Source organism: Pseudomonas sp. E102, assembly GCF_052660185.1.
In genome coordinates this window covers 4,462,705-4,520,375 of record NZ_CP084025.1, presented here as the reverse complement: position 1 = coordinate 4,520,375, position 57,671 = coordinate 4,462,705, and the positions used below count along the sequence as shown (strand labels likewise).

Genomic DNA, 57,671 nt, shown 5'->3' with positions numbered 1-57,671 from the left:
GCACCTGGGCCAGGCGGGTCAGGGTGTCACTCATGGGTATGTCCTGAATAGATGGCATGCGGGTCCTTGAGCACCGGGTCGACGGTTTTCCAGTCGCCGTTCTCGAAGACTCGATAGAAGCAGCTTTGACGGCCGGTGTGGCAGGCAATTTCTCCGACCTGCTCGACCATCAGGATGATGACGTCACCGTCGCAATCCAGGCGCATCTCATGCAGGTGCTGCACATGCCCGGACTCTTCGCCCTTGCGCCACAGCTTGCCACGGGAACGTGACCAATAGATGGCGCGGTTCTGGGCAGCGGTCAGCGCCAGTGCCTCGCGGTTCATCCAGGCCATCATCAACACGCGCCCGGTCTTGTGATCCTGGGCGATGGCCGGCACCAGGCCGTCGGCGTCCCATTTGATCTCGTCCTGCCAGTTTTTCATCTTTGGTCCTGACGGCAGCTTCAAGCTTCCAGCTGCAAGTAAAAGCGATTCTGTGTAGGGGTTGAGTGATAGGTCCAACCGTTTGAGCTCGCGGCTTGCAGCTTATCGCTTGCAGCTGTTTCGTGCTATCGGCGAACGACCAGATACAAACCAACGGCCACCATGACGCCGGCGGGCCAATGGCCCAGTTGGCTCAACGGCCCACCGGCCGCCAGCACCGCGCCGCCACCGAGGTGGGCCGCGCCGAGCAAACGCAGGAACCAGTCGTCCCGACGGCGTTTCCATGGTGGAGCGGGGTCGTTGGCGTGGGGTTGGGACATGCGTTCGAGCAGGTCGCGGGTCATGTTGGCCAGGTGCGGGAGCTGTTCGAATTGGCTCTGGACGTTGCCCAGCAAGGCTTTCGGGCTCATTCGCTCGCGCATCCAGCGCTCGAGGAAGGGCTGGGCGGTGTTCCAAAGGTCCAGGTCCGGGTACAGCTGGCGGCCGAGGCCTTCGATGTTCAACAGCGTTTTTTGCAGCAGTACCAGCTGCGGCTGAACTTCCATGTTGAAGCGTCGCGCGGTCTGGAACAGGCGCATCAGGACCTGGCCGAAGGAAATATCCTTTAATGGTTTTTCAAAGATCGGCTCGCACACAGTGCGTATCGCCGCTTCGAATTCGTTGAGCTTGGTTTCGGCGGGCACCCAGCCCGAGTCGATGTGCAACTGCGCGACGCGGCGATAATCGCGCTTGAAGAAGGCGAACAGGTTGCGGGCCAGGTAGTCCTGGTCCTCGGGGGTGAGGCTGCCGACGATGCCGCAGTCGATCGCAATGTACTGCGGGCTCCACGGCTGCACCGTACTGACGAAAATGTTGCCTGGGTGCATGTCGGCGTGGAAGAAACTGTCGCGAAACACCTGGGTGAAGAAAATTTCCACACCGCGCTCGGCAAGCAGTTTCATGTCGGTGCGCTGGTCGGCCAGGGTCGCCAGGTCGGTAACCTGGATGCCGTAGATGCGCTCCATCACCAAGACTTTCGGCCGGCACCAGTCCCAATAGACTTGCGGCACATAGAGCAGCGGCGAGCCTTCGAAGTTGCGACGCAGTTGGCTTGCGTTGGCGGCCTCGCGCAGCAGGTCGAGTTCGTCGTAGATGGTCTTTTCGTAATCCTGGACGACGTCCACCGGGTGCAGCAGGCGCGCGTCGGCAGACAACCGCTCGGCGGCGCGGGCAAGAATGAACAGCCACGCCAGGTCCTGGGCGATGATCGGCTTCAGGCCAGGACGAATCACCTTGACCACCACTTCTTCACCCGTCTTGAGCTGGGCGGCGTGGACCTGGGCGACCGACGCCGAGGCCAGGGGCTCGACATCGAAGCGACTGAAGACCTCGCTGATCTTCTTGCCCAATTGCCCTTCGATCAGCGCCACCGATAACTTCGAGTCGAACGGCGGCACGCGGTCTTGCAGGAGCATCAGCTCATCGGCGATGTCTTCGGGCAGCAGGTCGCGACGGGTCGAGAGGATCTGCCCGAACTTGATGAAGATTGGCCCCAGGTCCTGCAAGGCCAGGCGCAAGCGTGCGCCGCGAGTCAGGTCCAGGGTACGCCGGGGGAACCAGCGCCATGGCAACACAAAGCGCAGCGCCAGGAGGAACCAGGGCAGCGGCAAGGCGAACAGCAGGTCATCGAGGCGGTAGCGGATCACGACGCGCTGGATGCGCAACAGACGGCGGACGGCAAGCAGCTTCATGCGTTATCGCTTGGATTCAAGGGATCGGGAAAGGCGCTCGAAACGCGCCTCGAGACGTTCCAGGTCAAGCTTGACCTGGTCCAGTTCATCAAAACGGGCCTGGGCCTCGCGTTGGCCCACGAGGGTACGCGATTCTTCGGCCAGGTATTCACTCAGATTCTGTCCCAGGCTGGCAAAGCCCTGGCGGTACCAGCGGCTGCGGCTGCGCAGGTGACCGCTGAGCAATTGGGTCGCCACCGGACCGATCCAGCGGGACACTTCGTATTCCCAGTCCAGCTCCAGGTCCTGAAGGATCGCCGCCAGCTCCAGCAGCACACCGCTGTCGCCGTCGAGCTCGACGTCCGGGCCGTGCAGCACGGCGGTCTTGTTCTTGCTCAGCGCTAGCTCCAGCAGACTCGATGCCGGGGCTCGCAGCGTGCAATCGGCTTCGGCTTCCCAATGGGCGGCGAGCATCAGGCCTTCATCGCTGGGCAGGATAAACAGTTGCAATGCCGGGTTGCGGCAGTCGACAGCGATCACCTTGCCACTCAAGCGCGCCAGGCGCACCGGCGCCGTACTGTCCAGGCGCAGGACTCGGTTGATCCCGAGTTCCACGCTGGCGAGCAGGCCGGTGAGCAACATCAGGGCTTGATACCGCGGTGCAGGGCGACGATGCCTGAAGTCATGTTGTGATAGGTCACCCGGTCGAAACCGGCCTCGACCATCATCGACTTCAGTGTTTCCTGGTCCGGATGCATGCGGATCGATTCGGCTAGGTAGCGATAGCTTTCCGCATCGTTGGTGATCAGCTTGCCCATCAGCGGCATGAAGGCGAACGAATAGGCGTCATAGGCCTTGGACATCAGCGCATTGGTCGGCTTGGAGAATTCCAGCACCAGCAACCGGCCACCAGGCTTGAGCACGCGCAACATCGAGCGCAGGGCGTCTTCCTTGTGGGTCACGTTGCGCAGGCCGAAGGCGATCGTCACGCAGTCGAAGTGGTTATCCGGGAAAGGCAGCTTTTCGGCATCGGCCTGGACGAACTCGACGTTGCCGGCCACACCCAGGTCCAGCAGGCGGTCGCGGCCTACCTTGAGCATGGACTCGTTGATGTCGGCGAGCACCACGTGGCCGGTCGGGCCGACGATGTGGGAGAACTTCCTGGTCAGGTCGCCCGTGCCACCGGCGATATCCAGCACGCGGTTGCCGCTGCGCACGCCCGACAGCTCGATCGCGAAACGCTTCCAGAGACGATGCATGCCGCCCGAAAGCAAGTCGTTCATCAAGTCATACTTGGCCGCCACCGAGTGGAAAACCTCAGCGACTTTTTCCGCCTTCTGGCTTTCCGGTACGTTCTTGAAGCCGAAGTGAGTGGTGGGTTCGGCATCGCTGCCTTTGCGCTGATCAGTCATATCGCTGTCACCAAAAAAGAATGCGGGACATTCTAATCCCGGTGGAGGGCTTTGTCTTGGCAAGGCTGCAGGTAAGATGAACCATCGCCCGGACGTTTTGACGCAGGCAGGGTCTGAACGTTCAGGCAAGTCTCGATCAAGCAGGAGTTATCAGATGGCCCGTATAACGGTTGAACGTGAACATGGCTTGGGCAAGGAAGCGGCCCGTGAAAAGGCTGAGAAGTTGGCGCAGAAACTGTCCGACAGCTATGGCCTGGAGCCCACGTGGGAAGGCGACACGCTGAAGCTCAAGCGCTCCGGGGTCAAGGGCGAAGTGCATGTAGGCGAGGATTCGATTCGCGTCGATGTGGAGTTGGGCATGTTGATGTCGGCCATGAGCGGCACGATCAAGGGGGAAATCGAAAAGGCGCTGGATAAGGCGTTGGCTTGATTGATTGGAAACGCGCAAAACTTAAGTTGAGCAAAATCTCCTGTGGGAGCGAGCCTGAACTGGTCAAGTAATCTTGGACACCGATTAAGGTTCACGCCGCCAACCTTTCCTTCGCGACCGGCGACCGGTAGTCGTTGTAGCTGTGAGGCCTGCTGATGTTGTAGCGCGAGACATAGCGCTGCACGTCTGCCCGGGCCTCATGTTCCAGTTTGTAGCCCGTTTCAGGAACCCACTCTGATTTCAAACTACCAAAGAAACGCTCCATGGGGGCGTTGTCCCAGCACTCGCCTTTACGGCTCATACTTTGCCTAAACCCGTGTTTCACAAGCTCGTTTCGGAATTTATGACTGGTGTACTGACAACCTTGGTCTGAATGAAACAACACATCCTGGGGGTGGCCGCGTAGCTCAACCGCCATGCGTAGCGCTTCGCAGGTCAGGTTGGCATCAGAAATCATCGAGAACGACCAACCCACGATCCTCCGAGCGTACAGATCCAGAACGGCGGCGAAGTACATCCACCGCTTGCCGACCTTGATGTAAGTCACGTCGCCACACCACACCTGGTTAACCGCCGTTACATCAAATTTTCGCTTGAGCACGTGCGGCGCCACCAATGCCTCAACGCCCGGCGACTTGTACTTATGGCGCCTGCGCTGACGACTAGCGATGCCAGCTTCGCGCATCAAACTGCGAGCCATATAACGTCCGATACGATGCCCTTTGGCTTTTAGCTCCTTGGACAAAGTACGTGCGCCGGCCGACTCTCTGGACGCCCTGTGGTGCCTGACCAGCGCGGCTTTGAGCTTGTCCCGTTCAGGATTTGCTCTGCCTTGGCGCTGGCGCCAGGCGTAGAAACTACTGCGGTTGATCCCAAACGCCCGGCAACACCTTTTAACGCCGTATTGCTCGTCCAGCTCATCGATCAGCGTGAATGATCTTTGGCGTCCAAAAGCAGGAGAGCACTGGCCTTTTTTAGGATTTCAATGTCCAGGTCTTTCTCCCTGAGTAGGGCTTTGAGCCTCTGGATTTCTCGCTGATCAGCGGTAATCGCCTTGGCCCCTACCGGGGTCGAACCCAGGCGTTCTTTTTGCACTTGATCGACCCAGCGGCGCAGAGCAGTGGGGCCGATATCTAGGCTGGCACAGACCTCGGTAACCGGCTGGCCTTCATCCAGCACCATGCTGGCAGCCTTGAGCTTGAACTCACTCGAATAAGATTTACGCATATCCAAACACCTCAGATTTGGGCGCTATCATAGCGCCCGATTGAAGTGTCCAAAATCATTAGGCCAGTTCAGCCTGCTCGCGAAAGCGGTGTGCCATTCAATACTGATGTCGCTGATACCCTGCATTCGCGAGCAGGCTCGCTCCCACATTGGAAATCAGATGTCTCGGGATTTGTGTCGGTTGTTAGGGTGCCGTTTCTAATTATTGCCACTACTTTGTGCCTGAGCCCGTCCGTGTGCGGGCAGTTCCTCAAACCTTTTTCGAGTGAGGTGCACCATGGCCAAAGTTATCCTGAAGAAAAAAACGGACGTTGAATCTTCCACGCTGAGCGACGTGAAAACGTATGCGCGCAAGATCTGGCTAGCGGGCCTGGGCGCCTATACAAAGGTCGGCCAGGAAGGCAGCGAGTACTTCCAGGAGTTGGTAAAGGCTGGCGAAGTAGTTGAAACCAAAGGCAAAAAGAAGATTGCCGGGAAACTTGAAGCGGCCAATAGCGAACTGATCGAAGCCAAGTCCGAGGTCAATACGTTCAAGGCCAGGGTCGAAGTTCAACTCGACAAAGTCGAGAAAGTATTCGACGCGCGTGTTGCAAGTGCCTTGAATCGTATCGGCATTCCGTCTAAACATGACGTTGAGGCACTCTCTGCTAAGCTCGATGAGCTGACGGCATTGCTCGAACGTGTCGCGCGTAAACATTAAGGAGAACGGGATGGCTGGCAAAAAAATCACCGAAAAAGAAGGCAGCTCGTGGGCCGGGAAGATTGAAAAGTACTCCCGCAAAATCTGGCTTGCTGGTTTAGGCGTGTACTCGAAGATCGACACTGACGGCAGCAAACTCTTCGAGTCCCTGGTAAAGGACGGCGAGAAAGCCGAAAAACTCACCAAGACGGCAGTCGGCAAGCAAGTCGACGCAGCCAAGGACTCTGCCGAGTCCGCCAAGTCGCGCATCAGCGGCGCGAAGGACCGTGCGTTGGGCACATGGGGTGAGCTGGAAGGGGCTTTTGACAAGCGCCTGAACAGCGCGATCTCCCGTCTGGGCGTGCCCAGCCGCAATGAAGTCAAGGAACTGCACAACAAGGTCGACACCCTGACCAGGCAGATCGAAAAACTCACCGGGGCCAAGGTTACACCGGTTGCGACCAAGGCTACGGCAACCAAGACGGCGGCGGCCAAGCCTGCGGCGAAGGCGGCGGCCAAGCCACTGGTCAAGGCGGCGGCCAAGCCTGTGGCAAAAGTGGCGGCCAAGCCTGCGGCCAAAACCGCAGCGGCCAAACCAGCTGCGAAGGCAGCGGCCAAGCCGGTAGCAACCAAGGCTGCGGCTAAACCCGCAGCTAAACCGGCGGCGAAAACCGCCGCAGCCAAACCGGCTACCGCCAAACCGGCAGCCAAGCCAGCGGCAAAAGCGGCGGCCAAACCTGCGGCCAAGGCAGCAGCGAAACCCGCAGCGGCCAAGAAGCCGGCCGTGAAGAAACCGGCTGCACCAAAAGCGGCTGCACCGAAGGCGCCAACCGCCGCCGCCAAACCGGCAACAGCTCCGGTGAGCACGGCGAACTCCGCCTCGGCTCCAACCCCGGTGGCCACGCCAACATCTACGCCGACTCCATCGACGCCTCCCACCCAGTCCTGATCTACAGAGCTGAAAAAAATACGCCCGGCCTGTAATGGCCGGGTTTTTTTTGCGCCATAGAACCCTACTGTGGGAACGAGCTTGCTCGCGATGGCGGTGTGCCGGTACACATTGTCGTTGAATGTGCCGCAGCCATCGCGAGCAGGCTCGCTCCCACAATGGGTATGCCACTGCCACTGCCACTGCCGTTCGTTATTCGTGCTCTTCCAGATACCGCAACGCCATTTGCTCGGTGGCGACCTTGATCGCCGGCGGCAGGTGTGGCGCCACCAGCATCATGACCTGATAGACCACCAGGCGAACGTCGCCTTCGCGATCCAGGATCCGCTGATAGTCCAGGGAAAACAGCAGGGTCATGGTGACCTGTTCCACCAGTTGCCCCAACGCCTGGGTGTCGCTGACCAACAACCCCTGGGCCTTGAGTTGCGCCAGCAATGAGGCCAGGGTTCGCTTCAGCGCGTTGAGCAACTGGCGAATACCCTTGGCCAGCTTCGGCAGGCGCCCGGCCAGGTTCGACAGGTCCTGGAACAAGAACCGGTACTGAGCGAGGCGTTCAACGATCAGGTGCAGGAACAGCCAATAGTCCTCCGGTGCCAGCTGTGCATCGGCAGGTGGGTCCAACAGTGGCGCCAGCTCGGCCCGGAATCGCTCGAACAATCCGAATATCAGCGGTTCCTTGCCGTGGAAGTGGTAATAGAGGTTGCCGGGGCTGATGCCCATTTCGTTGGCGACTTCCATGGTGGAAACGTTCGGCTCGCCCTTTTCGTTGAATAACTGCAGGGCACATTCAAGGATACGGTCGCGGGTCTTCATCCGGTCTTCTTTATGGTGAGTCGTGCCACGGTCCGCGATGCGGCCGTGGTGAGGCCTTCAGCGCACCCGTACATAGTTTCCGGGCGCGGCTTCCAGAGGCGGATATTTGCTGTTGCCCAGCGCCATGACCGTTTCGCGCTGTTCGCCGGAGCGTTCCTGGATCCAGCCCAGCCACTGGGGCCACCAACTCCCCTCGACGTGCTTGGCGTCGTAGTACCAAGCCCTGGGGTCGCTGCTCAGCTTCGGGTTCTCGATGTAGTTGGCCTTGGGGTTGCCCGGCGGGTTGAGAATGCTCTGCACGTGACCGCTGTTGGACAGCACGAAACGGCGGTCGCCCCCCAGCAGCAGCGTCGAGCGGTACACCGCGTCCCATGGGGTGATGTGGTCGTTGATGCCCGCCACGCTGAAGCTGTCCACCGTGACTTTTTGCAAATCGATCGGCGTGCCGCACACCTCCAGCGCGCCCGGGCGGGTCAGCGGGTTGTGCTTGAAAAAGTCCAGCAGATCGCCGTGGTACGCCGCCGGAAGCCGAGTGCAGTCGTTGTTCCAGTACAGGATGTCGAACGCCGGCGGCTCCTTGCCCAGCAAGTAGTTATTGACGAAATAACTCCATATCAGGTCGTTGGGGCGCATCCAGGCGAATACGCGGGCCATGTCGCGCCCGTCGAGAATGCCTCGCTGGTAGGAGCGACGCTTGGCGGCTTCGAGAGTCTGTTCGTCGATGAACAACGTTGCCGGGCTTTCCATCTCGCTGTCCAGCAGGCTGACCAGGTACGTCGCACTGGCGACCCGGCGCAGCTGGCGCTTGGCCTGCAAATGGCCTTGCAGGGCGGCGATGGTCATGCCGCCGGCGCAGGCGCCCAACAGGTTGACTTCCCGTGCGCCGGTGATCGCCCGGCAGACGTTCATGGCTTCTTGCGTCGCCTCGACATAGCTGGACAGGCCCCATTCACGATGGCGAACGTCGGGGTTGCGCCAACTGATGATGAAGACCTGCAAGCCGTTTTTCAGGGCGTATTGGACGAGGCTATTTGAGGGGCTGAGGTCGAAGATGTAGAACTTGTTGATCTGCGGCGGCACGATCAGCACTGGCGTGGCGAATTGCTTTTCGCTCATCGGTTTGTACTGGATCAGTTCCAGCAGCTCGTTGCGAAACACCACCGCACCGGGTGTGGTTGCCAGGGTCTTGCCGACTTCGAAAGCCTGGGGCGTGACCTGCCGGGGCAGCCCATCGTTGTGCAGCAGGTCGTCCACCAGGTGGCTGATGCCACGAATCAGGCTGGTGCCGCCGGAGTTGAACAGTTCCTTGATCGCCAGCGGATTGAGCAACGTATTGGAGGGCGACACCGCGTCGTTGAGCAGGGAGAAGGTGAAATGGGCACGGGCGCGATCGTCCTCGCTCATGTCGCTTTCGTCGATCCAGCTCCTGACCTGCTTTTGCCAGCTCAGGTAGGCTTGCAGGCTACGACGATAGAATGGATTGAGCTGCCAGGTGGGGTCGGCGAAGCGCTTGTCGTTGGGGTTGGTGGGGTGCAGCGTTTCGCCCAGCAGCACGCGCCCCAGTTGACTGCCCAGCCGCAACGCATGCCGGGCGCTGTGCACCGGATTGCGCAAGCCATGAGCGGCGACGTTGCGCAAGGTAGAAAGCAGGTCCCTGCCGCGCAGGCCGGTGACCGCGCTTTGTGCATTGATGAAACTGGCAGGGGCGGGCATGGAACCCTTCGCCGGTTTGTCGCGCATGAGTCAACTCCTTCGTCATCAGGCTAAAAACAAACACACCGAACCAGACAACATAGACGCTGTTTCGGGTAGTTGCGTGATCCGGCGTCCTGCCAGGCGCAATGGGCGGTGTCAGCCGCCACCCAGCGGTGCGGGATGTGGGTGCATGACCGCGCGCTGACGTTCTTCCTCCAGGAATTTCATGATGATTGGTGCCACGGCCTCGGCCCGGGTGATCAGGAACAGATGGCCGTCATCGATGATGTGCAACTGAGAATTGGGAATGCGCCAGGCCAGCATGCGCATGTTGATCAGGGGAATCAGCGGGTCGTCGTCTCCGGCCAGGATCAGCGTTGGCTGGTGGATCTTGTGCAGCCAGTGGATGCTGGTCCAGCCAAGGCCCGCGAAAAGCTGCCAGTAATAACCGAGCTTGCCGGCCGAACGCACCTTGGCCGCGTGACGGGCCGCCAGGCTTGGGTCGCGGCGGAACGAGCCGCCGTAGATCAGTGGAGCGATGCGCATGACATGTGACGGCTGCACGTAGCGCCGGGGGCTGGCCATCATCCACAGCACCTTCGGCTTGCCGGGCACCATGACCGCGCCGGCGGCCGTGGCGGCGAGCACCAGCTTCTTGCAGCGCTCCGGATAGTCGTGGGCGAACTGCTGCGCCAGGGCGCCGCCCCAGGACACGCCGATCACGTTCACCTGCCCGTAGTCCAGGTAATCGAGCATCCGCGCGGTGAGCTTGGCCAGGCCGGGAAAGCGATACGGCCGGCTCGGTGTAGACGAACCGCCGACCCCGGGCACATCGAAGGCGATCACTTCCAGGTCCGGGTCCAGGGCCTCGATGAATGGGAAGACCAGCTCCAGGTTGGCGCCGATGCCGTTGAAAATCAGCAGCGGGGTCAAATGGGGCTTGCCGGGACGTACCGCGGTGCGCAAGGTCTGGCCATCCAGGTCGACGGTACGGAAGATGTACGGTTGCGGCATGCTTCAAGCCCTGGGGTTAAAAAAGCAGAATGGCAGCTTCAAGCTTCAAGCTTCAAGCTTCAAGTTAAGGCGCTTGTAGCTTGAAGCTCACAGCTATCTTTCATGCACGTAAGTGCCCGGCGCCGCCTCACCGGCCACGTAGGTCTTGTTGCCCAGCACCGAGGGCGCTTTCTTTAGCTTGCCCGAGCGCTCGGCCTGCCAGGCTTGCCAGTGCAGCCACCAGGAGTCGGTGTGTTTGGTGGAGTTTTCCATCCAGTCCTCTGCCTTGGCCGGCATGTCCTCGCTGGTCATGTAGCGCGACTTGGGGTTGCCCGGCGGGTTGAGGATGCTCTGGATGTGGCCGCTGCTCGACAACACGAAATCAACCTTGCCTCCAAACAGCTGCGCCGACTTGTAGCAGGACTTCCACGGCGTGATGTGGTCGTTGGTGCCGGCCAGGGAAAAGATGTCGGCAGTGACCTGCTTGAGGTCGATCGGCGTGCCGCATACTTCCAGTGCATTGGGGCGGGTCAGCGGGTTGTTCTTGAACATCTCGATGAGGTCGCCATGGAACGCCGCCGGCAGTCGCGTGGTGTCGTTGTTCCAGAAGAGAATGTCGAACACCGGTGGTTCGTTGCCCAGCAGGTAGTTGTTGACCCAATAATTCCAGATCAGGTCGTTGGGACGCATCCAGGCGAAGACCTTGGCCATGTCGCGGCCTTCCAGTACGCCGGCCTGGTAGGAATGGCGCTTGGCCGCTTCCAGGGTCTGCTCGTCGACGAACAGGGCCACGTCGGTGTCCAGGGTCGTGTCCAGCACACTCACCAGCAGCGTCAGGGCATTGACCTTCTTCTCGCCGAGCGCGGCGTAATGGCCCAGCAGCGCGGTGCAGGTGATGCCGCCCGAGCAGGCGCCCAGCATGTTGACGTCCTTGCTGCCGGTGATGGCCGTGACAACGTCCACCGCTTCCTTGAGCGCTTCGATATAAGTCGACAGGCCCCACTCGCGCTGCGCCTTGGTGGGGTTGCGCCAACTGATGATGAATGTCTGCACGTTGCTGCGCAGGCAGAAGCGCGCCAGGCTCTTATCCGGGCTCAGGTCGAATACATAGAACTTGTTGATTTGCGGCGGGACCACCAGCAGCGGCCGCTCATGCACCTGCTCGGTGATGGGGCGGTACTGGATCAGCTCCAGCACATCGTTGCGAAACACCACGGCGCCTTCCGTCACGCCCAGGCTCTTGCCGACTTCGAAGGCGCCCATGTCGACCTGGCTTGGCATACCGCCGTTGTGTACCAAGTCTTTTGCCAGGTGGGACAAACCGTCGAGCAGGCTCTTGCCGCCGGTTTCGAAGAAGCGCTTGACCGCCGCGGGGTTGGCCGCCGAGTTGGTCGGGGCCATCGCCTCGGTCATCAGGTTGATCACGAAATGCCCGCGGCTGATGTCCTGGGGCGAGAGGCTGCTGTCGTCGATCCAGGCGTGCAGCTCCTTGCGCCACGCCAGGTAGGTTTGCAGGTAGCGTTTGTAGAGCGGGTTCTGTCTCCAGGCCGGATCGGCGAAACGACGGTCGTCGCTGGTGGGCTGCAACTCGGACTTGCCGAACAGGACCTTCCTCAGCTCAGCGCCGAAATGGGCCACATGCTTGACGCTGTGAAGGGGTTGTCTGATGGTCTGGGTCAGCACCATCCGGGCAGAGGCCAGCAGGTCCTTCCTGCGCAAGCCGACGACGGGATTCAAGCCCAGGGTGTTTTCCGAGGCTTGGTATTTCAACTCATCGTTGTTCTTGTTGCTCATCTACGACGCTCCATTGTCCTTCAGACGAGTACCGGGGCCGTGCCGTGAAGCCGCAAGGCCAATACCAGGTACGCTGCTCGGGGTGACCATTAATTCCGCATCGAGGGCAATGAGGAAACGTGTGCCAGGAACTCGCCGGTTCCTTTGCAGGGAACTTGCCAGCTCCATTGGTTACCCGAGTTTAATTTTTTTCGCAAGCAGGCCAGTCATTGACGATGCTGCGCAGGCATTCAAGCAGATGAGTCTAGAAAATTCGCCCTAAAGCGCCAGCCCGTGAGCTAGAGCATCAGCTTGACGACGGACTCGTTCGGATCGCGGGTTTTTCCGGCGGCCTTGAGCTCGGCGAGATAATCGTTCCACAGGACTTCCTGGCGCACTGCCAACTGATACAGGTAGTCCCAGGTGAACAATCCGCTGTCATGGCCGTCGTCGAAGGTCAATTTCAGTGCGTACTGGCCGGCCGGTTCAACCTTGGTCAGGCCGACGCCGAGCTTGCCGTATTGCAGGATGGGCTTGCCGTGGCCCTGGACCTCGGCGGAGGGCGAGTGCACCCGCAGGAATTCCGCTGGCAGGTGGTATTCCTCGTCTGGCGCGTACTTGAGCGTCAGGGTCTTGGAGGCTTTGTGCAGGTTGATGGCGGTGGGGAGTTTGGTCATGGCCTATGATCCGTCTCTGAAGGACGCGTTGATCTGCAAAACGACGCGGTTCATGTGGGAGCGAGCTTGCTCGCGATAGCGGTTTGACAGTCAATACATGGATTGAATGTTGTGCCGCCATCGCGAGCAAGCTCGCTCCCACAGGTCCGGGGAAACCTGTCGGTGGCTTACAGGATATAGCGCGACAGGTCTTCGTTCTGCGCCAACTCACCCAGGTGGCTGTTGACGTACTCGGCGTCGATGCGGATCGGCGCTTCGTTGTGGGCGCTGGCCAGGTCGCCGGCGCTGAACGAGACTTCCTCGAGCAGACGCTCAAGCAGCGTGTGCAGGCGGCGGGCACCGATGTTCTCGGTCTTTTCGTTGACCTGCCAAGCGATCTGCGCCAGGCGCTTGATGCCTTCGGGCGCGAACTCGATGTTCAGGCCTTCGGTCTTGAGCAACGCGCAGTATTGCTCGGTCAGCGACGCATGGGGCTCGCTCAGGATGCGTTCGAAATCTTCCGGCGACAGCGCCTTGAGTTCAACACGAATCGGCAAGCGGCCCTGCAACTCAGGAACCAGGTCGCTCGGCTTGCTCAGGTGGAACGCGCCGGAAGCGATGAACAGGATGTGGTCGGTCTTGACCATGCCCAGCTTGGTATTGACCGTGCAGCCTTCGATCAGCGGCAGCAGGTCGCGTTGCACGCCTTCGCGGGATACATCGGCGCCGCCGACATTGCCGCGCTTGGCGACCTTGTCGATCTCGTCGATGAACACGATGCCATGCTGCTCGACCGCTTCCAGGGCCTTGGCCTTCAACTCTTCTTCGTTGACCAGGCGGCTGGCCTCTTCATCGCGCACCAGCTTCAGCGCTTCCTTGACCTTGAGCTTGCGGCTTTTCTTCTTGCCCTTGCCCATGTTGGCGAACAGGCTCTGCAGCTGGTTGGTCATCTCTTCCATGCCCGGCGGCGCGGAGATGTCGACACCGGCCATCTCGGCCACTTCGATCTCGATCTCCTTGTCGTCCAGCTGGCCTTCGCGCAGGCGCTTGCGGAACAGTTGGCGGGTGTTGGAATCCTGGGTCGCGGCGGAGTCGGCGTTAAAGCCCATGCGCGCAGGCGGCAGAAGCGCATCGAGGATGCGTTCTTCGGCGGCGTCTTCGGCGCGATGGCGAACCTTGGTGATTTCCTGCTCACGCAGCAGCTTGATAGCGGCATCGGCCAGGTCGCGAATGATCGACTCGACGTCGCGGCCCACGTAGCCCACCTCGGTGAACTTGGTGGCCTCGACCTTGATGAATGGCGCATTGGCGAGCTTGGCCAGGCGACGGGCGATCTCGGTCTTGCCGACACCGGTCGGGCCGATCATCAGGATGTTCTTGGGTGTTACTTCGACGCGCAGTTCTTCAGGCAACTGCATCCGGCGCCAGCGGTTGCGCAGGGCAATGGCGACGGCGCGCTTGGCATCGTCCTGGCCGATGATATGGCGATTGAGTTCGTGGACGATTTCGCGGGGAGTCATGGACATAATAATTGGCGGTCCTCAAGCGGAAGTCTGGGCCTGGATGGGCTCACTCCGCGAGGTCCTGCTCCTCAATGGTCTGGGTGTGGTTGGTGAAGACACAGATGTCGCCGGCAATGCCAAGGGCTGTCTCAACGATTTCCCGGGCCGACAGGTCGGTTTTTTTCAACAGGGCGCTGGCGGCGGCCTGGGCGTAGGCGCCACCGGAACCCATGGCGATCAAGCCGTCTTCAGGCTCAACGACGTCACCGTTGCCGGTGATGATCAGCGAGGCATCCTTGTTTGCGACCGCGAGCATCGCTTCGAGGCGGCTCAGGGAGCGGTCGGTACGCCATTCCTTCGCCAGCTCGACGGCGGCGCGGATCAGGTGGCCCTGGTGTTTTTCAAGCTGGCCTTCAAAACGTTCGAACAGGGTGAAGGCATCGGCGGTGGCCCCGGCGAAACCGGCGATGACCTGGCCGTGGTACAGGCGGCGGACTTTCTTCGCGTTGCCTTTCATCACGGTGTTGCCCAGTGAAACCTGGCCGTCGCCGCCCATGACGACTTTGCCGTGACGGCGGACTGAAACGATGGTGGTCAAGGGAAGAGTCTCCACGCAGCGGGGCGAAAATGCCCGGATGGAACTCATATGGGGGTGGCGTGGGGTTTTTCAACTGCAAGGGTGCGGAGGGGATGAGTGGTCCCTCGCTGTTTTTGGCAGAGGACTTCTTTGTGGCGAGGGAGCTTGCTCCCTCGCCACAAAAGCCCCCCGGTCACAGGGTGCAGCGAAAATCAGCGGCTCTGGCGTTGTTGTAACAACAGGTTGCTGAAGCCGCTGCCGGCCAGTTGTTTCTGGGCCTTGGTCAGCTCTTCCCGATTGCTGAACGGGCCAACCAGTACCCGGTACCAGGTTTCGTCCTTCACCGTGCCGGATTCCACCGACACCGACTGGCCCAGCAAAATGATCTGTGCCCGGACCTTGTCGGCATCGGCTTCCTTGCGGAACGAGCCGGCTTGCAAGAAGAACTTCGTCACTGGCGCAGCCTTTTGTACGGGCGGCGCGGGTGGCGGCGTGATGCCGGCCAGGGCCGCCTGGGCGCGGGCGGTGTCGATCTTGGCGGCTTCGGCCGGGGTCACCGGTGTGGCCGGCACCTGAGGCACTTGTGGTGTCGGCAGGGTTTTCTCCGGCACGGCATCGGGCGGCACGATGACTTCCGATTCCGGCAGCAGGGTATAGAAGTCGTACTTCGGCTTCACCGGTTGCGTCGGGCTCGGCGGGGTCTTGTTGGCCTCGGCGATCCGCGTGGCTTTCTGCTGCTCTTGCCGCACGCGCTTGACGTCATCGCCCTGGCCCGGCTCCAGCTTCATCAGAAAGACAATGAAAGCGCCGACGGTCAGGCCGATGGCCATCCACAACCAGCCCGGAATCGGCTTTTTGGCCGGGGGCTGGTAACGACTGGCGCCGCGTTTGGGTGCAGGTTTTTTCTTGGCGGCCAACTTACATGCGCTCCAGGGTTTCCAGGCCCAGCAGTTCCAGGCCTTGCTTGAGCGTACGTCCGGTCAGCGCGGCGAGGCGCAAGCGGCTCTGCATTTGTGCCGGGGTGTCGGCGCTGAGGATCGGGCAGTTCTCATAGAAGCTGGAGAACAGGCCAGCGACGTCGTACAGGTAGGCACACAAAGTATGCGGTGTACCTTTGTCGGCGACGTTGTTCAGCACCTCGCCGAACTGGGCCAGCCTGGCCGCGAGTTCCTGCTCGTGGGCGGCCTCGAGGACAATCTGACCCTCCACTTCGTCGAAGCGTTTGCCGAGCTTGCGGAACACCCCCGCCACGCGGGTGTAGGCGTACAACAGGTACGGCGCGGTGTTGCCTTCGAAGTTGAGCATCAGGTCGAAGTTGAAGCTGTAGTCGCTGGTGCGGTGTTTCGACAGGTCGGCGTACTTCACCGCGTCGATGCCGACGACCTTGGCAATGTTGCGCAGTTCGTCTTCGGCCAGGTCCGGGTTCTTGCCCTTGACCAAGGTGTAAGCGCGGTCCTGGGCTTCGGTCAGCAGGTCGATCAATTTTACGGTGCCGCCGTCGCGGGTCTTGAATGGGCGGCCGTCGGCGCCGTTCATGGTGCCGAAGCCCATGTGCTCCATTTCCATCGGGTGGGTCACGAAGCCAGCCAGGCGCGCCACTTCGAACACTTGCTGGAAGTGCAGGGCTTGGCGCTGGTCGACGAAATACAACACCCGATCGGCCTTGAGCACGCCGTTGCGGTAGCGTACGGCCGCCAGGTCGGTGGTGGCATAGAGGTAGCCGCCGTCGGCTTTGACGATGATCACCGGCAGGGGCTCGCCATCGGCGGTCTTGAACTGCTCCAGGAACACGCACTGGGCGCCGTTGCTTTCCACCAGCATGCCCTTGGCGCGAAGGTCGTTGACCACGTTGACCAAGTCATCGTTGTAGGCGCTCTCGCCCATCACGTCGGCCATGGTCAGCTTGACGTTCAGCAGCTCGTAGATTTTCTGGCAGTGGGACAGGGAGATGTCCTTGAACTTGGTCCACAGCGCCAGGCACTCGGCATCGCCGGCCTGCAGCTTGACCACCAGGCCACGGGCGCGGTCGGCGAATTCGGGCGATTCGTCGAAGCGTTGCTTGGCGGCGCGGTAGAAGTTTTCCAGGTCCGACAGCTCGTCGCTGGTGATGGGGTTTTCCTGCAGATAGGCCATCAGCATGCCGAACTGCGTGCCCCAGTCGCCGACGTGGTTCTGGCGGATCACGGTGTCGCCGAGAAACTCCAGCACGCGCGCTACGCCGTCGCCAATGATGGTCGAGCGCAGGTGGCCGACGTGCATTTCCTTGGCGAGGTTAGGGGCCGAGAGGTCGACTACGGTGCGCTGCAATGGCCCGGCCTTGCGTACGCCAAGGCGCGCGTCGGCCAGGGCCGCGTCGAGACGCGAGGCCAGGGCCTGGGTGTTCTGGAAGAAATTGATGAAGCCTGGGCCGGCGATATCGGCCTTGCTGACGTTCTCGTCGGCCGGCAGCGCTGCGATGATCTTTTCCGCCAGGTCGCGAGGCTTCATGCCGGCCGGCTTGGCGAGCATCATCGCGATGTTGCTGGCGAAGTCGCCGTGGGTCTTGTCGCGGGTGTTCTCGACCTGAATCGCCGGCGACAGGCCTTCTGGCAGCACACCTTCAGTGACGAGTTGAGTGATGGCTTGCTGGATGAGCTGGCGAATGGTGTCTTTCATGGTCTTCTCTTTCAACCGCAGGCGCGGCGGCGCTTCGATGCGCTGGTGGAAAAACTGGGCATTATCCGTGGCGCGGGCGAGCTTGCCAACTGTAGCGGGTTGGTTGGGGATGTGTGGTGGTTGTTCGGACGCCTTCGCGAGCCGGCTCGCTCCCACATTGAAATGAGGTTTCTGTGGGAGATTCTATGGTGCATGGCTAGCCCTTAGATGCCTTTTGGTAAGTATTCGCTCTGGTTCTTCAACAGGGCGAATACCACTCGGGCAAGCTTGCGGGCCAGTGCCACTAATGCTTCGGTTGTGCTTAGCCCTCGAGCCCGCAGAGCCCCATAAAAACCCTTCCACGCCGCTGTGCGGCTCGCCGACATCGCGGCGTTGTGCATCAATCGGCGCGCCTCCGGGTCACCTCGCTTAGACAGGCAGCGGCGTCCCTTCTTTTTTCCCGAGTCCGATATGCGCAGGTCCAGCCCTAGGAAAGCGATGAAGGCATCGGCATTTCTGAAATCTCCACGCTGAAACGACGTAAGTAAACGCGCACCGCTCAACAGCCCGATTCCTTCAACTTTCATGCAGCGCTTGAGCTGACTGCCCAGACCGGCTGCATCCAATTGCGTCTGGATTGTTTTCTCAAGCAAGATTTCCAGTCGCTGCATGGCCTTTATCTGGTTCTCAAAGGCCGTTTTGAGCAACGGTTCGTTCGACCAACTTTGCTTGAGGCTGACACGCGCCTGAACCAAGGCTGCCCGGCGCCGGAAAAGGCTTATAAGCCGGCAATACAGGGGCGATGGCGGGGTCCACGGGTGCAACTGGTGGCCTTCGTTGTTCAAGTAGCGAGCCAACAACCGAGCATCCAGCGCATCGGTTTTGGCGCGAACTTTCACACCTTTGCGGTAATGGCTGAGTTCGTAGCCGCCGATCATGTAGATCACACAGCCCTGCGCATAAGCCAGGTCGGCGAAGTCCTGGTGATAGATATTGGTGGCCTCGATGGCGACATCCACTGGCGCAGGCAATTCCTTGAGCCACTTCTTGATCGCAGCTTTGGTGTTGGGGATCGCTTCCAGTCGATCTGTTTCTGCGTGATAAATCACCAACTCATCTTTGGCGACATCAACCCCCACGATCGGCTTTGCGACAGAAACCGGCATTGCCATTGAAAATCCTCCGCGCTAAGGTTTGAACACTTGAAGGGTTCACCCAGAGGCGCAGGCTTGTTCCTATCGTCGGTCTAGGCCAGATGCATTCTTTATCGGCGCTTGGGTGAAAGGAGGAGGGGTGAAATCTCCCACGGTCTGTACTGCGCGAACAGTCAGAATCGAGCCTTGTCCCTCCTCCTCCCTTCAAGTCCTACCATACAAGCGAGCCTGCTCGCGAAGGCGGCGCCTGGGTCAGTACAAATCCACCGGATCCACATCCAGCGACCAGCGCACCGCCCGCCCGCTGGGCATCTGTTCGAGCACCAGCAACCAGGCATTCAACAGCCGATGCAGCGGCGCCCGGGCATTGGCCTGCAATAAAAGCTGGGCACGATAGCGCCCGGCGCGTCGTTCCATCGGCGCTGGCACCGGGCCCAAGAGTTCGATGCCGGTGAGGTTCTGTTCCGCCAACAAACGCTCCGCCTCGCTGCACGCTTCATCCAGAAAACCTTCAGCCTGCCCCGGTTTGTGAGCCTCGGCCCGCAACAGCGCCAGGTGGGCGAACGGTGGCAGCCCGGCGCCTCGGCGTTCGCTCAACGCCTGCTCGGCGAAGGCAAAATAGCCTTGCTCGGTCAGTTGTATCAGCAGCGGATGATCCGCCAGGTGGGTCTGGATGATCACTTTGCCTGGCTCTTCGGCGCGCCCGGCGCGGCCTGCGACCTGGACGATCAGCTGCGCCATGCGCTCGCTGGCGCGGAAATCGCCGGAAAACAGCCCGCCGTCGGCATCCAGGATCGACACCAGCGTGACGCGGGGGAAGTGATGCCCCTTGGCGAGCATCTGCGTGCCCACCAGGATGCAGGGCTGGCCTTTTTGGATGGTGGCGAACAGATTGTTCATCGCATCCTTTCGGGAAGTGCTGTCGCGATCCACGCGTAGCACCGGATAGTCGGGAAACAAAATGCCCAGCCGCTCTTCGGCGCGCTCGGTGCCGGCGCCCACGGGACGCAAGTCGACTTTCCCGCATTGCGGGCAGTTCCTCGGCACACGCTCGGAGTGCCCGCAGTGGTGGCAGCGCAGTTCGCCGTAGCGTTGATGGACGGTCATTCGTGCATCACAGCGCTCGCAACCGGACATCCAGCCGCAATCATGGCACAGCAGGGTCGGGGCGAACCCCCTGCGGTTGAGGAAGACCAGGACCTGTTGCCCGGCTGCCAGGGTCTGGCCGATGGCTTGCTGCATCGGTCCGGAAATACCGCTATCCAGTGGACGACTTTTCACATCCAGGCGCAGGAAGCGCGGTTGCTTGGCGCCGCCGGCTCGTTCGTTGAGGCGCAGCAGGCCGTAGCGACCGGTGTAGGCGTTGTGCAGGCTTTCCAGCGAGGGCGTGGCCGAGCCAAGGACGATGGGAATGTTTTCCTGACGGGCGCGCACCAGCGCCAGATCCCGCGCGTGATAGCGCAGGCCTTCCTGCTGTTTATAAGAACCGTCGTGCTCTTCGTCGATGATGATCAGGCCGGGATTTTTCATCGGTGTGAACAGCGCCGAGCGGGTGCCGATGATGATATCTGCCTCGCCGTCCCGGGCGGCGAGCCAGGCTTCCAGTCGCTCGCGATCGTTGACCGCCGAGTGCACCAGGGCGATTCGCGCATTGAAGCGTTGTTCGAAGCGCGCCAGGGTTTGTGGGCCGAGGTTGATCTCCGGGATCAGCACCAGGGCTTGTTTGCCGGCTTCGAGGGTCTGGCGGATCAGTTGCAGGTAGACCTCGGTCTTGCCGCTGCCGGTGACGCCCGCCAACAGAAAGGCGTGGTAGCTGTCGAAGCCCGCGCGAATGGCCTCGCAAGCGGCCCGTTGCTCAGCGTTGAGTGGCAGTTCCGGCTGGGCCAGCCAGTGTTCATGGCGTGCGCTCGGGGCATGCCGACGGACTTCCACCTGGACCAGGTCCTTGGCCAACAACAGGTCGAGGCTGTCCTTACTGAGCATCAACTTGCTCAATAACGGGTGCGCCACGCCATGGGGATGCTGGGCCAGGGTCGCCAGGGCTTCGCGCTGGCGCGGTGCGCGGGCAATACGCGGATCGTCCAGCGAGGCGCCCGGTGCCGCCGACCAGAACCGCTCCTGGCGCGCCTCGGCCGGTTCGCCCTGGCGCAATAGCGCCGGCAGGGCCCAACTCAGGGTGTCACCCAGGCTGTGCTGATAATACTGGGCGGTCCACAGGCATAATTTGAGCAGCGGCGCCGGCAGCGGTGGCGTCGCATCGAGTAGGGCCAGGGCTGGCTTGAGCTTATCGACCGGCACTTCGCTTTGATCGCTGACTTCCACCAGGATGCCGATCATTTCCCGCCGGCCGAACGGCACGCGCAGACGCATGCCCGGTTGCAACTGGGCACGCGGCACTCCAGCCGGGGCGCGGTAATCGAACAGGCGGCGCAGGGGCGATGGCAAGGCGAGGCGCAGGATGGCGTCGGGCACGCGGGGATCTCGGTAAACGGACAAATTCGCAAGTCAATGTGGGAGCGAGCTTGCTCGCGATGGCGGCCTGTCAGTCAACATGCATGTGGCAGATCCACCGCTATCGCGAGCAAGCTTGCTCCCACAGGGGTGTGGTGGGGGCGAGCCTAGCAGACGGTTGGTACAAGGCATAGCTTGCGTGAACGACGATGTCTGGTAGAATCCGCGGCCTAATTACGTGCGGTATTCAACAATAGTGTTGGGTGGCGGCACGCTAGCCTGAGGAAAACACCATGAAAACCGATATCCATCCAGACTACCCAGTTGTTGCAGTCACCTGCAGCTGCGGCAACAAGTTCGAAACCCGTTCGACCTACGGCAAAGCCCTGGCGATCGACGTTTGCAACGAATGCCACCCGTTCTACACCGGCAAGCAAAAGACTCTGGATACCGGCGGTCGCGTTCAGAAGTTCGCCGATCGTTTCGGTGCTTTCGGCAAAGTTACTCCGAAAGCCTGAGGCTAATCATTTTGGAAAGTCTTTCGGGCTATTCCAGACTGATGAAAAAGGCGTCCCTTGCGGGCGCCTTTTTTGTGTCCGCGATTTGGCTTTGTGGTGCTCAGGCGTCCTGCCCTTCGCCGGGTGAGCTGCCCGAAGTGGCCGTTCAGCGGGTCGTGGACGGCGACACCGTGTACCTCGAGGACGGTCGTCGCATCCGCATGATCGGCCTCAACAGCCCGGAGCTGGGCAAGCGCGGGCGTGCTGATGAACCGTTCGCCGTGGCGGCGCACCAGCGACTCGAGGCCTTGGTGGCCGCCAGCGCCGGCCGGGTCAAGGTATTGCCGGGTCGGGACGACCGCGATGATTACGGGCGCACGCTTGCTCATGTCTACGACCGCCAGGGCCGGAACCTGGAAGAACAGTTGATTGCCGAGGGGCTGGGTTTCCTGGTGGCGGTCGCGCCGAACGTTGAGTTGGTGGAGTGTCAGCAGGCGGCGGAACGCCAGGCGCGGCAAGCAAGGCTCGGGATCTGGAAGAAATCCCCTGTCACGCGAGCCGAGCAAATCAAGGCGCCCGGCTTTGCGTTGGTCAGCGGCCGTGTAGACAGCGTGCAACGCAATCGCGGCGGTATCTGGATCGAACTGCAAGGCGCGGTTGTCCTGCACATCGCTCCCAACCTGCAGCGCAATTTCGATGCGTCGATGTTGAAACGCCTGCAAGGCCGTACAGTCGAGGCGCGCGGTTGGGTCATCGATCGCTCTCGACGTGGAGCTACCAAGCAGGGGCAGGCGCGATGGATGTTGCCGCTGACCGATCCGGCAATGTTGCAGCCGGTGCTCTGAGAAAATAATTGTAGACATTTCTTTGCTCGATTGTATGCATCAAGCCCTTGTGTTTCGCTGCTCTTGGCCCAAAGTCGTAGGGCAGGGCGCTTGACAGGAGTGACTGGTCAGTCTTGTAGGGACTTTGCGAGGCGCGTATCCTCGGCGGTCCGTCTGTCCAACACAGTAAAAAGCGGAATGCCCACATGTCTGATCTGAAAACTGCCGCTCTCGAATATCACGCTAATCCTCGTCCAGGAAAGCTGAGTGTCGAGCTCACCAAGGCCACCGCTACTGCCCGCGACTTGTCGCTGGCCTACAGCCCCGGCGTAGCCGAACCAGTGCGTGAAATCGCTCGCGACCCTGAGCTGGCCTACAAATACACCGGCAAGGGCAACCTGGTTGCAGTCATTTCCGATGGCACCGCGATTCTCGGCCTGGGTGACCTCGGCCCGCTGGCTTCCAAGCCAGTCATGGAAGGCAAGGGAGTCCTGTTCAAGCGTTTCGCCGGCATCGATGTGTTCGACATCGAAGTCGATTCCGAAAGCCCGCAAGCCTTCATCGACACCGTCAAGCGCATCTCCATCACCTTCGGCGGCATCAACCTGGAAGACATCAAGGCACCTGAGTGCTTCGAGATCGAGCGCGCCCTGATCGAACAGTGCGACATCCCGGTTTTCCATGATGACCAGCACGGTACTGCGATCGTGACCGCAGCCGGCATGATCAACGCCCTGGAAATCGCTGGCAAAACCCTGCCGGAAGCCAAGATCGTCTGCCTGGGCGCGGGCGCTGCGGCCATCTCCTGCATGAAATTGCTGGTGAGCATGGGCGCCAAGATCGAAAACATCTTCATGATCGACCGTACCGGCGTGATCCACTCCGGCCGTGACGACCTGAACCAATACAAGGCCGTGTTCGCCCACGCGACCGACAAGCGCTCCCTGGCGGACGCGCTGGACGGTGCGGACGTGTTCGTCGGCCTGTCGGGCCCGAACCTGCTGACCCCGGAAAACCTGCTGCGCATGGCGCCGAACCCAATCGTGTTTGCCTGCTCGAACCCGGATCCGGAGATCTCCCCAGAGCTGGCTCACGCGACTCGCAGCGACGTGATCATGGCCACCGGCCGTTCGGACTACCCGAACCAGGTCAACAACGTGCTGGGCTTCCCGTTCATCTTCCGTGGTGCCCTGGACGTTCGCGCCAAGCGCATCAACGAAGAAATGAAAGTCGCGGCCGCCAACGCCCTGCGCGAACTGGCCAAGCTGCCGGTGCCTCAGGAAGTGTGCGACGCCTACGGCGGCATCAAGCTGGAATTCGGTCGTGAGTACATCATCCCGAAACCCATGGACGCCCGCCTGATCACCCTGATCTCCGACGCCGTGGCCAAGGCCGCCATCGAGACGGGCGTGGCCACCCTGCCGTACCCGAAGAACTACCCGCTCAAGAGCGTGGATGACGTGTTCAACGGCTAAGTCGTTGTAGTGCTTCAACAAAAAGCCCAGGCTCTATGATGAGTCGGGGCTTTTTTGTGCGTGCCGGTTTTGTATGGCCACCAAAAATCCCTCTGTGGGAGCGAGCTTGCTCGCGATGACGATTTTCAATTAAACCGAGGTCTCCCAAGCCCAGCGCTTGAACCCCAATCCAACCCCTGTGGCGAGGGAGCTTGCTCCCGCTCGGCTGCGCAGCAGTCGCAAGCCGGGCAATGCGGTCGGTCTATAAACATGCAGGGCCTGCTGCGCAGGCCAGCGGGAGCAAGCTCCCTCACCACGGGTTTTGGGTGGCCTGGGCTGCCGCCATCGCGAGCAAGCTCGCTCCCACATTGGTTCGGTGTTGGACATTGATTGTGCGACCGCTACAAATCCCCCTGTGGGAGCGAGCTTGCTCGCGATGACGATCTTCAATTCACCCCAGGCCTCTCAGCCCAACGCTCAAGTCTCAATCCAACCCTGTGGCGAGGGAGCTTGCTCCCGCTCGGCTGCGCAGCCGTCGCAAACCGGGCAATGCGGTCGGTCTATAGGCATGCAGGGGCCTGCTGCGCAGGCCAGCGGGAGCAAGCTCCCTCACCACGGGTTTTGGGTTGCCTGGGCCGCCGCCATCGCGAGCAAGCTCGGCTCCCACAGGGAGGTGGGGTCGGTCAGAACAAATCGATCGGCGCCGCCTCGTCTGCCGGCAACGGGCTGCCCGGCGCTACGCCGTTGCCCAGCTCGTTGACCGACGGCGGGGTGTCTTCGCTCTTGAACAGTTCGAAGTACGCACCCGGCGTACCTGGCGTGGCCGCGCGGCCGCTGACCGGGTCGACTCGCAGGCTGAGGATGCCTTCCGGTTCAGGCTGGGTGTGGGGCGGCTTGTCCTTGAGGGCGGCGCCCATGTAGCTCATCCAGATCGGCAGCGCCACGGTGCCACCGAACTCTCGCCGACCCAGGCTTTCGGGCTGGTCGAAACCGGTCCAGACGGTGGTCACGTAATCGGCGTTATAGCCGGAGAACCAGGCGTCCTTGGATTCGTTGGTGGTACCGGTCTTGCCCGCCAGGTCGGTGCGGCCCAAGGCGAGGGCTCGACGGCCGGTGCCGAGCTTGATCACGTCCTGCAGCATGCTGTTGAGAATGTAGGTGGTGCGTCCGTCAACGATGCGTTCGGCGATTGCCGGCGCTTGTGGTACGGCAGGGGCGGTGGTGGCTTCGCCGCCTGTTGCGTTCACCGTGAAGGTCTCAGTGGCAGGCGCGGCGACGCCGTTGCTGGCCTCTTCGCCCGTGGGGACCCGTGGCGGGTTGGCAAGGAACAGCGTTTCGCCGTTGCGGCTTTCTATCTTATCGATGATATACGGAGTGATCTTGTACCCGCCGTTGGCAAATGTGCTCCAGCCCGTGGCGATCTCCATCGGCGTCAGCGTCGCGGTGCCCAGGGCCAGGGACAGGTTGCGCGGCAAGTCCTGCTTGTTGAAGCCGAACTTGCTGATGTAGTCGATGGTGCGGTCCACGCCCAGGGCCTGCAGCAGGCGAATCGATACAAGGTTGCGGGACTTGTACAAGGCTTCGCGCAGGCGAATCGGGCCAAGGAAGGTATTGGTGTCGTTCTTGGGGCGCCAGACCTTGTCCAGGTATTCGTCGACAAAGACGATCGGCGCATCGTTCACCAGGCTGGCGGCGGTGTAGCCGTTATCCAGCGCGGCGCTATAGACGAATGGCTTGAAGCTCGAACCCGGCTGGCGCTTGGCCTGCAAGGCACGGTTGTAGTTGCTCTGCTCGAATGCGAAGCCACCCACCAGCGAACGGATCGCGCCGTTTTGCGGGTCCAGGGAAACCAGCGCGCCCTGGGCGGCCGGGATCTGGCTGAACTTGAGGGAATTGTCCGGCTGGCGCTGCACCCGGACGAGGTCGCCGACCTGCGCCACGTCCGATGGCTGGCGAGGATTGGCCCCCATGCTGTTGGTATTGAGGAACGGACGGGCCCATTTCATGGTGTCCCAGGCCACGTGCTCTTCCGAATCGCCATTGCGTGTCAGGACCTTGATGCCGTCCTTGTCCACCTGGGTGACGATCGCCGGTTCCAGGCTGCTGATGGTGCGTTGCTTGGTCAGTTCCTGGGCCCAGGCTTCCTTGGTCTTGCCTGGCAGGCGCGATTCAGGGCCCCGGTAGCCATGGCGCTGGTCATAGGTCATCAAGCCTTCGTGCAGCGCGGTATTGGCCATTTCCTGCAGATCGCTCGGCACCGTGGTGGTGACGCGGAAACCTTCGGTGTAGGCGTCGCTGCCATAGCGACCGACCATCTCGGCACGGGCCATCTCGGCGATGTACGGGGCGTTCACTTCTGGAGTCGGGACGTGGTAGCTGGCGTTCAGCGGCTCATTGACCGCGGCGGTGTAGTCCGCTTCGCTGATCTTGCCGAGCTTGTACATGCGCCCCAGGATCCAGTCGCGACGTTCCTTGCTGCGCGCCGGATTGGCCAGCGGATTGAAGCGCGACGGCGCCTTGGGCAGGCCGGCGATCATCGCCATCTGCGCCAGGCTCACATCGCGGATCGACTTGCCGTAATACACCTGGGCTGCCGCCTCGATGCCGTAGGCGCGGTTGCCCAGGTAAATCTTGTTCACGTACAGCTCGAGGATCTCGTCCTTGGTCAGCTGCCGCTCGATTTGCAGGGCGAGGAGGATCTCGGTGGTCTTGCGCGAGAAGCTGCGCTCGCTGGTCAGGAAGAAGTTCTTCGCCACCTGCATGGTGATGGTGCTGCCACCGGACTGGATGTGGCCGCTCTTGATCAGCTGGCTGGCGGCGCGCATCAGGCTGCCGGGATCGACGCCGTAGTGGTTGGCGAAATTGTCGTCTTCAGCACTTAGTAACGCATTGATGAAATTGGGCGGAATGTCGGCGAAACGGATCGGCGTACGGCGCATTTCGCCAAATTCGGCGATCAACTTGTTGTCGCTGCTGTACACCCGCAGGGGAATCTGCAACTGAATACTTCTCAGCGCCTCCACGGACGGCAATCCCGGACTAAGGTAAAGAAACGCACCGCTCAGGCCCAAGAGCAGTCCGCAGAAAACGGCGACGATGGACCATCCGAAAAATTTCAGCAGACGAATCAAGGCTTTTGGATATCCAGGCAAAGAATGAAAAGGCGCCAGGTGCAGGGAAGAACCCGTGCTTGCAACAAAGCGAAAAAAAACGCTGGGCATTATAAGCATTTTTTTTCGTCGGGAACGCCATCCGGACGTTCGTCGGACCGGGGGGTTGAACGCAACGCTTATTAGAGAGTCCGTAACTCACGGATAGTCATAGGGAATTGGTAGTGCTACGACTCTTCAATAAAAAAGCCCATGCGCTTCTGGGAATCGACATCAGCTCGACGTCGGTGAAGCTGCTCGAATTGAGTCGCCAGGGTGATCGTTATCGCGTCGAGTCGTATGCGGTCGAGCCTCTGCCGGCCAATGCCGTGATCGAAAAGAACATTGCCGAGCTCGAAGGCGTGGGGCAGGCGCTGTCGCGGGTGCTCGCCAAGGCCAGGACGCCCTTGCGCAACGTGGCGGTGGCCGTCGCGGGTTCGGCGGTCATCACCAAGACCATCGAGATGGATGCCGGGCTGTCCGATGACGAAATGGAAAACCAGCTCAAGATCGAAGCCGACCAGTACATTCCTTACCCCCTGGATGAGGTAGCGATCGATTTCGAAGTTATTGGCGTTTCGCCCCGCAGCACCGAGCGGGTCGAGGTGCTGCTGGCCGCGTGTCGCAAGGAAAATGTCGAGGTCCGCGAGGCCGCGCTGGCTCTCGCTGGGTTGACGGCCCGCGTGGTCGACGTGGAGGCCTACGCGCTGGAGCGTGCCTTTGGTCTGCTCGCGACCCAGTTGGCGGCGACTCAGGAGCGGTTGACGGTGGCGGTCGTCGACATCGGTGCCACGATGACCACCCTCAGCGTGTTGCACAACGGGCGCATCATCTATACCCGCGAGCAGTTGTTCGGTGGCCGCCAACTGACCGAGGAAATCCAGCGCCGCTACGGCCTGACGCCGGAGCAGGCCGGCCTGGCAAAAAAGCAGGGAGGGTTGCCGGACGACTATCTCAGCGAGGTGCTGCAGCCGTTTCGCGAAGCATTGGTCCAGCAGGTATCGCGCTCGCTGCAATTTTTCTTTGCCTCCGGCCAGTACAGCGCGGTCGATCACATCCTGTTGGCCGGCGGCACGGCTTCGGTGGCGGGGCTGGATCGGCTGATCGAGCAGCGCCTGGGCACACCCACCCAGGTGGCCAATCCGTTCGCCAACATGGCCCTGAGCAGCAAGGTCAACGCGGGCGCCCTGGCCAGTGACGCGCCCGCGCTGATGATCGCCTGCGGGTTGGCCCTCAGGAGTTTCGACTGATGGCGCGGATCAACCTTCTACCCTGGCGCGAAGAGCTGCGCGAAGAGCGCCGCAAACGCTTTCTGCTGGCATTGGTCGGCGCGCTGGTCGGTGCGGTGGGCCTGACCTTGATCGCGGTGCAATATCTGAACAGTGCCATCGACTATCAAACAGCGCGCAACAGCCACCTGCGCGAGCAGATTGCCGTCCTGGACGAGCGCATCGAGCAGATCAGCGAGTTGAAGGCACGGCGGCAACAATTGCTGGAGCGCATGCGCATCATCCAGGACCTGCAGGGCAATCGGCCGGTCAGCGCGCGGATTTTCGATCAGTTGGCGCGGACCCTGCCCGACGGTGTGTATTTCACTGACGTCAAGATGGAAGAGGGCACCTTGTCAATAACAGGGGCCGCGGAGTCGAACAACCGGGTCTCTGACCTGATGCGCAACCTGGACTCATCGGACTTGTTCGACGCTCCGAGCCTGACGGAAGTGAAGGCCACCACGGCGGGCCAGCTCGACCAGGCGAACATCTTTCAGCTGACGGTTCGCCAGACCCGCCCGGCCGATGCGGAGGACGCCCAATGAAGCCCGGAGAATGGCTGGACGCACTGCGCAAGATCGACCTCAGCGACTTGGACACCAACAATATTGGTTCGTGGCCGGCACCGATCAAATGGCTGGCTGGCATTGTGCTGGTGATACTGGTTCTGGGGCTGGGCTATAACTTCGCCTTGAGTGACCTGCAGACTCAGTTGCAGCAAGTGCAGGAAGAGGAGAACACCCTCAAGGCGCAATTTGCGGGCAAGGCTCACATGGCGGCGAACCTGGAGCGCTACACCGAGCAGATGAAGCAGATGGAGACCTCGTTCGGCGTGTTGTTGCGGCAGTTGCCCAGCGACACCGAAGTGCCAGGCCTGTTGGAAGACATCACCCGCACCGGCCTGGGCAGTGGCCTGGAGTTCGAGGAAATCAAACTGCTGCCGGAAGTCACCCAGCCGTTCTACATCGAGCTGCCGATCCAGATCACCGTGACGGGCGGCTACCATGACCTGGCGACATTCGTCAGCGGCGTGGCCGGGTTGCCGCGAATCGTGACTCTGCACGACTTCGAGATCGCCCCGATGGAGCCCGAGGAGGGGACGAAGCTGCGCATGAGCATCCAGGCCAAGACCTACCGGTACAACGAGCAGGAGGCGCAGCCATGATGTCGGCCTGGCGTATGAGCCTGCTGGCCGGGTTGGTCGCGTTGGCCGGCTGTAACAGCGACGACGGCTTCAGTGACCTGGATGCCTACATGAACGAGGTGCGCCTGCGCCCACCTGGCAAGATCGAGCCAACGCCGACCTTCAAGCCCAACGAAACCTTCACCTACAGCGCCGCGAACCTGCGCAGCCCTTTCTCCAGGCAAGTGCGCATGGACCAGGCGGGTCGGCCGCAGGGCTCGCGCAACGTGCGGCCCGATCCCAACCGGGTCAAGCAGTACCTGGAAGGCTTTAATATCGAGCAGTTCGAGATGGTCGGGACGATCTCCAATGCCAGCGGTTCCTTTGCACTGGTACGAGGCGCGGGCGGCGTACATCGGCTGAAGGTGGGGGACTACCTGGGACGCAATGATGGGCGGGTCGTCGCGATCAGCGCCACGCAGGTCGATGTGGTCGAAATCGTTCCCGATGGCGAGGGCGCCTGGCTGGAGCGGCCGCGGACCATTCCTTTGAAAGAGCACTCATAGTGGAATTCGAACAATGAACAGGATTTTTCCAGCCCTCGGTATTTCGCTATGGATAGCGCTGTTGTCACCGATGGTACAGGGGGCCAGCCTGAAGACGCTCGATGTCGCGGCGTTGCCGGGGGACCGTGTCGAGCTGAAGCTCAGCTTCGATGGTCCGCCGCCCCCACCTCGGGGCTATACCACCGAACAACCGGCGCGAATCGCGCTGGACCTGCCCGGCGTGACCAATCGATTGGCCAGCAAAAGCCATGACCTGGGCGGCGGCAACGCACGCAGCGCCACCGTGGTCGAGGCGGGGGACCGCACGCGGCTGATCATCGGCCTTACCCAGCTGGCGCCCTATGACACGCGGATCGAGGGCAACAACCTCTTCGTAGTGGTTGGCAAGGGCGCGACCGCCAGGGCCGCGGCGCAGGCACCGCGCCCTGCCGGAGCCGTACCGTCCCTCACCAGGGCCAGCGCTCCGGCAGGCAAGGCCATCCGGGGCGTGGACTTCCAGCGTGGGACCCAAGGGGAAGGCAATGTGGTCATTGACCTGTCCGACCCTTCCATTGCGCCCGATATCCAGGAGCGCGAAGGCAGGATCATCCTCGACTTCCCCAGGACCCAGTTGCCCGAACCCCTGCGGGTGCGCCTGGACGTCAAGGATTTCGCCACCCCGGTGCAGTTCGTCAATGCCAGCGCGGGTTCCGACCGCGCCACCATCAGCATCGAACCCAGCGGCACCTTCGACTACTCGACCTACCAGACCGACAACAAGCTGACCGTGAGCGTCCGGCCAATGACGGTCGAAGACTTGCAGAAACGCAACAGCGACCGCGCCGCCTACAACGGGGAAAAGCTGTCACTCAACTTCCAGGACATTGAAGTGCGCTCGGTGCTGCAGTTGATCGCCGACTTCACCAACCTTAACCTGGTGGCCAGCGACACCGTGCAAGGCGGTATCACCCTGCGGTTGCAGAACGTGCCGTGGGACCAGGCGCTGGATCTCGTGCTCAAGACCAAGGGGCTCGACAAGCGCAAGGTCGGTAATGTCCTGTTGGTGGCGCCCGCCGACGAGATTGCGGCACGCGAGCGCCAGGAGCTTGAATCCCAGAAGCAGATTGCCGACCTGGCACCGCTGCGGCGTGAGCTGCTGCAGGTCAACTATGCCAAGGCCGCCGACATCGCCAAGTTGTTCCAGTCGGTCACCAGTGCCGAGGCGAAGGCCGACGAGCGGGGCACGATCACGGTCGATGAACGCACCAACAACATCATCGCCTACCAGACCCAGGACCGGCTCGACGAGCTGCGCCGGATCGTCGCGCAACTGGACATACCCGTGCGTCAAGTGATGATCGAGGCGCGAATCGTCGAGGCCAACGTCGATTACGACAAGAGCCTGGGCGTGCGCTGGGGGGGCTCGATACAGAACAAGGGCAACTGGAATTCTTCCGGCGTCACCACGGGAGACTCCACGACCATCGGCACGCCGGGCAGTACCGGCACCAACCAACCGTTCGTCGACCTCGGGGCTTCAGGCAACACCTCAGGGATTGGTATCGCGTTCATCACGGACAACGTGCTGCTGGACCTGGAACTGACCGCCATGGAAAAAACCGGCAACGGCGAAATCGTTTCCCAGCCCAAGGTGGTGACCTCCGACAAGGAGACCGCGAAAATCCTCAAGGGCACGGAAATTCCCTACCAGGAAGCCAGCTCCAGCGGCGCCACCTCGGTGTCGTTCAAGGAAGCATCGTTGTCGCTGGAGGTCACGCCGCAGATCACCCCGGACAACCGCATCATCATGGAAGTCAAGGTCACCAAGGATGAGCCGGATTATCTGAACAAAGTGCAGGATGTCCCGCCGATCAAGAAGAATGAGGTCAACGCCAAGGTGCTGGTCAATGACGGCGAGACCATTGTTATTGGTGGCGTTTTCTCAAATACTCAGAGCAAGGTTGTAGATAAGGTGCCATTTCTTGGCGATGTGCCGTATCTTGGCCGCCTTTTCCGGCGTGATGTGGTCTCGGAGAAAAAATCCGAGCTGCTGGTGTTTCTCACTCCGCGTATCATGAACAACCAGGCGATTGCTGTGAGTCGTTGATTCTGTGCGAAATTTGATTCTTGTTGGGCCGATGGGGGCTGGAAAAAGCACCATCGGTCGTTTGCTGGCCAAAGAGCTGCGCCTGCCGTTCAAAGATTCCGACAAGGAAATTGAATTGCGCACGGGTGCCAATATCCCATGGATCTTCGATAAGGAAGGCGAGCCGGGCTTTCGGGACCGCGAGCAGGCGATGATTGCCGAGCTGTGCGATTTTGAAGGCGTGGTGCTGGCCACCGGCGGCGGCGCGGTCATGCGCGAAGCCAATCGTCGGGCGCTGCATGCCGGAGGGCGAGTGGTCTATCTGCATGCTTCCGTCGAACAGCAGGTTGGCCGTACCGCCCGCGATCGCAACCGGCCGCTGCTGCGTACGGCCGACCCGGCCAAGACCTTACGGGACCTGCTGGAAGTGCGTGACCCTCTGTATCGGGAAATCGCCGACCTGGTCATCGAAACCGACGAGCGGCCGCCACGGATGGTGGTACTGGAAATCCTCGATCGCCTGCAACAATTGCCCCCCCGTTAATGCGCGGCGCGAAATGCGCTATCCTCGGCGTCCCGCCTTGGCCCGTCTGGGGCGTGGCGGATGGCCATTAACTGGCGCCACAGCGGGCACCGTGTAATTTCGTCAATGCAGGCAGGACGCCTGATTTCATCTTCACCGTGGGGACACATGCAGACACTTAAGGTCGACCTGGGCGAGCGCAGCTACCCGATTCATATTGGCGAAGGCTTGCTGGACCAGCCCGAATTGCTGGCGCCGCACATCGCCGGGCGGCAAGTCGCGATCATCTCCAACGAAACCGTCGGCCCTTTGTATCTGGAACGCCTGGCACGCAGCCTGTCTGCCTATTCGGTCATTTCCGTCGTGTTGCCCGACGGCGAGGCCTTCAAGAACTGGGAAACCCTGCAACTGATTTTCGACGGCCTGCTGACTGCCCGGCATGACCGCCGCACCACCGTGGTTGCCTTGGGTGGCGGTGTGATCGGCGACATGGCCGGTTTTGCGGCGGCTTGCTATCAGCGCGGTGTCGATTTCATCCAGATCCCCACTACGCTGCTTTCCCAGGTCGACTCGTCGGTAGGTGGCAAGACCGGCATCAATCATCCGCTGGGCAAGAACATGGTGGGCGCGTTCTACCAGCCCAACGTGGTGCTGATCGACACGGCAACGCTCAAGACCCTGCCGCCCCGTGAGTTGTCCGCGGGCTTGGCCGAGGTCATCAAGTACGGACTGATCTGCGACGAGCCTTTCCTCGGCTGGCTCGAAGACAACGTCGACCGCCTGCGCGCGCTGGATCAGGCGGCGCTGACTTACGCCATCGAGCGCTCCTGTGCCGCCAAAGCCGCGGTGGTCGGCGCCGATGAACGTGAATCGGGCGTGCGCGCCACGCTGAACCTGGGCCATACCTTCGGCCATGCCATTGAAACCCACATGGGCTATGGCGTCTGGCTGCATGGCGAGGCGGTTGCCGCAGGTACGGTCATGGCCCTGGAAATGTCCATGCGCCTGGGCTGGATCAGCGAGCAGGAGCGTGATCGTGGGATCCGTCTGTTCCAGCGTGCCGGGCTGCCGGTGGTGCCGCCCGAGGAAATGAGCGAGGCGGATTTCCTTGAACACATGGCAATCGACAAGAAAGTGATCGACGGTCGTCTGCGTCTGGTGCTGCTGCGCCGCATGGGCGAAGCGGTGGTGACCGACGATTATCCGAAAGAGATTCTACAGGCCACGCTGGGAGCGGACTACCGCGCCCTGGCTCAGCTTAAAGGTTAAAAAGATTCCGATGACTAGTTTGCATGCCGACGAGGCTTTCCTCGGCCATTTCCAGTTGAGTCACGACCCTTTCGCCCCACGGGTCCCGGGTTTCAAATTCTTTCCCGCCCAGCGCAAGCCGGTGCTGGGCCAGTTGCATCACCTGGCGCGCTACAGCCAGTTGCTGTTGGTCGTCACCGGCCCCCAGGGCAGCGGCAAGACCTTGCTGCGCCAGGCCCTGGTGGCCAGCACCAACAAACAGTCGGTGCAAAGCGTCGTGATATCGGCCCGTGGCGCCGGCGACGCAGCTGGCGTGCTGCGTCAGGTCGCCCAGGCACTGAATGTCGAGCAGGCGGAAATCGGCGCGATTCTCGGCCAGATCGTGCAACTGGCGTTGACGGGGCAGGAAGTCTATCTGCTGGTGGACGATGCCGAGCAACTCGACGAATCCGCCCTGGAAGCCCTGTTGGCCCTGGCTGCCGGTGCGCCGGAGGGTCGTCCTCATGTGTTCCTGTTTGGCGAGTCGTCGTTGATCGCTGACCTCGAGCAACTGGACCTTGAGGAAGAGCGTTTCCACGTTATCGAGCTGGCGCCCTACACCGAGGAAGAAACCCGTGAATATCTGGCCCAGCGTCTCGAAGGCGCCGGCCGGGGTATCGAACTTTTCACCGCGGATCAGATCTCTGAGATTCACGAAAGCTCCGACGGCTGGCCAGGGAATATCAACCAGGTAGCCCGAGATGCTCTGATCGAAATCATGATCGCCAGCCGCTCAGCGGTGAAGCGTCCAAGTATGGGGTTCAACATGCCGAAGAAACACGTATTGGCGATTTCCGCCGTGGTCGTGGTCGCGGTGGCTGCCGCCTGGCTGATGCCGGGTCGCAGCAAAGCACCGACCACCGGCGCACCTGCCAATGAACAGGCACAGCTGCCTCTCGGTCAGGGCACGCCCCAACCCAACGGCGGTGCCCCGGCGGTGGAATTCGCCGGCAATACCCAGCCAATGCCACTGCCGCTGGTCGGCCAGTCGCAGCCGGTCATGCGCGGTCCGTTGGCTGAAGCCGCCGGTGGAATCACCGAGGGTGACGACGGAGCGCCGCCTCCGATCGAAGACACCAGCGACGTGCCACCTACTGTGACCACCACCGCGCCGCCTGCGGGCGTACCGGCCGGCCCTGCGCCGACGCCATCGCCGGCTCCGGCCGCCAAGCCGACCCCTGCGCCTACTCAGGTCGCCACCGCCAAGCCCGCTCCTGCACCTGCGCCAGCGGCCAAACCGGCGGCGCCAGCACCCGCGGCCAAGCCTGCTGCCCCGGCCAAGGCCGCGGGCGGTAGCTGGTACGCCGGTCAGGCTCCGGGCAACTATGTGGTGCAGATCCTCGGCACCAGCTCTGAAACCGCCGCGCAGAACTTCGTCAAGGAGCAAGGCGGCGAGTACCGTTATTTCAAGAAAGTACTCAACGGCAAGCCGCTGTATGTCATCACTTACGGCAGCTTTGCCAACCGTGACGCAGCCGTTTCCGCCATCAAGGCCTTGCCAGCGAAGGTTCAGGCTGGTAAACCTTGGCCTCGCACTGTCGCCAGCGTCCAACAGGAACTGGCAGCAACTCGCTGATGATTCGGCGGCCTTACCCAGGCCGCCTCTCCCGGCAACCTCAAAATTTCCGCAAGGGCGGGCGGCCTTTCAGGCCGCGCGCCTTGTGGTGTCTGCGTCACAGTAGTGTTTGAGTCGTAGCGGTCGAACCCAAAAAAGTTTTGACTAGCACAGCATATAGCTTTAAACCTTTCACAAATGCGACATGGATTTGCGACAGTTCGTCGTCAAATTTGTGGGCCTCTGTGTCGGTGTGTACAATGACCTCCCTTTTGCCCCCGCAAAGCTGGCGTACGTTCGGCGCGGCATGCAACTGGTTGAATTGAAAAGAAATTTGCCTCGCTAAGAGGCAGCCTGGTGAGAAAGTGTCTATGAAAGCAGGTCTGTACCAACCAGATGAATTCAAGGATAACTGCGGTTTCGGCCTGATAGCCCATATGCAGGGCGAGCCCAGTCATACCCTTTTGCAAACGGCCATTGAGGCCCTGACCTGCATGACCCACCGTGGTGGGATCAACGCCGACGGCAAGACCGGTGACGGTTGTGGCTTGCTGATTCAAAAGCCAGACGAGTTCCTGCGTGCCATTGCCCAGGAAACGTTTGGCGTGACCCTGCCCAAGCAGTACGCCGTGGGCATGGTGTTTTTCAATCAGGACCCGGTCAAGGCCCAGGCCGCTCGCGAGAACATGAACCGCGAGATCCTGGCCGCCGGCCTGCAACTCGTCGGCTGGCGCAAAGTGCCGATCGACACCAGCGTCCTCGGCCGCCTGGCCCTCGAGCGCCTGCCGCTGATCGAACAGGTGTTCATTGCCGGTGAAGGCCTGAGCGACCAGGAAATGGCGATCAAGCTGTTCAGCTCCCGTCGTCGTTCGTCCGTGGCCAACGCCGCCGACACCGATCACTACATCTGCAGCTTTTCCCACAAGACCATTATCTATAAAGGCCTGATGATGCCGGCGGACCTCACCGCCTTCTATCCGGACCTGAGCGACGAGCGCCTGAAAACCGCGATCTGCGTGTTTCACCAGCGCTTCTCCACCAACACCCTGCCGAAATGGCCACTGGCCCAGCCATTCCGCTTCCTCGCGCACAACGGCGAGATCAACACCATCACCGGCAACCGTAACTGGGCCCTGGCCCGTCGCACCAAGTTCGCCAACGATTTGATGCCGGACCTCGAAGAGCTTGGCCCGCTGGTCAACCGCGTCGGTTCGGACTCCTCGAGCATGGACAACATGCTGGAGCTGATGGTCACCGGCGGCATCGACCTGTTCCGTGGCGTGCGCATGCTCGTGCCGCCTGCCTGGCAGAACGTCGAGACCATGGACCCGGACCTGCGGGCCTTCTATGAATACAACTCCATGCACATGGAGCCGTGGGACGGCCCGGCCGGTATCGTCATGACCGACGGTCGCTATGCGGTGTGCCTGCTGGACCGTAACGGCCTGCGCCCGGCGCGCTGGGTCACCACGACCAATGGTTTCATCACCCTGGCCTCGGAAATCGGTGTCTGGAACTACCAGCCCGAAGACGTCATCGCCAAAGGCCGCGTAGGCCCTGGGCAGATCTTTGCCGTGGACACCGAGACCGGCCAGATCCTCGACGCCATCGACAACCGTCTCAAGTCCCGTCATCCATACAAGCAATGGCTGCGCAAGAATGCCCTGCGCATTCAGGCGACCATGGAAGACAACGACCACGGTTCGGCCTTTTATGACGTCGACCAGCTCAAGCAGTACATGAAGATGTACCAGGTGACGTTCGAGGAACGTGACCAGGTGCTTCGTCCGCTGGGCGAGCAGGGCTACGAAGCGGTCGGCTCCATGGGCGACGACACGCCGATGGCGGTACTGTCCCAGCGCGTGCGCACGCCGTACGACTACTTCCGCCAGCAGTTCGCCCAGGTGACCAACCCGCCGATCGACCCGCTGCGCGAAGCGATCGTGATGTCCCTGGAAATCTGCCTGGGCGCCGAGCGCAACATTTTCCAGGAATCGCCAGAGCATGCCTCGCGGGTGATCCTCAGCTCGCCGGTCATTTCGCCGGCCAAGTGGCGCTCGTTGACCAACCTCGAACGCCCTGGCTTCGAGCGTCAGGTCATCGACCTGAACTATGACGAAAGCGTCGGCCTGGAAGCAGCGATCCGCAACATCGCCGACCAGGCTGAAGAAGCCGCGCGCGCCGGCCGTACCCAGATCGTGCTGACTGACCGTCACATCGCCCCGGGCAAGCTGCCGATCCACGCCTCCCTGGCCACTGGCGCGGTGCACCATCGCCTGACCGAGAAAGGCCTGCGCTGCGATTCCAACATTCTGGTGGAAACCGCTACCGCACGTGACCCGCATCACTTTGCGGTGCTGATCGGCTTCGGCGCTTCGGCGGTCTATCCGTTCCTGGCCTACGAAGTGCTGGGCGACCTGATCCGTACCGGTGAAGTGCTGGGCGACCTCTACGAGGTGTTCAAGAACTACCGCAAAGGCATCACCAAGGGCCTGCTCAAGATCCTGTCGAAGATGGGCATCTCGACCATCGCTTCGTACCGTGGCGCGCAATTGTTCGAGGCCATCGGTCTCTCGGAAGAAGTTTGCGAACTGAGCTTCCGTGGCGTACCGAGCCGCATCAAGGGTGCGCGTTTCGTCGATATCGAAGCCGAGCAGAAAGCCCTGGCGGCCGAAGCCTGGAGCCCGCGCAAGCCGATCCAGCAAGGCGGCCTGTTGAAGTTCGTCCACGGTGGCGAATACCACGCCTACAACCCGGACGTGGTCAACACCCTGCAAGCGGCCGTGCAACAAGGCGACTACAGCAAGTTCAAGGAATACACCGCGCTGGTGGACAACCGTCCGGTGTCGATGATCCGCGACCTGCTCAAGGTCAAGACCCTCGACACGCCGCTGGACATCAGTGAAGTGGAACCGCTGGAATCGGTGCTCAAGCGCTTCGATTCGGCCGGTATCTCCCTGGGCGCGTTGTCCCCGGAAGCCCACGAAGCCCTGGCCGAAGCCATGAACCGCCTCGGTGCGCGTTCCAACTCCGGTGAAGGTGGTGAAGACCCGGCGCGCTACGGCACCATCAAGAGTTCGAAAATCAAGCAAGTGGCGACCGGCCGCTTCGGCGTTACGCCGGAATACCTGGTCAACGCCGAAGTGCTGCAGATCAAGGTTGCCCAAGGCGCCAAGCCCGGCGAAGGCGGCCAATTGCCCGGTGGCAAGGTCAACGGCCTGATTGCCAAGCTGCGCTATGCGGTTCCCGGCGTGACCCTGATCTCGCCACCACCGCACCACGACATCTACTCGATCGAAGACTTGTCGCAACTGATCTTCGACCTCAAGCAGGTGAACCCGAAGGCCCTGGTCTCGGTGAAACTGGTGGCGGAAGCGGGCGTAGGCACCATTGCCGCCGGCGTGGCGAAAGCCTATGCCGACCTGATCACCATCTCCGGCTATGACGGCGGCACCGGCGCATCGCCGCTGACTTCCATCAAATACGCTGGCGCGCCGTGGGAACTGGGCCTGGCCGAAACCCACCAGACCCTGCGCGGCAACGATTTGCGCGGCAAGGTCCGGGTGCAGACCGACGGTGGCCTGAAGACCGGCCTGGACGTGATCAAGGCCGCCATCCTCGGCGCCGAGAGCTTCGGCTTCGGCACCGCGCCGATGATCGCCCTGGGCTGCAAATACCTGCGCATCTGCCACCTGAACAACTGCGCCACCGGCGTGGCGACCCAGAACGACAAGCTGCGCAAGGACCACTACATCGGTACCGTCGACATGGTGGTGAATTTCTTCACCTACGTGGCCGAAGAAACCCGCGAGTGGCTGGCAAAGCTGGGCGTACGCTCGCTGGAAGAGCTGATCGGCCGTACCGATCTGCTGGAAGTGATCGAGGGCCAGACCGCCAAGCAGCATCACTTGGACCTGACCCCGTTGCTGGGCAGTGATCTGATTCCGGCGGACAAGCCACAGTTCTGCCATGTCGATCGCAACCCGCCGTTCGACAAGGGTGAGCTGGCCGAGAAGATGGTCGACATGGCCGCTGCGGCGATCAACGACCTGAGCGGTGCCGAATTCGAACTGGACATCTGCAACTGCGACCGTTCCATCGGCGCGCGGATCTCCGGGGAAATCGCTCGCAAACACGGCAACCAGGGCATGGCCCATGCGCCGATCACCTTCCGCTTCACGGGCACGGCCGGGCAAAGCTTCGGCGTCTGGAACGCTGGCGGCCTGAACATGTACCTGGAAGGTGATGCAAACGACTACGTGGGCAAGGGCATGACCGGTGGCAAGCTGGTCATCGTTCCGCCCAAGGGCAGCGTCTACAAGACCCAGGACAGTGCGATCATCGGCAACACCTGCCTGTACGGCGCCACGGGCGGCAAGTTGTTTGCCGCCGGCACCGCAGGCGAGCGTTTCGCCGTGCGTAACTCCGGCGCCCACACCGTGGTGGAAGGCACCGGGGATCACTGCTGCGAGTACATGACCGGTGGTTTCGTCTGCGTATTGGGCAAGACCGGTTACAACTTCGGTTCTGGCATGACCGGCGGTTTCGCCTACGTGCTTGACCAGGACAACACGTTCGTTGACCGGGTCAACCACGAACTGGTGGAAATCCAGCGCATCAGCGGCGAGGCGATGGAGGCCTACCGTAGCCACCTGCAACGCGTGCTGAACGAGTACGTCGAGGAAACCAACAGCGAGTGGGGTCGTGAACTCGCCGAGAACCTCGATGACTACGTGCGTCGTTTCTGGCTGGTCAAGCCGAAGGCGGCCAACCTGAAATCGTTGCTTTCCAGCACCCGTGCCAACCCGCAGTGATATGCGCCTGAAGAGTTTGATGAGGTTTTAACAATGGCTGAACGTCTGAATAACGACTTCCAGTTCATCGATGTCGGGCGCAAGGATCCGAAGAAGAAACTGTTGCGTCAACGCAAGAAAGAGTTCGTGGAAATCTACGAGCCTTTCAAACCCCAGCAGTCGGCCGACCAGGCCCACCGTTGCCTGGGTTGTGGTAACCCGTACTGCGAATGGAAGTGCCCGGTGCACAACTTCATTCCCAACTGGCTGAAGTTGGTGGCTGAGGGCAACATCCTCCAGGCCGCCGAGCTGTCCCACCAGACCAACACCCTGCCGGAAGTCTGCGGCCGGGTGTGCCCGCAGGATCGTCTGTGCGAAGGTGCCTGCACCCTCAACGACGGTTTCGGCGCGGTGACCATTGGTTCGGTGGAGAAGTACATCACCGATACCGCGTTCGCCATGGGCTGGCGCCCGGACATGTCCAAGGTCAAGCCGACCGGCAAGCGCGTGGCGATCATCGGCGCGGGCCCGGCGGGCCTTGGCTGTGCCGACGTGTTGGTACGTGGCGGCGTGACCCCGGTGGTGTTCGACAAAAACCCCGAAATTGGTGGCCTGCTGACCTTCGGCATCCCCGAGTTCAAGCTGGAAAAGACCGTGCTGAGCAATCGTCGCGAAGTCTTCACCGGCATGGGCATCGAGTTCCGCCTGAACACCGAGGTGGGCAAGGACGTGACCATGGAGCAACTGCTCGAAGAGTACGATGCGGTCTTCATGGGCATGGGCACCTACACCTACATGAAGGGCGGTTTTGCCGGTGAGGACCTGCCGGGCGTCTACGACGCGCTGGACTTCCTGATCGCCAACGTCAACCGCAACCTGGGCTTTGAAAAGTCGCCGGATGATTTCGTCGACATGAAGGGCAAGAAGGTCGTGGTGCTCGGCGGTGGCGACACGGCGATGGACTGCAACCGCACGTCGATTCGCCAGGGCGCCAAGTCGGTGACCTGCGCCTATCGTCGTGACGAAGCGAACATGCCAGGCTCGCGCAAAGAGGTGAAGAACGCCAAGGAAGAAGGCGTGAAGTTCCTCTACAACCGCCAGCCGATCGCCATTGTCGGTGAGGACAAGGTCGAAGGCGTGAAGGTGGTCGAGACCCGTCTCGGCGAGCCGGACGCCCGCGGTCGCCGCAGCCCCGAGCCGATCCCCGGTTCCGAAGAGATCATCCCGGCGGACGCCGTGGTCATCGCCTTCGGCTTCCGCCCGAGCCCGGCGCCATGGTTCGAGCAGTTCAGCATCCAGACCGACAGCCAGGGCCGCGTCGTTGCCCCGGAGCAGGGTCAGTACAAGCACCAGACCAGCAACCCGAAGATCTTCGCCGGCGGCGACATGGTCCGGGGTTCCGACCTGGTGGTGACGGCGATCTTCGAAGGCCGCAATGCGGCGGAAGGGATCCTGGATTACCTGCAAGTCTGAGCCGCGTCCAGACCTGAAATGGGGTAACCCTGTGGGAGCGAGCAAGTCGGGGCGCCGAATCGTCGCTCCCACAGTTGTTTGTGGTGTTTTGGAAGACTGCGTTGCACCGCGACAAATTGCCCCGATAGATAAAAGGCACGGCTCTTGCCGTGCCTTTTACGTCGCGCTCTGAGAAAATGCCCGCACTTTTTTTCCGGATGCCGACATGACTGCCCTGAAGAACGACCGCTTCCTTCGCGCCCTGCTCAAGCAACCCGTAGACGTCACCCCTGTGTGGATGATGCGTCAGGCCGGTCGCTATTTGCCGGAGTACCGCGCCAGCCGCGCCAAGGCCGGTGACTTCATGAGCCTGTGCATGAATCCGCAGTTCGCCTGCGAAGTCACGATGCAGCCGCTGGACCGCTACCCGCAACTGGACGCGGCGATCCTGTTTTCCGACATCCTCACCATCCCCGACGCCATGGGCCAAGGCCTGTACTTTGAAACCGGCGAAGGCCCGCGCTTCAAGAAAGTCGTCAGCACCCTGGCCGACATCGAGGCCCTGCCGATCCCCGATCCGCAGAAGGACCTGGGCTACGTCATGGACGCGGTCAGCACCATCCGCCGTGAACTCAACGGTCGCGTCCCGTTGATCGGCTTTTCGGGCAGCCCTTGGACGCTGGCGACGTACATGGTCGAAGGCGGCTCGTCGAAGGATTTCCGCAAGACCAAGGCGATGCTCTACGACAATCCGCAAGCCATGCATCTGCTGTTGGACAAGCTGGCGCAGTCGGTCACGTCGTACCTCAACGGCCAGATCATGGCCGGTGCCCAGGCGGTGCAGATCTTCGATACGTGGGGCGGCAACCTGTCGGCGGCGGCGTACCAGGAGTTCTCCCTGGCCTACATGCGCAAGATCGTCAGCGGCCTGATCCGCGAGCACGAAGGTCGCAAGGTCCCGGTGATCCTGTTCACCAAGAATGGTGGGCTGTGGTTGGAGAGTATCGCCGATGCCGGCGCCGATGCCTTGGGCCTGGACTGGACCTGCGACATCGGCAACGCCCGCCAGCGTGTCGGTCACAAGGTCGCGCTGCAAGGCAACATGGACCCGACCGTGCTGTATGCCAAGCCTGAAGCCATCCGTGCCGAAGTCGGACGCATCCTCGCCAGCTATGGCAAGGGCAGTGGCCACGTGTTCAATCTCGGCCACGGCATCACGCCGGAAGTCGACCCGGAACACGCCGGCGCTTTCCTGCGCGCGGTGCATGAGTTGTCGGGCCAATATCACGACTGATTTCAGCCCTGTCCTACCCGCCTGTCCGGCCCCTACCGGACAGGCTTTTTTATGTCTGGCTGTTTATGTGTTGCTCATTTCCCGGCAGCAGCGGCAGTTTCGCCAGTTTCACCGCCACCAACAATGCAATCACCAGCAACGTCCCGATGAACACGCCGACACCGTTCCAGCCTCCCAGGTGCCACGCCACGCCGCCCGCGGTGCCCGCGACGCTGGAGCCGGCGTAGTAGCTGAACAGATAAAGCGACGACGCCTGCCCCTTCGCCTTGAGGGCGCGACGGCCAATCCAGCTGCTGGCGACCGAGTGCGCCCCGAAGAAACCGAAGGTGAACACCAGCATGCCGATGACCACCAGCCATAGCGGCGAGAACAAGGTCAGGACGAGGCCCGCCAACATCAGGGCGATGGTCGCCCAGAGCATCTTGCGACGCCCGAGCTTGTCGGCCATGGCGCCCACCTTCGCCGAGCTGTAGATGCCGGAGAGGTACACCACTGAAAGCAGCCCGACGAATGCCTGGTCCAGGTGATAAGGCGCGGCCAGCAGGCGGTAGCCAATGTAGTTGAACAGCGTCACGAACGCGCCCATCAACACGAAGGCTTCAAGAAACAGCAGCGGCAGGCCGGCGTCGCGAAAGTGCATGATGAAACCGTCCAGCAGACTGCGTGGATGCAGCGACCGGGGGCGGAAATTGCGCGATTCAGGAAGAATCCGCCAAAACACCGCCGCCGCGATCAGGGCCAGGCCGCCGATTACCAGCATTGCGGTGTGCCAGCTGACGAAGTCGATCAACACGCCGGCGATCAGGCGCCCGCTCATGCCGCCAATCGCGTTGCCGGCGATATACAGCCCCATTGCCAGGCCGATGTGCTTGGGATGAATTTCTTCGCTCAGGTACGTCATCGCCACCGCGGCCAAGCCACTGAGCGACAACCCCACCAAGGCGCGCAGGACAAGGACGCCTTGCCAAGTGGGCATCATGGCACTGGCGATCGTGCAGAGCGCCGCGGCAAACAGCGCCGCCACCATGACCGATTTACGACCGATACGGTCGGAAATCGGGCCGGTGATCAACAGGCCGATGGCAAGCAGGCCGGTCGCCACCGACAGGATCAAGCTGCTCTGGGCGGCGTTGATTGAAAACTCCAGGGACAGCAGCGGCATCATCGGCTGCACGCAATACAGCAGGGCGAACGTCGCGAAGCCGCCACAGAACAAGGCGAGCACCGTACGCATGAACATCGGCGTGCCTTTTTCAATGAAGATGTCTTTGAGTTCGGCGCCGACGTTGTCCTCTGTGCGAGACGGGACTTCATGGGCCAGTGGAGCGGTAGCAGTTTTCACGGTGGACCTCGGGAGCACGACCAGGCAGGCGTTGAAAAAAGCATATAGCCGGCTAATGTTTCTATCCAATATATTATTCGACCTGTTTAAGACGTTTTGCGACCTATTGGATTACCCATGGAATTGCGCCACCTGCGTTACTTCATCGCCGTTGCCGAAGAATTGCATTTCGGCCGCGCCGCGCTGGCCCTGGGCATCTCTCAGCCGCCCTTGAGCCAGCAGATCCAGGCGCTGGAAGAAGAAATCGGCGCGCGGTTGTTCGAGCGCACCAATCGTCGGGTCGAACTGAGCGAGGCCGGGAGGCTGTTCCTGGAAGAAGCCAGACGCGTGCTGGCGCAAGTCGACAAGGCGGCCGACGTAGCGCGCCGTGCCCAATTGGGAGAATTGGGCGAGCTGAAAATCGGTTTCACGTCCTCGGCACCGTTCAATTCGACCATTCCCCAAGCGATCTTCAACTTTCGCCAACGCTTCCCGGCCGTCCACCTCAACCTGCGAGAGATGAGCAGCACCCAAGTCTCCGATGCGTTGGTGGATGAAACCATCGAGGTGGGCATCATGCGGCCGTTGCCGTTGCCCGATTCACTGGTGGAAATCGAGCTCAGCAGGGAGCCCTTGGTGGCCGTGCTTGGCGCCAAGCACCCGCTTGCCCAGGGCAGCGACGAAGGCTTGTATCTGTCGGCGCTGGCCCACGAGCCTTTCGTATTTTTCCCACGAAGCTACGGCAGCGGTCTTTACGCCCAGCTATTGAATCTGGCCCGCGACGCCGGTTTCAGTCCGCACTTCGCCCAGGAAGCAGGGGAGGCCATGACCATCATCGGCCTGGTGGCGGCTGGCCTCGGGGTCTCGGTGTTGCCGGCGTCTTACCAACGCATGCGTATCGACGGCGTGGTCTATCGGCCGCTGCTAGACCCGGCGGCGGTTTCGGCGGTGTGGCTGGTCCAGCGCAAGGACCAGCGTTCGCCGATGGCCGCGGCGTTTGTGGCGTTGTTGACCGACGGAGCGGATTCACCCGGATCCTAGGCTCTGTACGCAATGTATCCGCGGTCCACGGGCTGACCTGGCACTCTTGCTCAATCCCCCCAGACCGTAGCGTTTCGGGTCGCGTGATAGTCGTAAAAACCTTGGAGAGTCCAGGTATCGCCGTGACGTTCGAACGCGGCGCGCCATGCGCCTCTTCCTCCGCCAAAACCCAACTGGGCCATGTCGTACCAGTAATATCGGTTGATTTTTTTTGTGGTGATCCTGCCGGCACGGAGGTCATCCATGATCTCCATGACTTTCACCCTGGCGGTTCCCGGGAAATTGTCATATGACATCTGCGCCTCAGCCAATGGGCTGATCGTCACCGTGTACCTGGGAATAACGGTGGGAGCCTGCGGCGTGATAGCGGCTGGAGTAGAAGCGGAGGCCTGTCCGGTGACCTTGTTGGAGGCGGCTTGGGTGACCAGTTCGATATCGAAAGGGCTGTAGTTTTGAAGGGTTCTGGTGAAATTGTTGATGTCTTCTTCAGTGGTGAAAAATGCGCTTCGCTGGGTCTTGCCTCGGTTGACGATAATGTAGGGGATCTTGAAATTCCTGATCTCGGTGAGTAACCCGGGTCTGTGTCGACGGGCCCTTTCTTTCCTGAATTCGTCGATGATCTTGGCCTGATACTCCGGCGAATCCAGGTACGCTTGCCTTGCGGCCGCCACAGCTGGGCCGTCCCCGGTGAACATCGTGTCCAACTTGGCGTCCATGGAGTTTTCCACGTACTTCACCGTGTCGGTAATATCCTTGGCTATCCTGTCGGCAGCCTCTTTTTTCTTTCCCGTTTTCGGGACGATCACAATGTATTTCGCACCCGTGACGTTGTCGGGCAATATCGTTGTGCTTACTTTGAGTTGATGGTCGAGGGTGAACTCATCCTTGTGCTTGACCAGCGTCTCATACAGCCGCATTTTTTGCGGCGGGGTGAGGGAAAAGTGTTTTCCTTTTTGAAGATTGTCATTCGTTCGCTCAACCAGTTCCCAAATACAGATTTTATTGGCCAGGTTCTTACGGTGAGCTTTATGCCTGGCAAAATTCTGTCGATTTACGGTTCTCATCAACGAGCGGTAAGTCTCGACGTCGGTCGCGCCAACGTCATCGATACTTTCCTTGAGTATGCGTTCGGCCAAGGTCTCAGGCATCGTGCGGACGACACGCTTCGTCATGTCGACGACTTCGCGAGGCAGGTCATGCCCGTTGGGCAGCACGCCCTCCACCAGTGCGTTGAAGGTTCGATCTTCGGCACGCTCCGGATCCCGGCTGAAATACCCGCCTCCGCCGAGCAGCCGCTGCCGCTCCTGCACGGTCCATTGGCCGTTTTCCCACGTCACTGCGCGCTGGTCCGTGCGGTTGCTCGGTGAGTAGATGACTCGTTCGCCGTTCTGGAAAGCCGTTTTGAAGTAATCCTTCCCGAGCTTCAGATAACCCTGTCCGTGAACATCCCTATAGAGGCTGCGCCCCTCGGGCAGCAGCCCCTTGCCATCGAAGCCTTTGAGCTGGAACGGCTTTAGCTGCGGGTCCGGCATGCGAGGCAGCGATGCCAAGGCCGGATGGGCCTTGCCCCGACGCCGTGTCGCGCGGGCCATGATCAAGTCTTGCCCGCCCTCGGCCAGCACCTCACCCAGCCCGCGGATGAAATCGCTCGTCCACTGGCCGACGCTGCCGTCTTCATCCTGTATCGCCGAGACGGCGGCACCGCCTGCCAGGGTCGGCAAGATCGCTCGTCCCAATATCCCACCCAAGCGGCCCACCGGAACCATGGACATAGCCCCGGTCAACAGGGCTACACCGTTGCGACGCCCTTCCCGAGCCGCTGCGCTGTCGCGTTCGGCGTTGCTCACTGTCAGGGTCTGTACTGTTTTGAGGACATGGGTTATCTGCGTTTCATGCAATGCCTTCAACAGGTCGCCCTCGATCACGGGCGAAGTGACTTTGAAGGCGAAATCGTTTCGAGCCCTGTCCCTTGTCCATTTGAAAACCGATTGCGTGACCTTTTTTATTTTCGCTTGGACGGTCAGGTCATCTTCTGCCGGCAACATGCCTGCGACCTGAGCGGCTTGCTCCGGCAACGGAAGATGGGAGATCAGCCAGCGGGTCATCTCCGGGGTGGCCGTGAGGGTCTGCGCCAACGCTGTTTGCAACGCCCGTCCGCTGCCTGATGCATCCACGTCCCTGAAAGTTTTTCCGTCCGGCGCACCCGGTGTACAAGGTCAACGAAGGACGGCTGGCGAATGACTTCACTCCGAACGCAAGCAGGTCCTTCAACACGCTGTCGCCCCAATGCAATTGCCGGACGACCACTTCATGCCCGTTGACCTTGCCACGTCCCGCCGATCCAGGGCGGTCCAGTGCCGCCAGGACCAGCTTCAAGCCGGTGTTGTCCTTGTCGTGTCGCAGGTCTCCCGAGATATGGGCCGCCCACACCTGGGCCCGCATGTGCTTTGCTTTCACACCCATCCATTGAGTCTGTCGCTCCCGTGCCATGCGTTGCAGCACAGCCGGAAGGCGCGCACCCACGTCGGCCCGCTCGATGACGTCGACAATCTGTGCAAAGCTCAACGGGCCAACGACGGTGTGGTGGGCTGCCTGGCGCTCATCATCCGTCAGGTTGGACATCGCCCAGTCCGTCAGCAAGCGCGTGTCGTCCTGGAACGCTTTGGCACTGCCCATTGAGACCCCAGCCCCGAACGGTGAATGGCCCGTCGGCGCGTGCGGATCGACCGTCTCTTTTCGGATACTCAAGGTTATGTCGTCAGGATCAGCCGCTGGGTACTTCGCTTTGATGAAGCCGGCCAGCAGCGTGCGAGCCTGGTCCCGAATGGCCTGCGCAGTGCCCATTGAAACCGGGTCCGGCGGCGCCGCCATATCGGTGAGGGTTTCTTGTAAGGCCTGCGTCGCCTGCCACCACGCCAGACGGTCGCTGCCGATGATATGGGGGCTGGCGTGCAGCCAATGATGCAGGCTCTTGAGCTTCAGCCGAAACTCACGTTCGTCCAGGGCGCCTGCCAGATCCAATCGCATTCCAAGGTCCGCTGCGGCGTCCAGCCGATGCATCCAATCGGAGATGTTTTCCCCGTCGACAACATCGCTCGACAAGGCATCGCGGATGGCGGCTTTTTGCGTTGTCCGCACGTCCGTGACCAGACGCGTCAGGAAGTTTTGCTCCAACGGCACGAGTTCCACCTCATCTGCGGTGCTGTCGCCTATGAAGGAAATCTTCAGTTGCTTTGAGTCTTCGTAGACCTCCAACGGCCTACCGGGACGGTACAGCACGGCACCTCCCCAATCCACGTCCGCGTCATGTCGCGACAGGACAGCGGCGCTGGTTACCGGAACGGACAATCCCCAATCATCGAAAGCGGCGATCAGGCTGTACACCCCGGGCCTGCTACCCTCCGCCAGCTTGTTACGAGACGCCGCGTCCGGCGCCGACAGCGAATCCATTACCGCCTTATGCATCGGCGGGCTCAGCGTTTTGTCATGCAGATGAAGGTTCGCCAGTGCCGTGAGTTGCGCAGCGAGTTCGTTCGCCAACCAGTCACTGACGTTTCGTCCCTGGCTGAACGCGGCCGGCGTATCCCAGAAGTCATCCAGCGCTGTCATGAGCAGCTGTTCATAAGCGACTGGCGTGGTACCGAGCAGTCGCTGGAATTGTTTTTTCGCCGCGGGACTGTTCAGGGCGGTGGGCACTCGCTTGGAGCCGTCCATTTCCACGACTATTTCAAGGCTGTCCAGATCAGCAAAGCTATCGCTGATATCTACCTGGCCGGCAATGGCGCGCCAGAAAAAATGTTCAAGGCCGGCAATATCTTCTTTTTTTGTCTGAAGATCTGCCCGTTGGGTTCACGCTCCGATTGAGAGAGCCGGGCCTTCTGCGATGTGCGCACGAAAAGCTGATCGACCGCCATATCGCCCGCGACGGTGGGGAAGGTTCGCTTGAACCAATATTCCAAGTGTTGCCTGGTGACCCGGCAAGGACGTGGCGCGGCCTTGCTCAGGTTTATCATTTGCCGCTGCGAGGCGCTGACCTGGCGTGTCGATTCGGCACTGGGATCGCTGGCGCCATTGCCCTGTGGGATGTTGGGCTGGGGCGGTGAGTCGTTATCCAACATGGGCTCTTCCTGGGAAAGTTTCGGAAGAGGCAAGCTATTGGAGAACGCCGACGCAGGAGCGGTAAATAAATACCGCACGATGGGAGGGGCGACGGTGCAGTCGTCAGCTTCGGGTTACGAATTTCGGGGATGTGGATATTCCTTGTAATGCAGGAATGCCAGAATTGCGTCGCGAGTAGCTTGCGGTTGCTCTTCAAGGAGCCAGTGCCCGGTATTTTTCAATATCAGCGAGTGTGGTTGCGCGGCAATGCAAGCGGCCTGCTCGGTCAGCGTCCGCCCCCGGGAATGATCGCCGCCGATGGTGAGTACCGGACCCGTCAGCTTGTTACTGGAAAACTCCAGGTTGTCCTTGGCGTCGTGTTCCACCCAGGCTGAGTAAAGTTTGAATGCGGCCTCCATTCGGCCAGGCCGGGCGTAGTCCGTTATCAGGGCCTGGCGCACTTCATCCGGCACTTTGTCGTTGCCTTCGAAGACAAAGTCATCGAAGAACATGTCCAGGTAGGTTCTTTCCTGCCCCTTGATCAAGGTGATAGCTGTTTTGCCAAAAAACCGGAAATGCCATTTGCTCGCGATGCCGGTTGACGGGTCGCCGTTGTAGGCACTTTCCCAGCCGGGAATACCGGGAAGGAATCCGTCCATCAATATCAGGTGCTTGGTGTCATCTGGATAAAGCGCGGCGTAGGCGTAGGCAATGATGAACCCCATATCGTGGCCAATGATATCGACTTGCTTGAGCTTCAGATGCATCACCAATTCGTGCAGGTCATGGGCCATGTTTTTCTTGTCATACCCAGCGCTGGAAATATCCGTTTCACCCGCGCCGCGATAGTCAGGAACGATGAGGGTAAAACCCGCCCGAACCAACGGCCCGATCAACGGCTCCCAGTTGCGCCAACTGCCCGGAAACCCATGCACCAGCAGGACCGGCTGCTCACCATCGCCGCAGATCACATAGTGCAGGCATATTCCATTCACATGTGCGTAAGCGTGCGTCAGCTTCACATCGTCAACCACCACGTTCTGTTCCCCGGCCGTGGTTGCGCTGTGGGGTGAGGAAGACGTGGAGACGACGCCCGACCAGGTTATCGTGTCCATCAATTTCTTATCCATCGGCGGGCCGTAGTTGTTAGAGATCAACATACGAGTGGTGGCTCGGAAGGCGAACAGCCGGCCGAACGTTGACCTAAAACATCCTTGGGGTTGAGGAATGTTTTTCGTGTTTCGAGTCTGGAACCGCTTTGAAGCTTTTGGATACTGTCAGAGTTGACAGGTCCGACGGGCGGTGAATTCATGGCGAGATTTGGATTTTTGGCTGGTGGTCGGGAACGTGACCCTAGCGCGAGGTTCAAGGGTTTTGTTGTGGGAAGTTTCGGAAATTATGTACTCCGATTTCTGATCTTTGCTTGGCGTCTCCTGGCCCGAGGTTGAGCGCGAGAGCGCTGCTCAGCACGATGATCGCCCTATGATGATTATTGTGGACGGACGTTCAGCCAGCATCATTAAGGCCATCAGCAGAATGGTTGGCGGTACCAGATAAAGGGCCATGGATGCCCAGCACATGTTGCACCTCGTTCGGCAGGCTCGGTGCGAATGTGTCGGAGAAGGAGTTTGAAAGGGGGGCCAGTTAGTCTGCTGGGGGCCGCTGCGCAGCCCAGCGGGAGCAAGCTCCCTCGCCACAAGGGCGCGTCTGGGTAGAGGCCTGTGGGAGCGAGCTTGCTCGCGATGACGTCAGTAGATCCGGCATCACCGGTACTGATTCACCGCTAGCTCGCTGCCACAGTGGATTTAGCTATGTAAGCCCCAAATCCTTACTACTGCACCTTCGCCAGATCCCCTTTCAACGCTACCCCGGCCATGATTGCCCCAGCGTGGCATTCATAGGTCGTGGGGTCCTTGCGCTCGTTGCGCTTGTAGAAGCTGACGATGTTGGTGACGGCGTTGGCGCCGGCGTTTTTCGCGGCCTCGTGCAGGCTGATCAGGGCTGATTGCAGTACCCATTCGCAGGCCGCTTCGTCGGACTTGTTGAACGCGTTGGTTTTCTTGTTGGTGACCGCTCCCGGGCTGACCACGGAGACATTGCCGGCCGGTTTGTGGCCGGCCAGGTAGAACTTCACGCTGCCGTCGATCTTGCCGGTGCGGATGGCTTCGGCGACCACTTTGTCGAATGGCAGGTACAACGCGGTATCACGGGCCTGGCTGAGGCTTGGCAAGGCGCCGAGCAACAGGGCGGCGGTTACAGCGATTTTCTTCAACGGCATCATGGTCTCCTTGACCAGAGGATTGATGGGAATCAATGCCAGCGACGGAAAATCAGCGAGGTATTGACCCCGCCGAAGGCAAAATTGTTGTTCATCACGTATTCGTTGCTCATCGCGCGAAACTCACTGCGCAAGTAGTCGAGTGTGCCGCATTCGGGGTCGACTTCATCGAGGTTGAGCGTGTGTACATACAGGTCGCGGTTGAGCATCTCGATGCTGAACCAGGACTCCAGCGCACCGCAGGCGCCCAGGGTGTGGCCCAAAAAGCTTTTCTGCGAGCTGATGGGCATGTGTTCGCCGAACAGGCTGCTGGTGGCCAGGGTCTCGGCGACGTCGCCCTGCTCGGTGGCCGTGCCGTGGCCGTTGACGTAGCCAATGGCGGACGGTTCGAGGCCGGCATCCTCCAGGGCCAGTTCCATGGCCCGGCGCATGGTGCTCAACTCGGGACGGGTGGCGTGCTGGCCGTCGGCGTTGCTGCCAAAGCCGACGATTTCGGCATGGATCCGTGCGCCACGGGCCAAGGCATGTTCCAGTTCTTCGAGCACCAGCATGCCGGCGCCTTCGCCGATCACCAGGCCATCGCGGCCCTTGTCGTAGGGACGCGGGCTGGTCTGCGGGGCATCGTTTTTCAGGCTGGTGGCGTAGAGCGCATCGAAGACCATCGCTTCGGTCGGGCACAGTTCTTCCGCGCCGCCGGCGAGCATCAGCGGCAAGCGGCCGAACTTGATTGCCTCGTAGGCATAGCCGATGCCGTGACTGCCGCTGGTGCAGGCACTGGACGTTGGGATCAACCGTCCGGTCAGGCCGAAGAAGATGCTGATGTTGGCCGCCGTGGTGTGGGGCATCATCCGCACATAAGAGTTGGCGTTCAGCCCTTCGGCCACGCTGTTGAGCAGCATGTTGCCGAAGGCCTTGATCTCATCGGTGCTGCCGGTGGACGAGCCGCAGGACACGCCCATGCGCCCGTCCTTGATCGACGGGTCGCCCAGCAGGCCAGCGTCGGCCAGGGCCTGCTCAGCCGAGGCCACCGCCAGGCGTGAGACCCGGCCCATGCTGCGCAACTGCTTGCGCGTCCAATGGGCCGGGACCTGGAAATCGTCGATGGGCCCGGCCAGGCGAGTGTTCAGTTCGGTGAAACGGTCCCACTCATCCATGCGCCGGATGCCGCTGCGGTTGGCGGCGAAGTTGGCGGCGATGGTCTCCCAGTCGCTGCCGATGGAGGTGATGCCGGCCATGCCGGTGACGACGACGCGCTTCATCAGCACAAGCCTCCGTTGACGGCCAGGACTTGCCGAGTGATGTATCCAGCTTCGGCGGACATCAGGAAGTTCACCGCGCCGGCGACTTCTTCCGGGGTGCCCATGCGCTGGGCGGGGATCATCTTCATCAATTCTTCCACGGGTACGTTTTCATCGAGCATGGCGGTGTCGATCAACCCCGGCGCGACGCAGTTGACCGTGATCTTGCGCTTGCCCAGTTCGATGGCCAACGCCTTGGCCGCGCCGATCAAGCCGGCTTTCGAGGCGCTGTAGTTGACCTGGCCACGGTTGCCGATCAGGCCGGACACTGACGTGATACAGACGATTCGTCCCGCGGCGCGGCGCCGGATCATCGGCATCATCACCGGGTGCAGCACGTTATAGAAACCGTCGAGGTTGGTGCGCAGCACGCTGTCCCAGTCGTCTTCGCTGAGGGCCGCAAAGGCGCCGTCGCGGGTCAGGCCGGCGTTGAGCACTACGCCGTAATAGGCGCCGTGGGTTTCGACGTCGGCTTCGAGGGCCGCCTTGCAGGCGGCGCGGTCGGACACGTCGAATTGCAGGACGCGGGCGTTGCGGCCCAGGGCTTGGATGTCTGCCAGGACCGCTTCGGCTTCGGCGCGGCCGCTGCGGCAATGCAAGACGATATCGTGCCCGGCCTGGGCCAGGCGCAAGGCGATGGCGCGGCCAATGCCACGGCTGGAGCCGGTGACCAGTACGGATTCAGTCATGGCTGGGTTCCTGTTGCGGAAGTTTCATTGAGGTACTGGGCAGCATGGGGCGGACGAAATACGTTCAGTCGCGCCGTGGCATGGATGCCCGGCGCGTGGATGTGGCATTCGAACACACCCATGCCGTTGTCGTCTTCCAGGGAGCGCACGCCATGGATGGCCAGTTCAGTGTCGAGAGGGAAATGCTCGACGTTGCATTCGAACTTGCGGGTCCCGAGCAAAAAGCCCAGCTCCACTGCATCGCCGCGCTGGCGAGCGTGGCAACCGGCGAACGCCGCGACGCTCTGGGCCATCAATTCGATGCCGACCCAGGCCGGCAGCGCGCCGTCTTCACGGTTGAACAAGCCGCCGGGCTTGACCGTGGCGAGTGCATGGATCTGTTCGTCATCGAAGGACACGACCCGGTCGATGAGAATCATGTCGCCCGCATGGGGCAGCAATTCGGCGAGCGGCCAGTCGATCATTGGGCGTCTCCGATAATGAGGCTGACGTTGTTGCCGCCGAAGGCAAACGAGTTGCTCATCAGGCGTCGGGGGAAGGTCGGGTTCAGGCGGGCACGGCTATCTATCCAGTCCAGCGCCGGCAGCTCGGGGTCCGCCTGGCCGTCCCAAAGGTGGGGTGGCAAGGCCTGGGCGACGTTGTCAGGGCTCAGGGTCAGCCAGCAGAAAGCCGCTTCCAACGCGCCCGCCGCCCCAAGCGTGTGGCCAGTCATGGGCTTGGTGGACGAGCAGGGCACGCCCGCCGGAAACAATCCAGCCACCGCATGGCTTTCCATGGCGTCGTTATGTTGCGTGGCGGTGCCGTGCAGGTTCAGATAGTCGATCTGGCTGGCGTCCAGGCCGGCACAGCGCAGGGCTTTTTCCATCGCCTGGCGGGCGCCGCGACCGCTGGGTTCCGGCGCGGAAATGTGGTGCGCGTCAGAACTGGCGCCATCCCCGAGCAGGGCGATCGAATGGCCGTCGCCTGGCGTCTTGCTCATGAGAAACAGCACAGCCGCCTCGCCAATGTTGATACCGCTGCGGTTCACCGAAAACGGGTTGCAGCGCTCGTTCGACACCGCTTCCAGCGCAGAGAAACCGTTCAAGGTCAGTTTGCACAAACTGTCCACGCCACCGCACAGCACCGCATCGCACAAGCCCAGGTCCAGGAGGCGACGGGCGCTCATCAAGGCCCGCGCGCTGGAGGTGCAGGCGGTGGAGATCACATAGGAGGGCCCGCTCAAGCCAAGCCAGTCGGAAAGGAAATTGGCCGGCGCGCTGAGTTCCTGTTGCTGGTAATCGTAGTCTTCGGGGAACCGCTGCTCGCGCAGGTAATGGGCAATGCCCTGGCTGGCCTCGTCGATGCCCGAGGTGCTGGTGCCCAGAACGATACCGATGCGCGCGGGGCCGTACGCCTCGATGGCCTGATCGATGTCAGCACGAATCTGCAACCCCGCTTCGAGCAGCAGTTGATTGTTGCGGCTGCGTTGCGCCGCCAGTGCCTCGGGGATGGGGGCCAGTTCTCCCCTCACCGCAGCCACCGGCAATGCCCGCTCGGCCACCCAGCCGGCTTCGACGCGCACGCCCGAGCAATCGCCGGCAAACAGGTTGCGCGCGACGTTTTGTTTGTCCCGGCCCAAGGAGCAGATGACCCCGAGGGCGTTCAGATAAGCGGTCATGGTGCGCTCTCGGTCAGCGGTGTGATGCGGTAGTGCGGGCCTTGGGGCAGGCGCAGCTCAAAATCCAGGGGCCGTTTGTAGCGCACCTGCCAACGCGCATCGAGGGCTCGTTCGACACCGTGTTGCCGGGCGACGGGGTAGCGATCGGCAAGCTCGGTTTCCGGGGTCAAGGCGAACAATAGCGCAGCGAACAATTCCCGCGCCTCGGCATTGGGCGGCAGCAGACCGTCGGCTTGCCATTGGTTGTCCACCAGGCGCTGGCGCGCCAGGGGAATGCCCAGCGGGTCCATCATCGACCAGCGTATGCCGGTGTTTTCACGCTGGATCACCAACAGCCAATCCTGGCGCTGGCCGTCCAGTTGCCGCTCGATGTGCAATTGCAGCGGCAGCGCCAGGGTTGGCATGCGCTCGGGCAGCGGCGCGTGGCTGGCGCAGGCACTGAGCAGCAGCAGGCAACCGATCAACAGGCAGCGGATCATGTGGCGGTCCCTTCGAGCGGCTTGCGTGCCACCACGTTGACCAAGGTTTCTTCGCGCTCGCCGAACGGCTTGGGCCGGCGCAGGCCCCAACGCTCCAGGAGGCCGAAGTCCTTGGCGCGGCTCCACCACAGGTACGGATAGGACACGTTGCGGTCCTCGAACTGGAAGCCTTGGTTGCGGATCATCGCCAAGTATTGCGCGGCGCTTTTCTGCACGTGCATGGGATGGCGGAACAGCCAGCGGATCACCCAGGTATCGATGTAGGCTTCGGTGGATTCGGCAAACAGCAGGTAGCCGCCGGGCTTGAGCACCCGATAGAACTCGGCGAGGGCTTTTTCCTGTTCCACCAGGTGGTGAAAGGTCTGGTGGCAGAACAGCAGGTCGACGCTGGCATCGGGCACGGCCAAGGTCGCGCAATCGCTGCCGATCAGTTCCACGGCCATGCCCTGGCGAGCGGCTTCTTGGGCGCTCAGGTCCAGGCTGTGGGGGTCGGCGTCCACGCCAATCAGGCGTTGCGGCGCGAATGCCTGGCGCAGGTACTGGAACGACTTGCCCTGGCCGCAACCGGCATCCAGCAGCACCGGATTGGAAGGCGGCGCGGTATTGAACAGACCGCGCAGATCCTCGACCGCCACGCGCAGCACATGATGCTGCCAGGTGTGGCTGCGCAGGAACCAGAAGCCGAAGCGGGTTTCTTGGACGTAGTTATCGCTCAGGTAGCTCATGGTTGTTTGCTCATGGCGCTGGGCTCGCGCAGATTTCCGAGAGCACGCGCAGGCGCCGCTTGGGTTCGCTGACGAACGGGTTGCGTTGATCCCAGGCATAGCCGGCGAGGATCGAACTGATCATCCGGCGGATGTCGGCGGAGCCTTCGGTGTAGTAGATCACGTCCTGGAACGTGCCGGCATACCAGCCTTCGACGTAGCAGCGGAACGTGTCGACGCCGCGTTTCAGTGGCTCGGCGAATTCGCCCTGCCAATCCACCTGCTCGCCTTGCAACTGACGATGCAGCACGCCGGCGGCCATGCTCGCCGAGCGCATGGCGATGGTCACGCCGGAAGAAAACACCGGATCGAGGAATTCCGCGGCGTTGCCCAGCAGGGCAAAGCCAGGGCCGTGCAGGGTCTTCACGTTGGCCGAGTAGCCACCGATGGTCCGCGCCGGAGTATCCCACGCAGCATTGGCCAGCACGCCGGACAGGCTTGGGGTCTCGTCGATAAAGCCGCGCAGGCAGGCATCGAGGTCATTGGTGCGGCCCGCGAAATGTTCCGCTGCCGCGACCACGCCCACCGAGCAACGCCCATCGCTGAAGGGGATGGTCCAGAACCACACGTCGCGTTTCGTCGGATGGGTGGTGATGAGGATCTTCTCGCGATCGAATACCGGGCTGTCGATGCGGTCCTCGATGTGAGTGAACACGGCCTGGCGCACCGGGAAATTGGACGGCGCCTCAAGGTCCAGCAGGCGCGGCAGGACCCGGCCATAGCCACTGGCGTCAAGGACGAAATCCGCCTCGACCCGGTACTCGCTGCCATCCTCGCGCTGCACGCCCAGTTGCGGCCTGGCGAGGCTGAAATCAACGTTGGCAATGGCCTGGCCGTAGCGAATTTCCACCCCTTGCAGGGCCGCCTGGTCGGCCAGCAACTTGTCGAAGTCGGCGCGCTGGACCTGGAACGTAGTGGGCTTGCCCTCGCTGAAAGTGTCGCCGAAATCGAAGGCGCTGTAGCGCTCGCCCCAGGCGAATGCAGCGCCGTTCTTGCGCTGGAACCCAGCGGCATTGACCGCGTCGAGCATGCCGGCTTCTTCGACAAAATCCAGACAGTGGGACAACAGGCTCTCGCCGATGGAGAACCGCGGGAAATGCTGGCGCTCGATGAC

49 protein-coding genes and 1 pseudogene (2 of these 50 only partly in view) are annotated in these 57,671 nt (G+C 61.4%); 18 read left to right on the top strand and 32 right to left on the bottom strand.

Annotation, left to right across the window (positions count from 1 at the left end):
* The 5 genes and pseudogenes from DOCECA_RS20430 to ubiE all read right to left on the bottom strand — a co-directional run.
* Positions 1-34 carry the 5' end (the start) of a phosphoribosyl-ATP diphosphatase gene (locus DOCECA_RS20430; RefSeq protein WP_047699744.1) on the bottom strand. Its footprint begins 299 nt before the window's first position, so only the first 34 of its 333 coding nucleotides appear in the window; its start codon is at positions 32-34; its stop codon lies beyond the left edge, outside the window.
* Positions 27-425: a phosphoribosyl-AMP cyclohydrolase gene (hisI, locus tag DOCECA_RS20425; protein WP_434649218.1), complete on the bottom strand. Its 399-nt coding sequence runs from the start codon at positions 423-425 to the stop codon at positions 27-29. Before hisI ends, DOCECA_RS20430 begins: the two co-directional genes overlap by 8 nt.
* 125 nt (positions 426-550) lie before the next feature.
* Complete coding sequence (ubiB, locus tag DOCECA_RS20420) at positions 551-2,155, bottom strand: ubiquinone biosynthesis regulatory protein kinase UbiB (RefSeq protein WP_420767026.1); 1,605 nt, start codon at positions 2,153-2,155, stop codon at positions 551-553.
* Positions 2,152-2,776, bottom strand: a pseudogene (locus DOCECA_RS20415) (ubiquinone biosynthesis accessory factor UbiJ). The gene ubiB and the pseudogene DOCECA_RS20415 overlap by 4 nt, the downstream one beginning before the upstream one ends.
* Positions 2,776-3,546 carry a bifunctional demethylmenaquinone methyltransferase/2-methoxy-6-polyprenyl-1,4-benzoquinol methylase UbiE gene (gene ubiE / locus DOCECA_RS20410; RefSeq protein ID WP_420767027.1) on the bottom strand — a complete coding sequence of 257 codons (771 nt, stop codon included), beginning with the start codon at positions 3,544-3,546 and terminating at the stop codon, positions 2,776-2,778. Before ubiE ends, DOCECA_RS20415 begins: the two are co-directional and overlap by 1 nt.
* A gap of 154 nt (positions 3,547-3,700) precedes the next feature.
* Between ubiE and DOCECA_RS20405 the strand changes: the two genes are divergently transcribed.
* A complete protein-coding gene (locus DOCECA_RS20405) occupies positions 3,701-3,976 on the top strand; it encodes a polyhydroxyalkanoic acid system family protein (protein WP_420767028.1) in 276 nt (91 codons plus the stop codon).
* A 91-nt stretch (positions 3,977-4,067) separates the two neighbouring features.
* Here the strand turns inward: DOCECA_RS20405 and DOCECA_RS20400 are convergent, their stop codons facing one another.
* Positions 4,068-4,892: an IS3 family transposase gene (locus tag DOCECA_RS20400; protein ID WP_434611621.1), complete on the bottom strand. Its 825-nt coding sequence runs from the start codon at positions 4,890-4,892 to the stop codon at positions 4,068-4,070.
* Positions 4,893-4,900: 8 nt separating this feature from the next.
* On the bottom strand, positions 4,901-5,203 hold the full coding sequence (locus tag DOCECA_RS20395; RefSeq protein WP_014717988.1) for a transposase: 303 nt from the start codon (positions 5,201-5,203) through the stop codon (positions 4,901-4,903).
* A 277-nt stretch (positions 5,204-5,480) separates the two neighbouring features.
* Between DOCECA_RS20395 and DOCECA_RS20390 the strand changes: the two genes are divergently transcribed.
* Positions 5,481-5,903, top strand: coding sequence for a phasin family protein (locus DOCECA_RS20390; RefSeq protein WP_420767029.1), 423 nt, complete (start codon positions 5,481-5,483; stop codon positions 5,901-5,903).
* 10 nt (positions 5,904-5,913) lie between these two features.
* On the top strand, positions 5,914-6,831 hold the full coding sequence (locus tag DOCECA_RS20385) for a phasin family protein (RefSeq protein ID WP_420767097.1): 918 nt from the start codon (positions 5,914-5,916) through the stop codon (positions 6,829-6,831).
* Positions 6,832-7,023: 192 nt separating this feature from the next.
* On the opposite strand, the gene DOCECA_RS20380 is transcribed toward DOCECA_RS20385, so the two are convergent.
* From DOCECA_RS20380 to DOCECA_RS20330, 11 genes are all read right to left on the bottom strand, one after another.
* Positions 7,024-7,644 carry a TetR/AcrR family transcriptional regulator gene (locus DOCECA_RS20380; protein WP_445570991.1) on the bottom strand — a complete coding sequence of 207 codons (621 nt, stop codon included), beginning with the start codon at positions 7,642-7,644 and terminating at the stop codon, positions 7,024-7,026.
* Positions 7,645-7,701: 57 nt separating this feature from the next.
* On the bottom strand, positions 7,702-9,384 hold the full coding sequence (gene phaC / locus DOCECA_RS20375) for a class II poly(R)-hydroxyalkanoic acid synthase (protein ID WP_420767031.1): 1,683 nt from the start codon (positions 9,382-9,384) through the stop codon (positions 7,702-7,704).
* 111 nt (positions 9,385-9,495) lie between these two features.
* Positions 9,496-10,353 carry a poly(3-hydroxyalkanoate) depolymerase gene (phaZ, locus tag DOCECA_RS20370; RefSeq protein ID WP_039592414.1) on the bottom strand — a complete coding sequence of 286 codons (858 nt, stop codon included), beginning with the start codon at positions 10,351-10,353 and terminating at the stop codon, positions 9,496-9,498.
* A gap of 93 nt (positions 10,354-10,446) precedes the next feature.
* Positions 10,447-12,126, bottom strand: a complete 1,680-nt coding sequence (phaC, locus tag DOCECA_RS20365; protein ID WP_434649210.1) for a class II poly(R)-hydroxyalkanoic acid synthase — start codon at positions 12,124-12,126, stop codon at positions 10,447-10,449.
* A 278-nt stretch (positions 12,127-12,404) separates the two neighbouring features.
* Entirely contained in the window at positions 12,405-12,782 is a 378-nt protein-coding gene (locus DOCECA_RS20360; RefSeq protein WP_420767033.1) for a gamma-butyrobetaine hydroxylase-like domain-containing protein, read from the bottom strand.
* Between the two features lie 167 nt (positions 12,783-12,949).
* The gene (gene hslU, locus DOCECA_RS20355; protein ID WP_039592417.1) at positions 12,950-14,287 is read right to left on the bottom strand and encodes an ATP-dependent protease ATPase subunit HslU; all 1,338 of its coding nucleotides are present in this window, start codon (positions 14,285-14,287) and stop codon (positions 12,950-12,952) included.
* A gap of 43 nt (positions 14,288-14,330) precedes the next feature.
* Positions 14,331-14,861, bottom strand: a complete 531-nt coding sequence (gene hslV / locus DOCECA_RS20350; RefSeq protein ID WP_007968352.1) for an ATP-dependent protease subunit HslV — start codon at positions 14,859-14,861, stop codon at positions 14,331-14,333.
* Between the two features lie 191 nt (positions 14,862-15,052).
* Positions 15,053-15,757 (bottom strand): SPOR domain-containing protein, encoded by a 705-nt coding sequence (locus tag DOCECA_RS20345; RefSeq protein WP_420767034.1) that lies wholly within the window; start codon positions 15,755-15,757, stop codon positions 15,053-15,055.
* A gap of 1 nt (position 15,758) precedes the next feature.
* Positions 15,759-17,495, bottom strand: a complete 1,737-nt coding sequence (argS, locus tag DOCECA_RS20340; RefSeq protein WP_420767035.1) for an arginine--tRNA ligase — start codon at positions 17,493-17,495, stop codon at positions 15,759-15,761.
* A gap of 203 nt (positions 17,496-17,698) precedes the next feature.
* A complete protein-coding gene (locus DOCECA_RS20335) occupies positions 17,699-18,646 on the bottom strand; it encodes an IS110 family transposase (RefSeq protein ID WP_445570990.1) in 948 nt (315 codons plus the stop codon).
* Positions 18,647-18,880: 234 nt separating this feature from the next.
* The gene (locus tag DOCECA_RS20330) at positions 18,881-21,100 is read right to left on the bottom strand and encodes a primosomal protein N' (RefSeq protein ID WP_420767036.1); all 2,220 of its coding nucleotides are present in this window, start codon (positions 21,098-21,100) and stop codon (positions 18,881-18,883) included.
* A 272-nt stretch (positions 21,101-21,372) separates the two neighbouring features.
* Between DOCECA_RS20330 and rpmE the strand changes: the two genes are divergently transcribed.
* The 3 genes from rpmE to DOCECA_RS20315 all read left to right on the top strand — a co-directional run bounded on the left by rpmE (position 21,373) and on the right by DOCECA_RS20315 (position 23,875).
* Complete coding sequence (gene rpmE / locus DOCECA_RS20325; protein ID WP_305497356.1) at positions 21,373-21,597, top strand: 50S ribosomal protein L31; 225 nt, start codon at positions 21,373-21,375, stop codon at positions 21,595-21,597.
* 41 nt (positions 21,598-21,638) lie between these two features.
* Positions 21,639-22,421: a thermonuclease family protein gene (locus DOCECA_RS20320; RefSeq protein WP_420767037.1), complete on the top strand. Its 783-nt coding sequence runs from the start codon at positions 21,639-21,641 to the stop codon at positions 22,419-22,421.
* Between the two features lie 185 nt (positions 22,422-22,606).
* On the top strand, positions 22,607-23,875 hold the full coding sequence (locus DOCECA_RS20315) for a malic enzyme-like NAD(P)-binding protein (protein WP_420767038.1): 1,269 nt from the start codon (positions 22,607-22,609) through the stop codon (positions 23,873-23,875).
* A gap of 662 nt (positions 23,876-24,537) precedes the next feature.
* Here the strand turns inward: DOCECA_RS20315 and DOCECA_RS20310 are convergent.
* The gene (locus tag DOCECA_RS20310; protein ID WP_434564161.1) at positions 24,538-26,982 is read right to left on the bottom strand and encodes a penicillin-binding protein 1A; all 2,445 of its coding nucleotides are present in this window, start codon (positions 26,980-26,982) and stop codon (positions 24,538-24,540) included.
* A gap of 206 nt (positions 26,983-27,188) precedes the next feature.
* Here DOCECA_RS20310 and DOCECA_RS20305 point away from each other — a divergent pair, with 206 nt between their 5' ends.
* From DOCECA_RS20305 to hemE, 11 genes are all read left to right on the top strand, one after another.
* Positions 27,189-28,253, top strand: a complete 1,065-nt coding sequence (locus tag DOCECA_RS20305; protein ID WP_420767039.1) for a pilus assembly protein PilM — start codon at positions 27,189-27,191, stop codon at positions 28,251-28,253.
* Positions 28,253-28,819, top strand: a complete 567-nt coding sequence (locus DOCECA_RS20300; RefSeq protein WP_434608203.1) for a PilN domain-containing protein — start codon at positions 28,253-28,255, stop codon at positions 28,817-28,819. The genes DOCECA_RS20305 and DOCECA_RS20300 overlap by 1 nt, the downstream gene beginning before the upstream one ends.
* Positions 28,816-29,439, top strand: coding sequence for a type 4a pilus biogenesis protein PilO (gene pilO / locus DOCECA_RS20295; RefSeq protein ID WP_434608201.1), 624 nt, complete (start codon positions 28,816-28,818; stop codon positions 29,437-29,439). The genes DOCECA_RS20300 and pilO overlap by 4 nt, the downstream gene beginning before the upstream one ends.
* Entirely contained in the window at positions 29,436-29,963 is a 528-nt protein-coding gene (locus tag DOCECA_RS20290; protein ID WP_434561072.1) for a pilus assembly protein PilP, read from the top strand. The genes pilO and DOCECA_RS20290 overlap by 4 nt, the downstream gene beginning before the upstream one ends.
* Before the next feature lie 13 nt (positions 29,964-29,976).
* Complete coding sequence (gene pilQ, locus DOCECA_RS20285; protein ID WP_420767042.1) at positions 29,977-32,049, top strand: type IV pilus secretin PilQ; 2,073 nt, start codon at positions 29,977-29,979, stop codon at positions 32,047-32,049.
* A gap of 4 nt (positions 32,050-32,053) precedes the next feature.
* Positions 32,054-32,572 carry a shikimate kinase AroK gene (gene aroK / locus DOCECA_RS20280; protein ID WP_420767043.1) on the top strand — a complete coding sequence of 173 codons (519 nt, stop codon included), beginning with the start codon at positions 32,054-32,056 and terminating at the stop codon, positions 32,570-32,572.
* Between the two features lie 147 nt (positions 32,573-32,719).
* Positions 32,720-33,820, top strand: coding sequence for a 3-dehydroquinate synthase (aroB, locus tag DOCECA_RS20275; protein WP_445570989.1), 1,101 nt, complete (start codon positions 32,720-32,722; stop codon positions 33,818-33,820).
* A gap of 10 nt (positions 33,821-33,830) precedes the next feature.
* On the top strand, positions 33,831-35,414 hold the full coding sequence (locus tag DOCECA_RS20270) for an AAA family ATPase (RefSeq protein ID WP_420767045.1): 1,584 nt from the start codon (positions 33,831-33,833) through the stop codon (positions 35,412-35,414).
* 350 nt (positions 35,415-35,764) lie between these two features.
* Positions 35,765-40,207, top strand: coding sequence for a glutamate synthase large subunit (gltB, locus tag DOCECA_RS20265; protein ID WP_445570988.1), 4,443 nt, complete (start codon positions 35,765-35,767; stop codon positions 40,205-40,207).
* 33 nt (positions 40,208-40,240) lie between these two features.
* Positions 40,241-41,659, top strand: coding sequence for an FAD-dependent oxidoreductase (locus tag DOCECA_RS20260; RefSeq protein WP_445570987.1), 1,419 nt, complete (start codon positions 40,241-40,243; stop codon positions 41,657-41,659).
* Between the two features lie 205 nt (positions 41,660-41,864).
* A complete protein-coding gene (gene hemE / locus DOCECA_RS20255; RefSeq protein WP_434561064.1) occupies positions 41,865-42,932 on the top strand; it encodes a uroporphyrinogen decarboxylase in 1,068 nt (355 codons plus the stop codon).
* A gap of 49 nt (positions 42,933-42,981) precedes the next feature.
* Here the strand turns inward: hemE and DOCECA_RS20250 are convergent, their stop codons facing one another.
* Positions 42,982-44,253 (bottom strand): MFS transporter, encoded by a 1,272-nt coding sequence (locus DOCECA_RS20250; RefSeq protein ID WP_434611678.1) that lies wholly within the window; start codon positions 44,251-44,253, stop codon positions 42,982-42,984.
* 138 nt (positions 44,254-44,391) lie between these two features.
* On the opposite strand from DOCECA_RS20250, the gene DOCECA_RS20245 reads away from it, so the two are divergent.
* Entirely contained in the window at positions 44,392-45,294 is a 903-nt protein-coding gene (locus DOCECA_RS20245) for a LysR family transcriptional regulator (protein WP_420767060.1), read from the top strand.
* A 50-nt stretch (positions 45,295-45,344) separates the two neighbouring features.
* Here the strand turns inward: DOCECA_RS20245 and DOCECA_RS20240 are convergent, their stop codons facing one another.
* The 12 genes from DOCECA_RS20240 to DOCECA_RS20185 form a co-directional block, all read right to left on the bottom strand.
* Positions 45,345-47,399 carry a hypothetical protein gene (locus DOCECA_RS20240; protein ID WP_445570986.1) on the bottom strand — a complete coding sequence of 685 codons (2,055 nt, stop codon included), beginning with the start codon at positions 47,397-47,399 and terminating at the stop codon, positions 45,345-45,347.
* Positions 47,320-49,008, bottom strand: coding sequence for a dermonecrotic toxin domain-containing protein (locus DOCECA_RS20235; protein WP_445572180.1), 1,689 nt, complete (start codon positions 49,006-49,008; stop codon positions 47,320-47,322). Before DOCECA_RS20235 ends, DOCECA_RS20240 begins: the two co-directional genes overlap by 80 nt.
* 50 nt (positions 49,009-49,058) lie before the next feature.
* Positions 49,059-49,412, bottom strand: a complete 354-nt coding sequence (locus DOCECA_RS20230; RefSeq protein WP_445570985.1) for a hypothetical protein — start codon at positions 49,410-49,412, stop codon at positions 49,059-49,061.
* A gap of 114 nt (positions 49,413-49,526) precedes the next feature.
* Positions 49,527-50,552, bottom strand: a complete 1,026-nt coding sequence (locus DOCECA_RS20225) for an alpha/beta fold hydrolase (RefSeq protein ID WP_445570984.1) — start codon at positions 50,550-50,552, stop codon at positions 49,527-49,529.
* A 671-nt stretch (positions 50,553-51,223) separates the two neighbouring features.
* On the bottom strand, positions 51,224-51,670 hold the full coding sequence (locus DOCECA_RS20220) for an excinuclease (protein WP_434561056.1): 447 nt from the start codon (positions 51,668-51,670) through the stop codon (positions 51,224-51,226).
* A gap of 32 nt (positions 51,671-51,702) precedes the next feature.
* Positions 51,703-52,929, bottom strand: coding sequence for a beta-ketoacyl-ACP synthase (locus DOCECA_RS20215; protein ID WP_420767068.1), 1,227 nt, complete (start codon positions 52,927-52,929; stop codon positions 51,703-51,705).
* Positions 52,929-53,657, bottom strand: a complete 729-nt coding sequence (gene fabG / locus DOCECA_RS20210) for a 3-oxoacyl-ACP reductase FabG (RefSeq protein ID WP_420767069.1) — start codon at positions 53,655-53,657, stop codon at positions 52,929-52,931. Before fabG ends, DOCECA_RS20215 begins: the two co-directional genes overlap by 1 nt.
* Positions 53,654-54,121 carry a hotdog family protein gene (locus DOCECA_RS20205; protein WP_420767070.1) on the bottom strand — a complete coding sequence of 156 codons (468 nt, stop codon included), beginning with the start codon at positions 54,119-54,121 and terminating at the stop codon, positions 53,654-53,656. Before DOCECA_RS20205 ends, fabG begins: the two co-directional genes overlap by 4 nt.
* Positions 54,118-55,314: a beta-ketoacyl-[acyl-carrier-protein] synthase family protein gene (locus DOCECA_RS20200; protein ID WP_445570983.1), complete on the bottom strand. Its 1,197-nt coding sequence runs from the start codon at positions 55,312-55,314 to the stop codon at positions 54,118-54,120. The genes DOCECA_RS20205 and DOCECA_RS20200 overlap by 4 nt, the downstream gene beginning before the upstream one ends.
* Positions 55,311-55,793: a DUF3261 domain-containing protein gene (locus DOCECA_RS20195; RefSeq protein WP_420767072.1), complete on the bottom strand. Its 483-nt coding sequence runs from the start codon at positions 55,791-55,793 to the stop codon at positions 55,311-55,313. Before DOCECA_RS20195 ends, DOCECA_RS20200 begins: the two co-directional genes overlap by 4 nt.
* Positions 55,790-56,518: a class I SAM-dependent methyltransferase gene (locus tag DOCECA_RS20190; protein WP_420767073.1), complete on the bottom strand. Its 729-nt coding sequence runs from the start codon at positions 56,516-56,518 to the stop codon at positions 55,790-55,792. Before DOCECA_RS20190 ends, DOCECA_RS20195 begins: the two co-directional genes overlap by 4 nt.
* A 10-nt stretch (positions 56,519-56,528) precedes the next feature.
* On the bottom strand, positions 56,529-57,671 hold the 3' portion of the coding sequence (locus tag DOCECA_RS20185) for an NAD(P)/FAD-dependent oxidoreductase (protein WP_434561048.1). It continues 105 nt past the right edge of the window; the window shows 1,143 of its 1,248 coding nt (coding positions 106-1,248); its start codon lies off the right edge, out of view; it ends in the stop codon at positions 56,529-56,531.

Coding starts and splice junctions, on each gene's coding strand:
- argS (WP_420767035.1), bottom strand. CDS start 17,495: ATGAAAGACACCATTCGCCAGCTCATCCAGCAAGCCATCACTCAACTC.
- pilO (WP_434608201.1), top strand. CDS start 28,816: ATGAAGCCCGGAGAATGGCTGGACGCACTGCGCAAGATCGACCTCAGC.
- pilQ (WP_420767042.1), top strand. CDS start 29,977: ATGAACAGGATTTTTCCAGCCCTCGGTATTTCGCTATGGATAGCGCTG.
- DOCECA_RS20385 (WP_420767097.1), top strand. CDS start 5,914: ATGGCTGGCAAAAAAATCACCGAAAAAGAAGGCAGCTCGTGGGCCGGG.
- DOCECA_RS20195 (WP_420767072.1), bottom strand. CDS start 55,793: ATGATCCGCTGCCTGTTGATCGGTTGCCTGCTGCTGCTCAGTGCCTGC.
- DOCECA_RS20380 (WP_445570991.1), bottom strand. CDS start 7,644: ATGAAGACCCGCGACCGTATCCTTGAATGTGCCCTGCAGTTATTCAAC.
- DOCECA_RS20300 (WP_434608203.1), top strand. CDS start 28,253: ATGGCGCGGATCAACCTTCTACCCTGGCGCGAAGAGCTGCGCGAAGAG.
- phaC (WP_434649210.1), bottom strand. CDS start 12,126: ATGAGCAACAAGAACAACGATGAGTTGAAATACCAAGCCTCGGAAAAC.
- DOCECA_RS20230 (WP_445570985.1), bottom strand. CDS start 49,412: ATGTTGGATAACGACTCACCGCCCCAGCCCAACATCCCACAGGGCAAT.
- fabG (WP_420767069.1), bottom strand. CDS start 53,657: ATGACTGAATCCGTACTGGTCACCGGCTCCAGCCGTGGCATTGGCCGC.
- hslU (WP_039592417.1), bottom strand. CDS start 14,287: ATGTCCATGACTCCCCGCGAAATCGTCCACGAACTCAATCGCCATATC.
- DOCECA_RS20290 (WP_434561072.1), top strand. CDS start 29,436: ATGATGTCGGCCTGGCGTATGAGCCTGCTGGCCGGGTTGGTCGCGTTG.
- DOCECA_RS20200 (WP_445570983.1), bottom strand. CDS start 55,314: ATGACCGCTTATCTGAACGCCCTCGGGGTCATCTGCTCCTTGGGCCGG.
- DOCECA_RS20245 (WP_420767060.1), top strand. CDS start 44,392: ATGGAATTGCGCCACCTGCGTTACTTCATCGCCGTTGCCGAAGAATTG.
- DOCECA_RS20235 (WP_445572180.1), bottom strand. CDS start 49,008: ATGGACGGCTCCAAGCGAGTGCCCACCGCCCTGAACAGTCCCGCGGCG.
- hemE (WP_434561064.1), top strand. CDS start 41,865: ATGACTGCCCTGAAGAACGACCGCTTCCTTCGCGCCCTGCTCAAGCAA.
- phaZ (WP_039592414.1), bottom strand. CDS start 10,353: ATGCCGCAACCGTACATCTTCCGTACCGTCGACCTGGATGGCCAGACC.
- DOCECA_RS20315 (WP_420767038.1), top strand. CDS start 22,607: ATGTCTGATCTGAAAACTGCCGCTCTCGAATATCACGCTAATCCTCGT.
- DOCECA_RS20225 (WP_445570984.1), bottom strand. CDS start 50,552: ATGTTGATCTCTAACAACTACGGCCCGCCGATGGATAAGAAATTGATG.
- DOCECA_RS20215 (WP_420767068.1), bottom strand. CDS start 52,929: ATGAAGCGCGTCGTCGTCACCGGCATGGCCGGCATCACCTCCATCGGC.
- aroB (WP_445570989.1), top strand. CDS start 32,720: ATGCAGACACTTAAGGTCGACCTGGGCGAGCGCAGCTACCCGATTCAT.
- DOCECA_RS20220 (WP_434561056.1), bottom strand. CDS start 51,670: ATGCCGTTGAAGAAAATCGCTGTAACCGCCGCCCTGTTGCTCGGCGCC.
- DOCECA_RS20395 (WP_014717988.1), bottom strand. CDS start 5,203: ATGCGTAAATCTTATTCGAGTGAGTTCAAGCTCAAGGCTGCCAGCATG.
- gltB (WP_445570988.1), top strand. CDS start 35,765: ATGAAAGCAGGTCTGTACCAACCAGATGAATTCAAGGATAACTGCGGT.
- DOCECA_RS20190 (WP_420767073.1), bottom strand. CDS start 56,518: ATGAGCTACCTGAGCGATAACTACGTCCAAGAAACCCGCTTCGGCTTC.
- DOCECA_RS20390 (WP_420767029.1), top strand. CDS start 5,481: ATGGCCAAAGTTATCCTGAAGAAAAAAACGGACGTTGAATCTTCCACG.
- rpmE (WP_305497356.1), top strand. CDS start 21,373: ATGAAAACCGATATCCATCCAGACTACCCAGTTGTTGCAGTCACCTGC.
- phaC (WP_420767031.1), bottom strand. CDS start 9,384: ATGCGCGACAAACCGGCGAAGGGTTCCATGCCCGCCCCTGCCAGTTTC.
- DOCECA_RS20405 (WP_420767028.1), top strand. CDS start 3,701: ATGGCCCGTATAACGGTTGAACGTGAACATGGCTTGGGCAAGGAAGCG.
- DOCECA_RS20320 (WP_420767037.1), top strand. CDS start 21,639: ATGAAAAAGGCGTCCCTTGCGGGCGCCTTTTTTGTGTCCGCGATTTGG.
- ubiE (WP_420767027.1), bottom strand. CDS start 3,546: ATGACTGATCAGCGCAAAGGCAGCGATGCCGAACCCACCACTCACTTC.
- DOCECA_RS20205 (WP_420767070.1), bottom strand. CDS start 54,121: ATGATCGACTGGCCGCTCGCCGAATTGCTGCCCCATGCGGGCGACATG.
- hisI (WP_434649218.1), bottom strand. CDS start 425: ATGAAAAACTGGCAGGACGAGATCAAATGGGACGCCGACGGCCTGGTG.
- DOCECA_RS20270 (WP_420767045.1), top strand. CDS start 33,831: ATGACTAGTTTGCATGCCGACGAGGCTTTCCTCGGCCATTTCCAGTTG.
- DOCECA_RS20240 (WP_445570986.1), bottom strand. CDS start 47,399: ATGACCCGCTGGCTGATCTCCCATCTTCCGTTGCCGGAGCAAGCCGCT.
- DOCECA_RS20335 (WP_445570990.1), bottom strand. CDS start 18,646: ATGGCAATGCCGGTTTCTGTCGCAAAGCCGATCGTGGGGGTTGATGTC.
- DOCECA_RS20260 (WP_445570987.1), top strand. CDS start 40,241: ATGGCTGAACGTCTGAATAACGACTTCCAGTTCATCGATGTCGGGCGC.
- ubiB (WP_420767026.1), bottom strand. CDS start 2,155: ATGAAGCTGCTTGCCGTCCGCCGTCTGTTGCGCATCCAGCGCGTCGTG.
- DOCECA_RS20360 (WP_420767033.1), bottom strand. CDS start 12,782: ATGACCAAACTCCCCACCGCCATCAACCTGCACAAAGCCTCCAAGACC.